Source organism: Edaphobacter aggregans DSM 19364 (assembly GCF_000745965.1).
Lineage (GTDB): Bacteria > Acidobacteriota > Terriglobia > Terriglobales > Acidobacteriaceae > Edaphobacter > Edaphobacter aggregans.
The window spans coordinates 1-43068 of sequence record NZ_JQKI01000053.1; the positions used below are offsets into that span (position 1 = coordinate 1).

The 43068-nt window shown below is 60.6% G+C and carries 40 protein-coding genes and 1 pseudogene; 28 read left to right on the forward strand and 13 right to left on the reverse strand.

All coding sequences use genetic code 11. From position 1 onward, the window contains the following. Window positions 1-24 precede the first annotated feature (24 nt). Window positions 25-1251 (reverse strand): IS110 family RNA-guided transposase, encoded by a 1227-nt coding sequence (locus Q363_RS18920; RefSeq protein ID WP_035353399.1) that lies wholly within the window; start codon window positions 1249-1251, stop codon window positions 25-27. Window positions 1252-2448: 1197 nt separating this feature from the next. Between Q363_RS18920 and Q363_RS18925 the strand changes: the two genes are divergently transcribed. From Q363_RS18925 to Q363_RS18955, 8 genes are all read left to right on the forward strand, one after another. Next, window positions 2449-4227 (forward strand): vanadium-dependent haloperoxidase, encoded by a 1779-nt coding sequence (locus Q363_RS18925; RefSeq protein WP_051978991.1) that lies wholly within the window; start codon window positions 2449-2451, stop codon window positions 4225-4227. Window positions 4228-4689: 462 nt separating this feature from the next. Then, on the forward strand, window positions 4690-4809 hold the full coding sequence (locus Q363_RS44335; RefSeq protein WP_245632324.1) for an ATP-binding protein: 120 nt from the start codon (window positions 4690-4692) through the stop codon (window positions 4807-4809). A gap of 1176 nt (window positions 4810-5985) precedes the next feature. Then, window positions 5986-7272, forward strand: a complete 1287-nt coding sequence (locus Q363_RS18930) for a radical SAM protein (RefSeq protein WP_035353401.1) — start codon at window positions 5986-5988, stop codon at window positions 7270-7272. 60 nt (window positions 7273-7332) lie between these two features. Further along, on the forward strand, window positions 7333-9123 hold the full coding sequence (locus tag Q363_RS18935; protein WP_051978992.1) for a hypothetical protein: 1791 nt from the start codon (window positions 7333-7335) through the stop codon (window positions 9121-9123). A 51-nt stretch (window positions 9124-9174) separates the two neighbouring features. Then, window positions 9175-12840: a BadF/BadG/BcrA/BcrD ATPase family protein gene (locus Q363_RS36320; protein WP_064742671.1), complete on the forward strand. Its 3666-nt coding sequence runs from the start codon at window positions 9175-9177 to the stop codon at window positions 12838-12840. 427 nt (window positions 12841-13267) lie between these two features. Next, on the forward strand, window positions 13268-13606 hold the full coding sequence (locus tag Q363_RS18945) for a hypothetical protein (RefSeq protein WP_157467146.1): 339 nt from the start codon (window positions 13268-13270) through the stop codon (window positions 13604-13606). A gap of 178 nt (window positions 13607-13784) precedes the next feature. Beyond that, window positions 13785-15023 (forward strand): carboxylate--amine ligase, encoded by a 1239-nt coding sequence (locus Q363_RS18950; protein WP_035353406.1) that lies wholly within the window; start codon window positions 13785-13787, stop codon window positions 15021-15023. A gap of 65 nt (window positions 15024-15088) precedes the next feature. Beyond that, window positions 15089-16090 (forward strand): polysaccharide deacetylase family protein, encoded by a 1002-nt coding sequence (locus Q363_RS18955; protein ID WP_084080532.1) that lies wholly within the window; start codon window positions 15089-15091, stop codon window positions 16088-16090. An 11-nt stretch (window positions 16091-16101) separates the two neighbouring features. Here the strand turns inward: Q363_RS18955 and Q363_RS36325 are convergent, their stop codons facing one another. Then, window positions 16102-17154, reverse strand: coding sequence for a glycosyltransferase family 2 protein (locus Q363_RS36325; protein WP_051978993.1), 1053 nt, complete (start codon window positions 17152-17154; stop codon window positions 16102-16104). 189 nt (window positions 17155-17343) lie between these two features. Between Q363_RS36325 and Q363_RS18965 the strand changes: the two genes are divergently transcribed. Next, window positions 17344-19002 (forward strand): L-lactate permease, encoded by a 1659-nt coding sequence (locus Q363_RS18965; protein WP_035353411.1) that lies wholly within the window; start codon window positions 17344-17346, stop codon window positions 19000-19002. Window positions 19003-19005: 3 nt separating this feature from the next. Here the strand turns inward: Q363_RS18965 and Q363_RS18970 are convergent, their stop codons facing one another. The 4 genes from Q363_RS18970 to Q363_RS18985 are packed head-to-tail and all read right to left on the reverse strand — an operon-like array spanning window position 19006 to window position 22778. Beyond that, window positions 19006-20319 (reverse strand): glycerate kinase type-2 family protein, encoded by a 1314-nt coding sequence (locus Q363_RS18970; RefSeq protein WP_035353413.1) that lies wholly within the window; start codon window positions 20317-20319, stop codon window positions 19006-19008. A gap of 2 nt (window positions 20320-20321) precedes the next feature. Next, window positions 20322-20978, reverse strand: coding sequence for a 3-oxoacid CoA-transferase subunit B (locus Q363_RS18975; RefSeq protein WP_035353415.1), 657 nt, complete (start codon window positions 20976-20978; stop codon window positions 20322-20324). Next, entirely contained in the window at window positions 20975-21688 is a 714-nt protein-coding gene (locus Q363_RS18980) for a CoA transferase subunit A (protein ID WP_035353418.1), read from the reverse strand. Before Q363_RS18980 ends, Q363_RS18975 begins: the two co-directional genes overlap by 4 nt. Window positions 21689-21707: 19 nt before the next feature. Beyond that, window positions 21708-22778: an aldose epimerase family protein gene (locus tag Q363_RS18985; protein ID WP_245632319.1), complete on the reverse strand. Its 1071-nt coding sequence runs from the start codon at window positions 22776-22778 to the stop codon at window positions 21708-21710. Window positions 22779-22961: 183 nt separating this feature from the next. Between Q363_RS18985 and Q363_RS44340 the strand changes: the two genes are divergently transcribed. Genes Q363_RS44340 through Q363_RS19000 form a run of 4 tightly spaced genes read left to right on the forward strand, consistent with a single transcriptional unit; the run spans window position 22962 to window position 24719 of the window. Then, window positions 22962-23591, forward strand: coding sequence for a hypothetical protein (locus Q363_RS44340; protein ID WP_245632320.1), 630 nt, complete (start codon window positions 22962-22964; stop codon window positions 23589-23591). Between the two features lie 31 nt (window positions 23592-23622). Continuing rightward, window positions 23623-23913 carry an SGNH/GDSL hydrolase family protein gene (locus Q363_RS44345; protein WP_245632325.1) on the forward strand — a complete coding sequence of 97 codons (291 nt, stop codon included), beginning with the start codon at window positions 23623-23625 and terminating at the stop codon, window positions 23911-23913. Window positions 23914-23967: 54 nt separating this feature from the next. Further along, window positions 23968-24297 (forward strand): SGNH/GDSL hydrolase family protein, encoded by a 330-nt coding sequence (locus Q363_RS44350; RefSeq protein WP_245632321.1) that lies wholly within the window; start codon window positions 23968-23970, stop codon window positions 24295-24297. Then, window positions 24255-24719, forward strand: a complete 465-nt coding sequence (locus tag Q363_RS19000; RefSeq protein ID WP_035353429.1) for a GNAT family N-acetyltransferase — start codon at window positions 24255-24257, stop codon at window positions 24717-24719. Before Q363_RS44350 ends, Q363_RS19000 begins: the two co-directional genes overlap by 43 nt. Window positions 24720-24780: 61 nt before the next feature. On the opposite strand, the gene ndk is transcribed toward Q363_RS19000, so the two are convergent. After that, on the reverse strand, window positions 24781-25197 hold the full coding sequence (ndk, locus tag Q363_RS19005; protein ID WP_035353431.1) for a nucleoside-diphosphate kinase: 417 nt from the start codon (window positions 25195-25197) through the stop codon (window positions 24781-24783). Between the two features lie 59 nt (window positions 25198-25256). Here ndk and Q363_RS19010 point away from each other — a divergent pair, with 59 nt between their 5' ends. Next, window positions 25257-25454: a hypothetical protein gene (locus tag Q363_RS19010; protein WP_035353433.1), complete on the forward strand. Its 198-nt coding sequence runs from the start codon at window positions 25257-25259 to the stop codon at window positions 25452-25454. A 2-nt stretch (window positions 25455-25456) separates the two neighbouring features. Here the strand turns inward: Q363_RS19010 and sucD are convergent, their stop codons facing one another. Further along, the gene (sucD, locus tag Q363_RS19015; protein ID WP_035353434.1) at window positions 25457-26332 is read right to left on the reverse strand and encodes a succinate--CoA ligase subunit alpha; all 876 of its coding nucleotides are present in this window, start codon (window positions 26330-26332) and stop codon (window positions 25457-25459) included. Beyond that, complete coding sequence (sucC, locus tag Q363_RS19020; RefSeq protein ID WP_035353436.1) at window positions 26332-27510, reverse strand: ADP-forming succinate--CoA ligase subunit beta; 1179 nt, start codon at window positions 27508-27510, stop codon at window positions 26332-26334. The genes sucD and sucC overlap by 1 nt, the downstream gene beginning before the upstream one ends. A gap of 180 nt (window positions 27511-27690) precedes the next feature. Between sucC and trpD the strand changes: the two genes are divergently transcribed. From trpD to Q363_RS36335, 8 genes are all read left to right on the forward strand, one after another. Beyond that, entirely contained in the window at window positions 27691-28728 is a 1038-nt protein-coding gene (gene trpD / locus Q363_RS19025) for an anthranilate phosphoribosyltransferase (RefSeq protein WP_035353439.1), read from the forward strand. 65 nt (window positions 28729-28793) lie between these two features. Next, window positions 28794-29153, forward strand: a complete 360-nt coding sequence (locus tag Q363_RS19030; protein ID WP_051978994.1) for a YbjQ family protein — start codon at window positions 28794-28796, stop codon at window positions 29151-29153. A 152-nt stretch (window positions 29154-29305) separates the two neighbouring features. Beyond that, window positions 29306-29935, forward strand: a complete 630-nt coding sequence (locus Q363_RS19035) for a thymidine kinase (RefSeq protein ID WP_035353441.1) — start codon at window positions 29306-29308, stop codon at window positions 29933-29935. A gap of 81 nt (window positions 29936-30016) precedes the next feature. After that, window positions 30017-30547: a superoxide dismutase family protein gene (locus Q363_RS19040; RefSeq protein WP_035353444.1), complete on the forward strand. Its 531-nt coding sequence runs from the start codon at window positions 30017-30019 to the stop codon at window positions 30545-30547. 76 nt (window positions 30548-30623) lie between these two features. After that, window positions 30624-31421, forward strand: a complete 798-nt coding sequence (locus tag Q363_RS19045; RefSeq protein WP_035353447.1) for an RNA polymerase sigma factor — start codon at window positions 30624-30626, stop codon at window positions 31419-31421. 51 nt (window positions 31422-31472) lie between these two features. Then, the gene (locus Q363_RS19050) at window positions 31473-32459 is read left to right on the forward strand and encodes an anti-sigma factor family protein (RefSeq protein ID WP_035353450.1); all 987 of its coding nucleotides are present in this window, start codon (window positions 31473-31475) and stop codon (window positions 32457-32459) included. Next, window positions 32456-33694 (forward strand): B-box zinc finger protein, encoded by a 1239-nt coding sequence (locus tag Q363_RS36330; protein WP_051978995.1) that lies wholly within the window; start codon window positions 32456-32458, stop codon window positions 33692-33694. The genes Q363_RS19050 and Q363_RS36330 overlap by 4 nt, the downstream gene beginning before the upstream one ends. An 8-nt stretch (window positions 33695-33702) precedes the next feature. Further along, window positions 33703-35679: a DUF4097 family beta strand repeat-containing protein gene (locus Q363_RS36335; protein WP_051978996.1), complete on the forward strand. Its 1977-nt coding sequence runs from the start codon at window positions 33703-33705 to the stop codon at window positions 35677-35679. A gap of 432 nt (window positions 35680-36111) precedes the next feature. Here the strand turns inward: Q363_RS36335 and Q363_RS40765 are convergent, their stop codons facing one another. Both Q363_RS40765 and Q363_RS19070 read right to left on the reverse strand, forming a co-directional pair. Further along, a complete protein-coding gene (locus Q363_RS40765; protein WP_157467149.1) occupies window positions 36112-36270 on the reverse strand; it encodes a hypothetical protein in 159 nt (52 codons plus the stop codon). An 88-nt stretch (window positions 36271-36358) separates the two neighbouring features. Beyond that, a complete protein-coding gene (locus tag Q363_RS19070) occupies window positions 36359-37468 on the reverse strand; it encodes a right-handed parallel beta-helix repeat-containing protein (RefSeq protein ID WP_084080534.1) in 1110 nt (369 codons plus the stop codon). Between the two features lie 157 nt (window positions 37469-37625). Between Q363_RS19070 and Q363_RS19075 the strand changes: the two genes are divergently transcribed. The 6 genes and pseudogenes from Q363_RS19075 (at window position 37626) to Q363_RS19100 (ending at window position 41860) form a co-directional block, all read left to right on the forward strand. After that, the gene (locus tag Q363_RS19075; protein ID WP_245632322.1) at window positions 37626-37979 is read left to right on the forward strand and encodes an ArsR/SmtB family transcription factor; all 354 of its coding nucleotides are present in this window, start codon (window positions 37626-37628) and stop codon (window positions 37977-37979) included. Continuing rightward, on the forward strand, window positions 37976-38500 hold the full coding sequence (locus Q363_RS19080; protein WP_211256247.1) for an SRPBCC family protein: 525 nt from the start codon (window positions 37976-37978) through the stop codon (window positions 38498-38500). The genes Q363_RS19075 and Q363_RS19080 overlap by 4 nt, the downstream gene beginning before the upstream one ends. Window positions 38501-38801: 301 nt before the next feature. Then, window positions 38802-39107, forward strand: a pseudogene (locus Q363_RS46470) (SRPBCC domain-containing protein); the annotation flags it as partial. 156 nt (window positions 39108-39263) lie between these two features. Continuing rightward, window positions 39264-40277, forward strand: coding sequence for a class I SAM-dependent methyltransferase (locus Q363_RS19090; protein ID WP_035353458.1), 1014 nt, complete (start codon window positions 39264-39266; stop codon window positions 40275-40277). A 529-nt stretch (window positions 40278-40806) separates the two neighbouring features. Continuing rightward, the gene (locus Q363_RS19095; protein ID WP_035353461.1) at window positions 40807-41379 is read left to right on the forward strand and encodes a hypothetical protein; all 573 of its coding nucleotides are present in this window, start codon (window positions 40807-40809) and stop codon (window positions 41377-41379) included. Between the two features lie 169 nt (window positions 41380-41548). Next, complete coding sequence (locus tag Q363_RS19100; RefSeq protein ID WP_035353464.1) at window positions 41549-41860, forward strand: hypothetical protein; 312 nt, start codon at window positions 41549-41551, stop codon at window positions 41858-41860. Between the two features lie 463 nt (window positions 41861-42323). Here the strand turns inward: Q363_RS19100 and Q363_RS19105 are convergent, their stop codons facing one another. After that, entirely contained in the window at window positions 42324-42665 is a 342-nt protein-coding gene (locus Q363_RS19105; protein ID WP_051978998.1) for an IS3 family transposase, read from the reverse strand. A gap of 68 nt (window positions 42666-42733) precedes the next feature. Beyond that, window positions 42734-43068: transposase (locus tag Q363_RS19110; protein WP_211256248.1), on the reverse strand; the 335-nt coding region annotated here is incomplete at its 5' end.

Sequence of the window (43068 nt, forward strand, 5' to 3'; positions counted from 1 at the left end):
CCTCCAGGGTTGCGCTCGCGAGTCTTATGCTGGCGCCCTGTTGGCGGGAGTGATCTGAACGTTGTAGCCGAATTTGCGAAGCTGTTTGGCTAGAGATTGGGCACGATAGATGAGGAGCTTCGGCTCGACTCCGGTGCCTTGCTCGACGTAGCGGATTCCCCCATGAAGAATCTTCCAGACCAAGCGGCATAGGCGATGTGCGATGGCCCAGACGGCGGATTTATAACCCAGGCGCGGCAGTAGACGCCGGAACACTGCCTGAAAGTGTGTGCCTTTGCTCCGGGCGACAGCATGAGCGGCCTGGTTGAGCACCCGGCGCATGTACTTGTTGCCTTTCGCCGAACGACTGCTGGAGTTCTCTTCGGCGCTTTCCTGGTTTCCGGGGCAGGTTCCCACCCAGGAAGTGAACTCGGCCGCAGAGGGAAACGTGCTGGCCGTCACCCCTACTTCGGCGATGATCTGCTGAGCCGAATCGATGCCCAGACCGGGTACTTCCGCCAGTCGTATCACGGTGTCCTGATGCGGCTTCATGGCCTGCGCGATCAGATTGTTCAGCTTTGCAATTTGCTCATCAAGCAACCGCAGTCGCTCCAGCTCGAGCGCGAGCATTTGCCGGTGCATTGGGTGCGATTCTCCTGTTAACGCTTCGATCAGTTGTTCTTCGGTGCACTTCAACCGATCGTCTCCCAACAACGCCAGGCTCTTTGCGTCAGTCTCGCCATTGACCAGGGCATGCAAGATGCGAAGACCGCTCGATCCCAGCAAATCGGCGACAACTACCGACAGCTTGATACGCATCTCTTCCAGCAGACACTCGATCTGACTCTGGAGCCGTACCCGGTCGCGTACCAGTTGCAGCTTCATCCGGGTCAGGTTGCGCCAGATGCGCTGCTCCCCGTTTGGTACAAAACTCAGAATCAGTTCCTTGGCAATCAGCCGTCGCACCAGTCTCTCCGCGTCCTTGAAGTCATGCTTGCGCCCGCGCGGAGCACGATTGGAAAATGCTTGTGCCAGATGCAAGCACATATGCGGCTCCAACTCCAGCCATACCGATCTCCAGTACTGCGCCGTGGATTCCATCACTGCTTCTTCGACGCCCAGCTGCTTGAGCCACGTCGATAAGCGGCGCAACTCAGCTGGCATGGTGGCGAACCGCCGGCGCTCCGGCTTCGACTCCGGCATGCGTGCATCCATCACCACCACCATCAGGACCTTCTTATGTACGTCTATTCCTGCAATCTTATCGGCCATCGCAACCTCCCGGCGTGAAAGCGGCAGGAAGCGTGCGCAAAGACATCAGACACCGTCACGTGCTACCAAACCTCCCGACAGGATGGATGGCGCGACACAGATTGGTTCAAACACGCATCCCGGGCCAAACTCTATCACGGCCTCAGCCGCTCCAGAGTCCTAACGGCCTTTGCCGTTCCACGCCAATACGATCGTAAACGCTTCTACTCGAAACGATTTTCATCTCTATGGGTGGGCCGAAGGCCCATGTCTAACTCCGTCGGATTAGGGAAGGATTGCCGACGATGCTGACGCAATTCGCCAAGCGCGCCATCTCTGCTTAGTCAGCAAACTCCCCCGCGTGATCGCTGGCCCACTCGCGGAACGTTCGTGCCGGAACTCCCGTGATTTCTGCGACCGTAGACGTAACATGTGCGGAATGGCCGATTGCAGCAGCCCACGCGTCGAGCAGCAGGCATGAGAGTGGCCAAATCGCGCCGCGCCTCATCCGGCGACATCTCTTCAATGCACAACGAGCGGCCAATCTCACGACCTATTGTGGAGATTTGCTCCAATTGGCTCAGGGATTGCGGTCCTGTTAGAACATACTCCGCTCCCGCGCGGAACTCATCACAGCACGCGAACTGCAACTGCGGCGATGTCGCACTCAATCCAGACGCGCTCGTTTGCCGCCACAGGTTGAGTTGATGCAGGGAGACCTCACTATTCCCGAGACTCTTGATAAATGCTTGATTGGGTGTCGACACGATCGTCCTCGTGTGGACGGCGCCGCCATCCGCTGTTACTCCCGCTTTGGAGCGGACCGCGAAGCACGCACAGCGCATCGTATATCTCTCAGTTGATACGCGTGCGTAAGTCCATACCTCATTCCCCGTTGGAATTTTTTCAACAAGGTAAGACCTGAATTGTGCAGGACCATGGGTCGCTCCCGGGGATGCCATGTCATTGCTTCTGATCGAAGTTTCCCAAAAACCATTTCTACGCCTATAGGTCGGTCTTCGTTTACTCACCCTTTCCTCGTGCCCAGCCTTCGAGCACGGCGGTACAATCCCGTGCATGCGCGTATTGGGCGGTCAGTTGCCCATGTTTTCGTTGTCAATGGACGGCTGATGTGGAGGCACATGCCATCTACGCTTGCATCTTTGTTCATGATCTTGACCTTGGGCTCAGGCAAAAACTTGATCGGAGCAAAGTCATATGAAGAATGAGAGCAATACCGCCCCTGGTGCCGCCAAAGCAGGAAGTCCATCCCCAAAAGGGCCCAAAGATTCGACCCGGCGCAAGCTTCTAAGCCAGATTGGCGCCACCTTCGCCGCAGGCATGCTCGCCCGCGACGCTTCAGCCTCTGGGCAGTCCAGGAGCAGTGCCGGCGACGGCGCTGCTACAAGCGATGTTGACGCGCCTGAGGGAATTAGCAATTCGCGTGTGCATAAGTCGTTCGCGCTACGTGTTAGCGCCACGACGAACGAGGCACGAATTCCCACCCCGCCTCACAGTACCAACGGCGACGAGACGCGCTACTCCGACAAGTCCGCCACCTACACCAAAGGACTGCTGCAAGACGGTCCTTGCAAGGTCAACTTGTTTGCTTATGAGACCTTCAAGACCGCGTTGAATAGCGGCGAACCCGACGACTTCGAAAAGATCACACTCGGAGGCACGCGCAAGCTGAACTGTCCGCAAGGCGGCTTAACCTTCGACTTGGAAGGGAGCGATTCGGTTCAGTTCGGTAACGCGCCCTCGCACCACAATCAGGAAGACGGCGTTGTCGTTCCACCTCCGCCGGCACTTGCCTCTGCGGCATACGGCACTGAACTGGTTGAGCTTTACTGGGCTTCGCTGCTGCGCGACGTGGCATTCACGGATTATGCGACCAGTTCAGTCGCGAATGCCGCCGCGCAGGAGCTTTCGACGATGCCGGCCTACGCCGGCCCAAGAAAAGGCAGTGGCCAGGTTACGCCCGACCTGCTGTTCCGCGGGGCCTTCCCCGGTGAAACCGTTGGCCCATACATCTCGCAGTTCTTCATAACGCCCACTGCCTGTGGCGCGCAGGCGATGAGCCAGCAGATGACGAGCTATCTCCCGAATCTCGATTACATGACCGACGCTTCAACATTTCAGCAAGTGCAGAACGGAATCTCGACTGGCCTGGTCAACCAGTCCGATGCGCAACCACGATACATGCACGACGGCCGCGGCTTGGGCGCTTACACGCATGTCGACGTGCTCTATCAGGCCTACTTCACTGCGTATCTCGTGCTCAACACGCTCGGCGTGCCGCTCAATCCCGGCAACCCGTACGCCGAATCAAAAACACAGATTGGATTCGGCAGTTTTGGCCAACCACACTTCGCGACGCTCGTGGCAGAAGTGGCCACTCGAGCGCTCAACGCTGTGTGGTACCAGAAGTGGTTCGTGCATCTGCGCCACAGGCCCGAATCCGGCGGCGGCATTGCGCACTTGATTGCGACCGGTCAGGGCGGCACCATTCAGGGCAAGCTGAGCAGCAACGTGATGGACTCGAACGCGCTGCAGGCAAGCTTCAACAAATACGGCAGCTACTTCCTCTCCCAGGCCTTTCCTGAAGGTTCCCCCACGCACCCCGCCTATCCGACAGGTCACGGAACGGTTGGTGGCGCATGCATCACCATCCTGAAATTCTTTTTCGACGGGAACTTCGTTCTCCCGAATCCTCTAGTTCCCACCAGCGATGGCCTTGCGCTGGGATCCTATAGCGGCGCAGATGCGGGCCAACTCACTGTAAACGGTGAACTGAACAAACTCGCACACAATGTATCCTTCGGCCATGGCATTCTGTCTGGCATCCACTGGCGAAGCGACAGCGATTCGTCGATGTTGCTGGGCGAGGCGGTGGCGATCAGCATTCTTCAGGACAAGGCGCAGACGTTCAACGAGAAGTTCACCGTAAACTTCACGAAGCTGGATGGCACGACAGCGACGATTTCGAACCAGTAGCGGCGCCCTTGATCGAAGCGGGTGGCCATCAACCAACCACAAAAGCACGGGTGCCCCATCTTTCGTGTGCTTTGCGAACGGCGGGCCAAAGCCTCACCTCGACATCGCCGTTGAGCCGCTCTTCGATTAGTTCGCGCGTGGGTATTTGGGTATCCACATTTCGTGAGTTAGGTTACCTGGAAGATGGCCAGTTTATTCCAATCAAGGGCGTTCCTGGCGGAAATATGCTCTCAATCGTCCACGACACGGCCAGCATCTGTGGGTGATCAACGAGCCTGCCGGTCTCTTTCGCATCTCACCGCAGAATGAGGTCCAACAGATTTCCTGGTCGGGCCTCGGGCATAAGGACCATGCCAGCGTTCCGGCTGCTGATAGCAGGCAGGGCGGGTTGTGGATTGGATTCTTTCTGGGCGGTATCAGATCTTCAATGCCTTCTTTACCACCAAACCGCAAGGCTCCGGCATGGGCCTGGCGATCAGTCGCTCCATCGTCGAGTCGCATGGCGGCCGTGTGTGGCCACGGCGAACGACGGACGGGGCGCAACGTTTCATTTCACTTTACCCACCGCGGCCGAGGAAGTGAAAGTGCCCGCTACCGAACCTGATTCGGTGTCCACCGGGCCGTCTCACGGTGATACAGAGGAGGCTTTGGCCCGCAAGCCGATCGCAAAAGGTAGTTGGCTCCAGTCACGGGCCATCAGATAATCCTAACCGGATTTAGTTCTGTCATAAGCCTGTTCACCTGGCGGAACATAACCTCCCTAGCTAGAGGACGAGAAGAGAACTAATAAACCAGCTTATTTGCCGAACCGACCACAACTCTGGCATTGCGCCATGCTCTTGAATCACACCTTTGTCGTGATCGAAAAATGAACATCATTTTCACGCCATCGAGAAAATCCTCATGCTTTCTTTTCAGTACCTTAGAGTACTGGGTGCCCCAATAAATACTTGATAATAAAAGAAATATACGGTCTGGCAAATCCAGCATTCGTGGGTTCAATTCCCACTCGGTGCTCCAATCTCCTTTCATTTCCTTCTTAGATCAATCCTTAGGTCCGACCGTCTGCAGCTCCGTGATGCATTGAGCTAACGGGATAAGAACCTGCCCTGCGAGAACCAGCACGGCGAAGCGCCGTGGGACCAGGGTTGGTTCAGGCACGGTTCCTCCGTTAAGCCAGCCGCATCTGCAGGTGGGGAGGACAGAGATTTCGAGCTTTTTTTTCCGGGCTCTATGTCTTTAGAACGAACCGGTTTTCTCTTGCTTTGTTCTGCGGAGCTAGCAATCGCGTTGTGGCGAGGATCAGAAGTCGTTGTACAATATTGAACAATTTCGCAGATGCATTCTCGAAGCGATCGCTTTCGTACTTAGTAAGAGGTAATCATCGATTCCCCTCACGGGGCTGTACACAGCGAAGGATAATCTTTTATTTTTTGCTGGAGTCGTGAGAGACGTTTTCCCGACAATGTCCTCACCCGTATCAGAGATGCAGTGCTGTTCGGCTTTCCTTGAGGTTTCTTGGGCCGCTGTTATTGCCTGCCGTTGGTCGGCATCGTAAGCGTCCGCCAAGGCGCAAAGCACCGCGTTATGCGGCGAGTGCCATACCAACTTTATGTAATTGGCGCAGTTGCGCGCCGTGTCTATTATCACGACAAGCTAGACCGATGACCAAGGTTCATCAAGTCGCGATCGTCACTGTTTTGACCGTGGGTGCTGGCGCGGTTCTATGTACAACCTTAGGTCAAGTAGGAGGCACGGATGGCTTCTGAACAGGAGTTTGAGTCGACGCAGACGTTCCGACTCGATGTCCCCCTGCATAACTTACTGACACAACCTTCCCCTCCGCCGCCAGGTCTGCGAGCGATCGGTGAGCCGCAGACCTTTCCGAATCCGGTCTTTCCGCAACACCCTGAGTTGATGGGAGAGATTGATCCTTCGGACGGCTGGGTTCCGCCTGAAAAACGCCAATGGACTCCCGGGCAGATCTACCACGCGATGCAGGGATGGCTGTTCCCGTACATTCGTTCGCGTGTTACCGCGGGAGACTTTCATCCGCTCATTGCTTACCTCTTCACTGAGTTCAAATGCAATCTCGACTGCCACTACTGCTGGGCCTTCGACAACAAGGTGAAGGGGATGACGGAGGATAAGGCCAAGCGCTCGGTCGACTGGCTGCATGGCACGGGGTGTCGCGTGCTCGCCTACATGGGCGGCGAGCCGCTGCTGCGACCTGACCTTATTCATCGCATAACTTACTACGCGGCGAAGAAGAACTTCTGGATCTATCTGCCGACCAACGCCCGGCTGCTGCGCACTGATGTGATCGATAAGCTTGCGGATGCGGGTATCTCCACATTCAACATTGCAGTCGATGCGGTGGACATCAAGCCTGGACTGCCGAAGGCGCTGGCACCGATTCGCAAGCAGTTCGACTACCTGATCTGGAAGCAGTATGGGTATGGCTACTCTGTGTTTCTCAACATCAACATCTGCCGCAACAATCTGGATGACGTGCGGGAACTGACGGAGATTGCGCACGACTGCGGCATCGCGACGGACTACCACATCAACGAATCGCCGCTGCTGGAGCAGGACGAACACTTCAAGCACTCTGCCAATAATGTCACCTACATCACGAAGGAAGACTGGCCCGCGGTCGAAGAGACCATTCAGTGGCTAACGGAGAAGCAGGACTCCGGCTACAAGATGGTGAACTCAAACACGCGCCTGTGGCAGATGGTTGGCTTCATGAAGGGCAATCATTTTCCGTGGAACTGCCGGGCCGGACAGAACTCCATGATCATTCGAGTGGATGGAACGCTGGCGCCGTGCTTCCCAATGTATACAGCCTCGTATGACTGGGGGACGGTGGGCGATCACAAGTTCGATACCAAACAGCTCGATCATCAGAAGGAGAGCTGCCAGACGCATTGCTTTTCCACGCTAAACCACATCCTTGGCTGGTGCTACAACGACCAGCGCGTCATCAAGTACTTTTTCAAACAACTTGCGCACGGATTCCAGGGGATGAAGGGACAGATGTAAGGAACCCACTTTCATTCCGCGACAACTTGCAGCCAATCACCTAGCTAAGGGGAGACGCATATGCCGGCAGTCGTCAATGAGATCGTTCAGACTGATTTTGAGATGGAAGTTCAGGCCCGTATCGAAGCCGAGCGGGCACGTCTTCGCGCAGAGGCCGGGCTGGCACGGATGCGCGAGTTCAAGAAACCGGTAGAGCGCACCTTCACAGCGGCAGAGCGGGACTACGTCACGATTCTCTTTGGCGGGCTTACGTGGAAGCACGAGGAGATGATCAAGGCGGTCTTCCATGGCAGCGGCTACAAGTGCGAGAACATTCCGACTCCGGTCGTCGCCGACTTTCAGGCTGGCAAGGAGTACGGCAACAACGGTCAGTGCAATCCTACTTATTTCACGGTTGGCAACCTGGTGCGTTATCTGCAGGGGCTGGAACAGCAGGGCCTGACTCGCCAGCAGATCATCGACAACTACGTCTTCTTCACCGCGGGCTCCTGTGGGCCGTGCCGCTTCGGCATGTATGAGGCGGAGTACCGCTTTGCGCTGCAGAACGCGGGCTTCGACGGGTTCCGCGTGCTGCTGTTCCAGCAGACCGACGGCATCAAGGCAGCCAGCGGAGAGCCGGGTCTGAAGTTCTCCGTGGACTTTGGCATGGGAATGCTCAACGCGCTGAACCTGGGCGATGTGTTGAATGAGCTGGTGTATCAGATTCGTCCGTTCGAAGTGAACAAGGGCGAGACGGACAAGGTGATTCAGCAGGCAGCAAAGACGCTGACGGACACGCTGCGCGACCGAAAGCGTTGGCATGTGATGGATGCTGTACCTTCGTGGGCTAAACCCTATCTGGAAAAACACAAGAAGGTAGAAGGGATTACATGCACGCTGGGCAAGATCGCCGACAACCTCTACGGCAAGGAGTATGTCGATGCGCTGCATGCTTGCCGCGACAGCATCAACGCAATTCAAGTGGACCGTCTGCGCGTGAAGCCCGTGATCAAGATCACAGGCGAGTTCTGGGCGCAGACAACAGAGGGCGACGGCAACTTCAACATGTTCGCGTTCCTCGAGAAGGAAGGCGCGCAGGTGCTTGTGGAGCCGATCGCGACGTGGATTTCTTACATGATGTACGTGGCGAAGGAGGGCGCCAAGGCTCGCGCTGAGGTCGATGCTCCGTATCGCGATCCGAAGTGGTACGAGCTGAAGAAGCGCGCCGTCAACGAGCTGCTGCTCTTCAAGAAGACCGGAGGCCTGACGGTTGGCAGCGGGATGTGGACGTACTTCTATCACCGCACCATCAAGCATATGGGTGACACGGCGCATCATATTGTTCCGCAGAAGGAGCTGTCGCGTCTGGCGCATCCGTTCTACCACCAGCTTGCGCGCGGCGGTGAAGGCTTCATGGAGGTGGGCAAGAACGTCTACTACACCGTGAACCATCTGTGCCACATGGTACTGGCGCTGAAGCCCTTCGGCTGCATGCCCTCCACACAGTCCGACGGAGTGCAGTCGCGCGTGGTCAACAAGTACAAGGACATGATCTTCCTGCCGATCGAGACCTCTGGCGAAGGCGAAGTGAATGCCCACAGCCGCGTGCAGATGGCGCTGGCTGAGGCAAAGGCCAAGGCTCGCGCGGAGTTTCAAGGAGTGCTTGATAAGACCGGCAAATCACTCGACGAACTGCGCGAGTATGTTGCCGACCATCCACACCTCTCACATGCGTTGTACAAGGTTCCGCATCAGGAGGGCCTTGCCGGAACCGCCGCGCAGTTTGCCGTGCATGTAAGCGACCTGATGGACAAAGACAGAGCGTATCGCCGCCGGGCCCGCGTCTCGGTTCCAGAACAGCGAGTTGCCTGACGTTTCACTCGTTGGACGCAGTCTGATTTCTATCCCCTGAGGTGACGAGTGATGGAACAGCTTCTGGTTGGTCTGGATGTGGGTTCGACGACGGTGAAGGCGATCGTCGTCGATGCGGCGACGGATGCGATGCTGTGGCAGGACTACCACCGGCATGAGACGCGGCAGCCGGAGAAGGTGCTGGAGTTTCTGCGGCGCATGGAGTCAGAGGCCAGAATCTCTGCGGCTAACACGCGGATCTTCGTCACAGGATCGGGCGGCGGCACGATTGCGGAGATGATCGGGGCGAAGTTCGTGCAGGAGGTTCACGCCGTCTCGCTTGCGGTCGAAAAACTTCACCCCGAGGTCTACTCTGTCATCGAACTTGGCGGGCAGGACGCGAAGATCATCGTCTTCAAAGATGATGAGGAGACAGGGCGCAAGAAGAAGATTCCGTCGATGAACGATAAGTGCGCCGGCGGAACGGGCGCGGTGATCGACAAGATCAATGCGAAGCTGAAAATTCCTGCCAGCGAGCTTTCCAACCAGGGATATCACGGAGTGAAGCTGCACAAGGTAGCGGGGAAGTGCGGCGTCTTTGCGGAGACGGACATCAATGGCCTCCAGAAGACCGGGACGCCTTCGCATGAGCTGATGGCCTCGCTCTTTGAGGCGATCGTGCTGCAGAACCTCAGTGTGCTCACGCGAGGCAATACGCTGCGGCCGCACGTGTTGCTGCTGGGCGGCCCCAACTCATTCATCCGCGGCATGCGTGAGGCGTGGCAGGCGAACATTCCGCGCATGTGGAAGGAGCGTAAGGTCGAGATTCCGGAGGGCATGACGCCGGAAGACCTGATCAAGGTTCCTGACAACGCGCAGTACTTCGCGGCGCTTGGTTCTGTTGAGTTCGGCAAGGATGAAGAGGCCTCCATCGGACGCTATCTGGGGACGGATAAGCTCGCCTACTACATCGACTATGGACGTGCGGAGGAGAAGGCTGCGTCAGGAACGAAGGGCCTCGTTACCGATAATGCCGAGCTTGATGAGTTCAAGTCAGCTTACCGTCGCAAGAAGTTTGTTCCCGCGGAGTTCACGCAGCAACAGGTTGTCTCCGGCTTCATCGGCATTGACGGCGGATCGACGTCTACGAAGGCCGTCCTGCTGGGCACCGAAGGTGAGATTCTCTGCAAGACATACCAGCTGTCGAACGGCAATCCGATTCAGGATGGCATCGAGATGTTTGAGAAGCTGCGCGCGCAGATTGAGAGCAAGGGCGCAACGATGGAGGTACTCGGAGTCGGAACGACGGGATACGCCAAGGACATCCTCAAAGATGTGCTGCATGCCGATGTCGCGCTGGTGGAGACGGTGGCTCACACGGAGTCGGCGCTGAAGTTTTACGACGACCCGCACGTCATCATCGACGTCGGGGGTCAGGACATCAAGCTGATCGTGCTGAAAGACGGCCGTGTGAAGGACTTCAAGCTCAACACGCAATGCTCGGCCGGCAACGGATACTTCCTGCAATCAACCGCGGAAGGCTTTGGCATGAAAGTGGAGGAGTTTGCCGATATCGCCTTCGCGGCGAAATCGATGCCTTCGTTCGGCTATGGCTGCGCTGTCTTTATGCAATCGGACATTGTGAACTTCCAGCGTCAGGGCTGGCGCTCGGAAGAGATTCTTGCCGGACTGGCGGATGTACTTCCCAAGAACGTCTTCCTCTACGTGGCCAGCATCCCGAATCTCGCCTCGCTTGGATCACGCTTCGTGCTGCAGGGTGGAACGCAGAACAACATGGCGGTGGTAAAGGCGGAGGTGGATTTCATCAAGTCGAGCTTCCGCGCCAACGGCAAGGAACCGGAGATCATCGTGCACGAGCACTGCGGCGAATCTGGAGCGATCGGCGCAGCGCAGGAGGCTCTGCGGTTATGGAAGAACGGCAAGCAGACGACCTTCATCGGCCTTGAGGCGGTGCGGAACATTCGCTATCGCACCACCCGTAACGAAGACACGCGCTGCTACTTTTGCAAGAACAACTGCCTGCGCACGTTCATCGATGTCGATGTCAACTCAGCAGCAGCGGAGACCGACCGCCTGGCAACACCGGAGGAGGCTGCGCGCGCCGAGAGCCTTCCCAGTCTGGAGCATATTCAGGCCAATCTTCCTGCAGCCGAGGCGCATGGTTCCTCGTGCAGTACTGGCGGCAGCTGTGGCACATCGTCTCCCTTCAAGGCTAAAGTGGAGCCGCTGGTGCAGATCCAGATTGCTCCTGGTTCCAGCAAGGTGATCGAGTTGCCGAAGCCGGTTGACTTCCAACCGCGCAAGACGAAGGTTCCACTTCGAGTTGGTGAGCAACGGCTGATTATTGCGACCTGCGAAAAGGGAGCTGTTGAGGACCTGGACGACATGAAGGACATCAAGGCCGATATTGACAAGATCAAGGAAGCAAATCCGAACTTCGTCGATATTGCAGCGCGCGATGTCTTCCGCCACCGCGAGGTGGCAGCCGTTGCCGATGCGGTTCCGAGTACGAAGGGCCTCTTCGTCTCAAAGAACGTGAAGGAGCGGGCGGCATTGATGGAACGGCGCAAGGACTTCCGCATCGGCATTCCGCGTCTGCTCAATACCTATACGTACGCTCCGCTGTTCAATGCGTACTTTGCAAGCCTGGGGATCAAGGCCGAGAACATCCTCTACTCCGACTACACGACGCCGGAGCTTTACCGCGCCGGAGCGAGCCGCGGCGCCATCGATCCGTGCTATCCGTCGAAGATCGGCATTGCGCACGTCTACAACCTGCTCGCCACGAAGCACAGCAAGAAGCCGCTGAACGCCGTGTGGTTCCCGATGTACGACGTGCTGCATACGCCGCTGGTGAACCTGACGGGATCGAACGCCTGTCCAACGGTGACCGCCACTCCTGAGGTTGTAAAGGCCGCGTTCACCAAGGAGAGCGACATCTTCACCGAAAACAACATCACCTACCTCGATCCGATCCTGAACCTGCAGGACCAGAAGATCTGCGCGGAGCAGATGTACAAGGCATGGTCGCCGCTGCTGGGCCTCTCGCGCGAGGAGAACGATCGCGCTATCGCTGCCGGGTTCAAAGCGCTCTCGGACTGCGAGGGCGAGATTCGCCGTCAGGCGCGCGAGACGCTCGATCAGCTCGAGCGTGAGGACCGCATCGGCATCGTGATGCTTGGCCGCGTCTATCACCACGATCCCGGCCTGAATCACGAGATCATGGAGGAGTTCCAGAAGCTTGGCTATCCGGTGTTCTCGCAGAGCACGCTGCCGCTGGATGAAGACCTGCTCGACCGACTCTTTGGCGACGAGGTGAAGGCCGGGATGATCACGCACCCTCTGGATATCAGCGACGTGTGGAAGAATCGCTACTCGACCAGCACGAACCACAAGGTGTGGGCGGCGAAGTTTACCGCGCGTCATCCCAATCTGGTTGCGCTTGAGGTCTCAAGCTTCAAGTGCGGTCATGACGCTCCTATCTATGGTGTGATCGAGGGAATCATTGAAGAATCCGGAACGCCGTACTTCTCGTTCAAGGACCTCGACGAGAACAAGCCTTCCGGCTCAATTCGCATTCGCGTGGAGACGATCGATTACTTCCTGCGGCGCTACCGCGAGGACATCATCAAACGGCGCAAGATCGAGGCCGACATCGAAGCGAAGCTTGCAGAGTATGCGCTGCAACTCGAGTCGGAGCGCCTTGTCTCAGCCTAGTCTCAAGGCGCGATCGGCTTCATGAGAAGCTCGAAGAAGTGAACGTTGGCAGTTGTGCCTTGAAGGCTCAGCTCGAGCCTATGGAGTGCGCGCCTGGAGCGATCGCCAACTCACCGAAATGGAGCGTTCCGAGCTCTCCGTTGGTTGCTGTGACAGGCTTCACGAGTTGAGTTGCCGGCCCTTCGAATCCGTCCACGAAGTAGCGCGCCGTCTTCCCATCTCCCTAACGGAAGCCCTTTGCCTGCTGTCGCATCGAAGCAAAACGGCAGCCGCCCCGCGTACCCCTGCGCCATCTCGTCCGGCTCCGTAACACTCTGAATCTGATCACCTCTCTGTCGGCAAACGATTTTCGGCGGAGATAGAATTGTAGGAGCCGGACAGGTTGAGGATAATCTGTTGAAGCGACAGAGGAAGGTGGGGAGTGGAGATGATGGTGTTGGGCCGATTCCAAAGTAACCGCAACTTACTGGTTCTATGGCTGACGCTGGGGCTCGCTGCCTTCGTCTGGGCTCAGAAAAACGGAGGCACGAATCCGAAGGACACAACCCCTCAGCAGGCACAGCAGAAGAGCGCTCCCTTGACCCCTGCTGAGCAGAGGCGGGCGGACCTACTGGCCGATACTGAAAAGCTTTACCAGCTGACCCAGGAGCTGAAGGCGGAGGTGGCCAAGAGCAACAAGGACACACTCTCCGTATCCGTGGTCAAAAAGGCGCAAGAGGTGGAGCGCCTGGCCAAGAGCATCAAAGAGCGGTCAAAGGCCCAATAGCTGTCCGGCCCAGCTGAGGCAGAGCCTGGACATCTGATAACAAATTCATAGATGTCATCCGCCATCCCATTTTTCCTTGGAAGGCTCGCTGGTATTCTGTTGGTAGCAAAGCCAATAAGGCCAGCACGATCGACCGGCAACACGTATTGCGACGTTGTTCCCAGGGAGACATCATCACGTGACACCCCTCCGCGCCGAAGGCGCCTGGCCGCCTGTAGTTGTCGCCAGCGTATTCCAGACGGGCCTGAATCTGATGCGCGACCTTCTGCGCCGTGGCGTGCGTACGGTCGGAGTAGACTGCGACGGCACTCATGAAGGGTTCCGCTCCTCCTACGGCAAGTCGTACCTGTGTCCGAATCCCGATACGCATCCGGAGGAGTGGATTGCGTTCATGATCGACCTTGCCGGCAAGCTGGGCGGGAGGCCTGTCATCATTCCCGCGGCCGATATCTTCGTCTCCGCGCTGGGCACGCATGTGGAGGCCCTGAAGTCGCATTACCTCTTCTCGCTGGACTCGATTGCCGTGCAGGCTGCGCTGGCAACGAAAGAGCAGCAATATGCGCTCGCAGCACAGCACGGTCTGCCGATTCCGCGTACCGCTTACATCCAGTCTCGTGCCGACCTGGAGCGCTTCGCCAGCGATGCTCGGTTTCCCTGCCTCATCAAGCCGCGCCACCAGAGGGAGTGGGACGCACTACCGGAGGGAAACCGGCTGCGCGGTCTGAAGCTGACGACCGCAGACACCGCCGAGCAGATGCTGGCCGATTACGCTCTTACCGAGCCGTACCGTCCCGAGGTCGTGGCGCAGGAGATCATCGCAGGGGGCGACGACGACAAATATTGCTACCTCTCGGTCTATGGCGCAGGCGGCCGCAGGCTGGGTCACACAGTCGTCCACGAGCTGCGCGCTCATCCGGTTCTCTTCGGAAGCGGATCGATCGTGGAACCTGTCATCGACCAGGAGATAGCTACGCTGTGCGACAACTTTCTCCGAGGAATCGGGTATGTCGGCATCTGCGAGATCGAGGTGAAGCGCGACACGCGCGACGGAATCGTGCGGCTCATCGAGGCGAATCCTCGCTACAGTGTGACCGCCGACGCCGCTGTCCACGCCGGTGTGGACATCGGTTGGCTGCACTATCTCGACCTCATTGGACAGTCCGTGGAACCGGTTGAACCGACGCGCCTTGGCTTCCGCCACATCGTCCTGCGACGCGACATCCCTGCCCTTCCCCGTTATGTCGAGCGCGGCATCCTGACGTGGAAGCAGATCCGCGAAACCTACCGTGGGCCACTCGCCTTCTTTGATTTTGACCTGCATGACTGGCGCCCTACCGCAACCACTCTTAAGGGTTGTGCTCGCGTCGCGGGCGGAACGGTCCTTCGCTCAATCGGTCTGCGAAAGCAGCTTGAATAAGCTCCTTCGCGCATGCCGTTTGTGACATCTAAACCTGCAAGCGCAACTGGGAGAAATGTCGATCAATGTCGAAGAGAAGACTAGCTGCAACGACGATGCGGAGCCTGGGGGTCCTGCGCGCCCTGGAGATGTTCCACTCCAAGCCTGGAATCCTCGTCGTGAATCATCATCGCGTTGGAGATCCGGTCTCCACGCGCTTCGACCGTGATGTCTTCAGTGCGACGGCCGATGCATTCGATCGGCAGTTGAAGTATTTCAAGCGGTACTTCCCTGTCGTCTCGGGCGAAGAGCTGGAGGATCTCGTCTCAGGCAGGACTCCGTTGAGGCGGATGCATGTCGCGATTACCTTCGATGACGGCTATCGCAACGACTACGTGACGTCCTTCCAGGTGTTGAAGGCGAATGACTGCACTGCCGCTTTCTTCCTGGTTCCGGAGTACGTCGGTACCCGTACGATTCCCTGGTGGGATGAGATCGCTTATCTTGTTCGCAACAGCCCGCATCCGCACATTACGCTTACAATTCCTGCGCCGCTGACCGTAACGCTGGATCGGGATCGCGAACCTGCGATACGCGCCGTGCTTCGCCACTATAAGCGCGCTGACAACACCCGCGGCGACAGGCTCCTGGCTGAGCTGCGCGAGCAGGCCCGCTGCGAGCTCCCTCCGGTAGGGCGGCGCTTCATCACCTGGGAGGAGGCTCGCGAGATGCGAGATGCCGGCATGACCATCGGGTCGCACACGCAGACGCACGGCATCCTGGGCCAGATGCCGCCACAAACGCAGAAATGGGAGCTCGCAGAGTCCAGGAAGAATATCGAAGCAAACATCGGCGGAGAGGTTCGCAGTCTTGCGTATCCGGTGGGGATCCGCGGAGCCTTCGACGAGACCACCGAGCAGATCGCGCGCTCGCTCGGGTACAAGATGTGTTTCTCGTTCTATGGCGGCGTCAATACCCCTTCCCACATGCAGCCGACCAATCTGCTGCGAATGGCAACGAGCCGTGACGACCTGCTGTTTCGGGCCGAGACCGTGTTCCTGTCGAGGTTCGGAAGGCTTCCGTACTAGGTACGGCTTCGCTATGCCTTCGAGAGAGCCTCGCCGCTCTCCGTGTAGCCGCTGGGCGGTTGCAAGGCTCGCCGCCTGCTGTAGAGCTTGACCATCGCCGCGGGCAGCATCGGCATACGGGCGCCGGGATGGTACGGGCCGCCGCGGCCTCTCCACCCATCCCATAGGCCGGCAAGGATCGCTTCCCTGCTCTCCTGCCGGCTCGACAGGCGATTCCAGTGGCGCAGAAATCCATTGAAGCTGTGCCATGCGAGCTTGAGGCTTCCGGCCAATCCGAGATGCTTTCTCCAGAAACGGCTCTCGTTCCGCGCCATGTAATACCAGTAGTGCGGGCGAATCTCAAGCGGCCTGGTGTTGCGGTTCTTCTCCAGGTGCCGCACGACCGTGTTGGGATCGACGACGTTGCGGAAGCCAGCGGCGGCACTCCGCGCCGAGTAGTCGATGTCCTCAAAGTATGCGAAGAACGCCGTGTCCAGCAGGCCGATCGTTCGCACCAGCTCTGCACGTACCAGCATGGCAGTGCCGATGACGAGGCCGGCGTCGGGATAACGCTCTGCCCACTCCGCGGCGACTGCAGGATCATGGGTCTCGTTGTAGAGCGCATCCTTCATCGAGATGATGCCCCCGGCGAAGGTGATCCTGTCTTCATCCAGTGCGCCGATCCTCGGCGTCACCAGCCCGATGCGCTCGTCAGCCTGCGCCATTGCGACGAGAGAGGAGAGCGTCTCCGGCGTCACCACCGCATCGTTGTTTAGCAGCCACACATAGTCGGCACGGATGGCGAGCGCCCGCTCCAACCCCAGGTTGCAGCCTCCCGTATAGCCCGTGTTGACCGGCGATTCCAGCAGCTCCACTCGCTCGCTGGCTAGCTTTCTCAACTCGCCCGGCGAGCCGTCCTGCGATCCGTTATCGACGATCAGGACACGGAAGTTCGGATAGTCCATGCGGAGAACGGATGCGACCGCCGTCCGCGTCTCCTCCAGGCTGTTCCAGTTCAGCAGGACGACGAGGACGAGAGGAGCCGTGCCTCCATCACCGGGCCGCCATGCGTGTGAATTACTCATTCGTCTCCTCAGATGCTCTCATTGCCCCTCCGGCTGTCTCGTTAAAAGCAGCGCTACTTCTCATTCCAGGTATTTACAGACGCTCGAGCCATCACCCATACTGGGCATCACTCTCTTGATGCGAGGATACAGATCGTAGCCGCATTTTTCAGCCTGGGAGCGGGTTCCCGTAGTCTCGCCGCAACTGCCATGCTTCTGCGATCGCAGAGGGAGACATGGCCGCAGAGCTACGACCCCGCGCATCATTGGCTGATCTCCGCGGCTTGGGCGGCGCTGCCGCTGGCCGTTCTGTTGGTCTCCATGGCAGGCCTCCGCATCAAGGGACACCTTGCTGCGCTCGCCGGACTCGGCACGGCGCTGCTGGTTGCATTCGCTGTCTTTCACATGCCCCTCCGGCTTGAGCTTCTCGCCGCAGGTTACGGCGCAGCCTACGGCCTCTTTCCCATATCCTGGATCGTCTTCCCCGTACTGTTTCTCTACCAGCTCACACACCGCTCAGGCCGATTCGCGCTGCTGCAGGAGAGCATCATCGGCATCACCAAGGACAGCCGGCTGCAGCTGCTGCTGATCGCGTTTGCCTTCGGAGCGTTCTTTGAGGGCTCGGCCGGCTTCGGAACGCCGGTCGCCGTCTGCGGAACCATCCTCATCGGCCTCGGATTCCGGCCGTTGCAGGCGGCGGCGCTTTCCCTGCTCGCCAACACGGCACCTGTGGCCTTCGGAGGACTCGGCATCCCCATTGTTGCGCTGCACGGCATTACCGGACTTGATACGCTGCTGCTCTCGCGCGTCATCGCCCGCATGATCGCCCCATTCTGCCTGCTGATTCCTTTCTGGCTGGTGTGGGCCTATGCGGGCTTCGCCGCGATGCTCGAGGTCTGGCCAGCCATTCTGGTTGCTGGTGCGACATACGGCCTGACTCTGCTGGCAGTTGCCACACTTCACGGCCCCTGGCTGGTCGACATCCTCTCCTCGGGCCTCACCATCGTGGTTCTGCTCGCGTTCTTTCGCGTCTGGAAGCCGAAGCGCATCCTCAATGCGGCGCTCGAAGATGTCCCGCGGCGTGCCGATTCCGTCACGAGGAACAGAGGTGTCTTTATTCGCGTGGCACTGCCGTGGATGATCCTTACAGGCTGCATCATTCTCTGGGGCATCCCACCATTCTCGCGAGCCCTCGATTCCATTCATGTCCTGCGAATCCCCGTCCCCGGCCTCCATCAGACGGTGCTGCGCATGCCGCCTGCCGTTCCCGCTCCTGTCTCCGAGCCCGCTCTCTTCAACTTCAACTGGCTATCGGCTACGGGAACAGGGATCTTCGTTGCCGCGCTGATCGCCGGGTTCGCCATGGGTCTTCGGCCGGGAGTCATCCTGAAGGTCTTAGGCGAAACCTTCGTCAGCATGCGCTTCACCTTTGTCACCATCGCAGCCTTGATGGCCATTGGCTTCGTCACTCGCTACTCCGGCATGGACGCGACCCTCGGGCTCGCCTTCGCGCGCACCGGAGTCTTCTACCCCTTCTTCGGCACGCTGATCGGATGGCTTGGCACCGCTTCTACCGGATCCGACACCTCATCGAACGTCCTCTTCGGAAGTCTGCAGAGCTTGACGGCGCAGCAACTGGGCATCTCGCCCTACCTGATGACCTCGGCCAACTCCGCCGGCGGCGTGATGGGCAAGATGATCGCTCCGCAGAGTCTCGTCGTCGCCACGACTGCCACCAACAACTACGGCCGCGAAGGCACGCTGCTTCGTCTTGTACTGATATACAGCCTCGCGCTCGCCTGCCTGATGGGGCTGCTCGTATCTCTGCTTGCCTACGTGCCCTGGCTCACGCGGCTTGCACTTCGCTAGACGCTACGGCGCGAGCAGCATGCGGAGATCGCGAAGGTTGTTTCCCGTGCGCCCTGTTGTAATCGCATCCCCCAGCAATACGAATAGAGAATGACTGTCGAAGGCTGCCAGCGCCCTGTCGACCCTGTACCCCTCGCGCGCCGCCCGAGCCAGTGTCTCGCCATCGACTATTCCGCCTGCGGCAGGACTGTTCCCGTCGACGCCATCGCTGCCCGCGCTCAGAACCGTGATGGGATGTCCCGCAATCAATTCACACGCCAAGAGCGCGAACTGTTGATTGCGTCCGCCTTTGCCTGTCGCGGAACTCGGCACAGCAACCGTCACTTCACCCGCCGAGAGCAGGCACACCTTCGAATGCACTCGCCGGAGCGCCTGTACGCGATCAACCAGGTACTCCGCCGCGCGGTTCGCGCTCCAGTCATCGCACGTGTCGTCCGTCACCACATGCCAGCCCAGTTCAGCCGCTCGCCTTGCCGCCGCCGCCCCCAGCGTCGAGCTATCCAGCAGCACCGACCAGCGCGACCGCGCAAAAACCGTCTCTCCGGGCTTCGGCGTCTCTCGCAGCGAGCGCGCCTTCAGATGCGCCGCAACTGTGGCGGGTAATCGCTGCACCAACCCGTACTCCTCTGCGATGCGATAGACATCGTCCGCTGTGCTGCGATCAGGCATCGTCGGTCCGGAGGAGAGCGCGTCCAGCTCTCCCGGGGGAACATCCGAGACAAGGATCGTCAGCTGCTCCGCCGGTGCCGCTGCGGCCGCGAGTCTTCCTCCCTTCACGGCCGACAGATGCTTCCGAACGGCATTGATGGCGGCAATCGGCGCACCGCTCTCCACCAGCGCCTTGTGAGTTGCTGCAATGACCTCGAGCGGTGTGCCGATGTCGAGAAACTGCTCCACCAGCGACGATCCTCCACCGCTGATCAGGAAGACGACGAGGTCCCGCTCAGTGAGTTTTGCCAGGATTCGTAGGATCGCCTCGGCCGCCTGCACCGATCCTATGTTCGGACTGGGATGCCCTCCGTGAAAGACCTGGAGTCTCCACGATGGCGCGTCGAACGGCTCCGGCGCAACGACGACGCCCTCAAATCGCTCCGCAGCCTTTCCCGCTTGGCGCAGAAAGGCTAGAGTCATCGTCGAGGCTGCCTTGCCAAGCGCGATCAGAACACAGCGTTCGAACTGGCGAAGCGCATAGCGATGTCCGTCGACCTCCATCGACTCGCCGTCGAACCGTATGCGGCTCTCGATTGCCAACTCGACGCGCGAGGCTTTCAGGGCATAGGCGAAGATATCGATCGCGTCTTCGCGCGCGATTCCCATTACTACGTGACCGCCATCGTCTTGAGATCTGGCGAGACGGACAATCTCGCCTCGGTCCGGGCCTGCACCTCAGCCGCTCTGACCCCCTCGGCCACCTCCGTCAGGACCAGCCCCTCGCGCGTCACCTTGATCCAGCCCAGCTCCGTCACGATGTCGTGCACAACATGCGTTCCGGTCAAGGGCAGCGTGCAGCGCTTCAGAATCCGCGACTCGCCATCTTTCGTCTGGTGCTCCATTGCGACGATCACGCGTCGCGCTCCCGCCACCAGATCCATTGCGCCGCCCATGCCCTTCACCATCTTGCCAGGGATCGTCCAGTTCGCCAGGTTGCCTTCTTCATCCACCTGCATGGCGCCGAGCACACTCATATCCATGTGGCCGCCGCGAATCATCGCGAACGACTCATCGCTGGCGAAGTACGAACATCCCGGAAGCTCTGTCACCGGCTGCTTACCTGCGTTGATCAGATCAGGATCGGCCTGCTCCTCAGACGGTGGAGGACCGACGCCGAGCATCCCATTCTCCGACTGAAAGATGACATCCACTCCCGCCGGCAGATACGAGGCGATCATCGTAGGCAGACCGATTCCGAGGTTGACATAGAAGCCGTCGCTGACCTCTTTCGCGATCCTTCGCGCGATCCTCTCCTTGCCGTTCATGCCGTGCCTCCTGCCTGCTGCGCCTTGATAAATCTCGACTCGATCGGCTTCAGATAGCGCTCGCCCACAACGACACGCTTCACGTAGATCCCCGGTGTCACGATGTGGTCCGGGTCCAGCTCTCCCGGCTCAAAAAGCTCTTCCACCTCAGCGATCGTCATCGTCGCGGCCGTCGCCATCGCCGGGTTGAAGTTCCGCGCCGTCTTCCGATACACCAGATTGCCGAGCCGGTCGCCCTTCCACGCCTTCACCAGCGCAACGTCGGCACGCAGTGCTGTCTCGAGCACATAGGTCCGGTCGCCGATCTGCCGCGTCTCCTTGCCCTCAGCCACAATCGTTCCCAGCCCCGTCGGCACGTAAAACGCGGGAATCCCCGCGCCGCCGGCGCGAATCCTCTCCGCCAGCGTGCCTTGGGGGATCAGCGTCAGGTCCAGCTCGCCCTTCAGCACAAGCTGTTCGAGCCTTCGGTTCTCCCCCACGTAGCTGCCGATGTGCGAGGCGATCATGCCTGCCTCAAGCATCAGCCCCATGCCGAAGCCATCCACGCCCATGTTGTTGCTGATCGTATTCAGCCCGGTGATGCGACGCTTCACCAGCGCCGCGATCAGGTTCTCCGGGATGCCGCACAACCCGAAGCCCCCGAGCATGATCGTCGAACTGGGCGCAATGTCCGCGACCGCCGCATCTGCTGACGAGACCACCTTGTTCATGCTTCTCTATCCTTGCGACCTACTTCTGCGTCGAGAAGGTAAACGTCGTCATGCTGTGCCGCGTCTCGCCTGGCTTCAGCTCCGTGCTCGGGAACGACGGATGATTCGGGGAGTCAGGAAAGTGCTGCGTCTCCAGGCACAGGCCCGCATTCTTGACGTACGCCCATCCGCCAGGCCCTTTCGAGCTGCCGTCCAGAGAGTTGCCTGTGTAGAACTGCACTCCCGGTTCCGTCGTCGTCACCGTCAGAACGCGGCCGGTCGCCGCGTCGTAGACACGCGCCGCTGTCTTCAGCTCTCCACTGGCCCCGCGCAGCACCCAGTTGTGGTCGTAGCCGCCGGCGATCTTCAGCTGCTCGAAGTTGTCGTTGATGCGCTTGCCGATCACGGTGGACTTGCGGAAGTCCATCGGAGTTCCCTCCACCGGCGCCAGCACTCCCGTCGGAATCAACCCGGAATCCACCGGAGTGTACTTGTCCGCGGCAATCATGATCTCTTCGTTCAGAATCGGCCCCGCTCCCTCGCCCCCGAGGTTGAAGTAGGCATGGTTCGTCAGGTTGACCACCGTAGGCTTGTCAGTCGATGAGCTGTAGTCGATCCGCAGCGCATTGTGATGCAGCGTGTAACGCACGTGCACTGTAAGTGTGCCCGGATATCCCATATCGCCGTCCGGGCTGACAAGCGTGAGCTCTACACCCTCGGCCACCTCGCGGGCCTTCCATACCTTCGTGTCGAATCCTGCCGTGCCGCCGTGAAGAGAGTTCGGGCCATTGTTGACCGGCACGTGGTAGGTCTTGCCTTCAAGCGTGAACTTCCCTAGTGCAATGCGGTTGCCGTAACGCCCGACGATCGCCCCAAAGTGCGGCTTCGGATCGTCCAGGTATCCCTTCACCGAGTCATACCCCAGCACGACATTGGACATCTTTCCATTCCGGTCCGCCGTCTTCACAGAGACGAGGCGCGCTCCATAGGTTGTAATCCGCGCCGTCACTGCATCGCTCTTCAGGGTGTAGACATCCACTGACGTACCGTCCGGCATGGTGCCGAACGATGCCTTCGTTACTGAACCATGTGCAGCCATCGCGGTTGTCATGCTAAGCAGCATAATCCTTAGCCATCGCGTCGTCATGCGTCCCTCTAGCTTTCTCATATTCCAAACAGGTCCCATAGAGCCTTCCGTCAGCGACTCCATTTTTCGCGTTCCGGTGCAACTCCGTCACTATACTGCACACTCCAGTGACCGCCAAACGAACTGGTCAGTCAAACAGACGATAAGATGGATCGTCGCTTCAATCCATCCCCAAAGGAAGCTCATGATTCAGCGCAGAAGCCCGCTCTCCTCCTCGCCGTCGTGCTCCTCTGCATCACTGCCCTCGCTCCATCCGCCGCCGTTGCCGCGCCTCCCGATCACTGGGTCGGCAACTGGGCGACTTCGCCGGTGGCTTTGCCCAATCCCGAAGGGAAATACGGCGCCTCCGACACGACCTATCGCGAGATCGTCCACATCTCGCTCGGCGGCGACTCGGCCCGCGTCATCCTCACCAACGAGTTCGGCCTGGACTCCCTGACCGTCAGCTCCGCCTTCATCGCCCTGCGTACCACCGGCAGCGAGATCGACGCGACCACCGCCCGGCCCTCACCTTCGGCGGACACACCACCTCACCATCCCCCCGGGCGCGCTCATCGTCAGCGACCCGGCCGCCCTGAAGCTGCCCCCGCTGTCAGACGTTGCGGTCAGCATCTTCGTCCCCACACAGCCCCTCCAGCAGGTCACCCATCACAGCTTTGCCAACCAGACCAGCTACACCGCTCCGGGCAACGTCGCCGGAGCGAAGTCCTTCGCCTCGCCCACAGAGATCACCAACTGGCCCTTCCTCAAAGGCATCGACGTCCGCGCCGACGATAAGAGCTCGGCCATCGTCACGTTCGGCGACAGCATCACCGATGGCGCGCGCAGCACTCGCGATGCCAACCATCGCTGGCCCGACGTGCTAGCCAGCCGCCTGCAGGCGGACAAGAAGCTCCGCAACCTCGCCGTGCTCAATGAAGGCATCGGAGGAAACCGCGTCCTTCACGACGTAACAGGTCCGAGCGCCTGGCGCGGTTTGACCGCGACGTCCTCGCACAGGCAGGCGTCAAGTACCTCATCATCCTCGAGAGCATTAATGACATCGGCCACGCGCAGGACCCGGTCAAGCCTTACGACGTCGTCTCGGCGGATGACCTGATCGCCGGCCTCAGCCAACTCGCCACCCGCGCCCACACGCACGGCATCAAGGTATATGGCGACGCTGACGCCTTACGTGGGCGCCAAATACGCTTCACCCTCCGGAGAGGCGATGCGCCAGGCTGTCAACCACTGGATCCGCACCACCAACGTCCTCGACGGCTTCATCGACTTCGACAAAGCCACACAGGACCCCGCGAATCCGGCCGTCTTCTCTTCCTCGGCCGATGGCGGCGACCACCTTCAACCCCGGCGACGCCGGCTACAAGACGATGGGCGACTCCATCGATCTGAAGCTATTTACCAAATAACCCGTCGAGACCGCGGATCGTCCAAAGCTACATGGCTGATCCGTCCGTCCGGCAAGCCGATCTCAGCGACGTAGGCGGGCTTGCGCCGCTGCGCGCGCTGCTCTGGCCCGATGCTACTGTCGCCGAGCACCGCGCCGAGATCGAGCACCTGCTCAAAACGAAGATGTGCGGGACTCTCCCATCCACGATCTTTATCGCGCCCGACGACGGCGGTAGAATCACAGGCTTTCTGGAAGTGGGCCTTCGCTCTCACGCCGACGGTTGCGATCCAGCCCGGCCTGTGGGCTACGTCGAAGGCTGGTTCGTCCTCGAACAGCACCGCAGAAAAGGGATGGGAGGTGCCCTGCTGCGAGCAGCAGAGAACTGGGCCCGCAGCCTCGGATGCAAGGAGATGGCGTCCGATACCTGGAGCGACGAGCGTAACTCCCTGAAGGCGCATCAGGCCCAAGGCTTCGAGATCGTCGACCGCTGTATTCACTTCCGGAAATTGCTCTAACGCCAAAAACAAAAAGGCAGCTGCCCGGACCCGCCTGGCAGCTGCCCTCGTATTCAGATATCTACTTCAGTTCAAATTCTGCGAAAAAGTAACCGATCTCGAACGCCGCCGTATCCTCAGCGTCCGAGCCGTGGATGGCGTTCTCGCCGATCGAAGCCGCGAACTTCTTGCGGATCGTTCCCTCCTCCGCCTGGGCCGGGTTGGTCGCGCCCATCAGCTTGCGCAGCTCGGCGATCGCGTTCTGCTTCTCGAGAACCATCGGGAAGATCGGCCCGCTCGACATGAACTCCGTCAGTTCGCCGAAGAACGGACGCTCCTTGTGGACGTAGTAGAAGCCCTCAGCCTGCGCCTTCGAGATGGAAACCTTCTTGATCGAAACGATCTTGAATCCGGCCTTCTCAATCTCGGCCAGGATGGCGCCGGAGTGTCCCTTTTTGACTGCGTCCGGCTTGATGATGCTGAATGTGCGCTGTGACAACGTAGCTCTCCTTGCTGTTTTCTGATGATTTCAGTGTAAAGCAAGCACCCGAATGGGTCATGGCGCACTCACGCGGGCAGACGCATCCTACCTCCATGCGGAACTTCGCATGGATATGGTTCGCCGGTTTTGCAGCGTGGGTCGTAGATGGCCTCATCAGCCTCCGGCTCCACTCCATGCAGCACGCCCAGCTCGCCTTCCTGGTGGCGATGGTCTTCCTCGCCGCCGGCTTCTTCTACCGGCGGCAGCAACGATAGCCTTACGCCTTTCCCAGCACCCGAGCCATGGCCTCGCCGATCTCAGCCGGCGACTTCACCACCGTGATGCCCGCCGCCTCCATCGCCTTCATCTTCTCCGCGGCCGTTCCTTCGCCGCCCGAGATGATCGCGCCCGCGTGGCCCATGCGCCGTCCCGGAGGAGCCGTCTGACCGGCGATAAACCCGACCACAGGCTTCTTTACGTTCTCCTTGATGTACTTCGCCGCCGCCTCTTCCGCCGTGCCGCCGATCTCCCCGATCATGATGATCGCCTCGGTCTCCGGATCCTCATTCAGCAGCTTCAGCGCATCGATGTGCGTGGTCCCGATGATCGGGTCGCCGCCGATGCCGATCGCCGTCGACTGTCCGATCCCGCGCGTCGTCAGCTGGTACACCGCCTCGTAGGTCAGCGTGCCCGACTTCGACACGATGCCGACCGAGCCTTCCTTGTGAATTCGGCCCGGCATAATGCCGATCTTCGCCTTGCCCGGCGAGATCACGCCCGGGCAGTTCGGCCCGATCAGCCGCGACTTCGACCCCTTCACAACCTCCCAAGCCTTGACCATGTCCAGCACCGGAATGCCCTCGGTGATGCAGATCACCAGCGGCAACTCGGCCGAGACCGCCTCAAGAATTCCATCCGCAGCGAACGGCGGTGGCACAAAGATCACCGTCGCATTCGCGCCCGTCTCCTTCACTGCCTCCTCGACGGTGTTGAAGACCGGCCAGCCCTCATGCGTCGTCCCGCCCTTGCCCGGCGTCACGCCGCCCACAACCTTCGTGCCGTACTCGGCGCACGCCTTCGCGTGGAAGGTACCCTCACGCCCGGTGATTCCCTGCACGATCAGCCGCGTATTCTTATCAACCAGAACTGCCATTACTTACCACCTTTCGCCGCGGCTACCGCCAAATCAGCAGCTTCCTTCATCGTTGCACCGACACTGAACTTCAGCCCCGACTCCTGCAGAATCTTCCTGCCCTCTTCGACGTTCGTGCCCTCAAGCCGCAGCACGATCGGAAGCTGCACATTCAGCTTCTTCGCCGCCGCGACCACCGCCGTCGCCAGCACATCCACGCGCAGAATGCCGCCGAAGATGTTGATGAAGATCGCCTTCACATTCTTGTCGCTCAGCAGAATCCCAAACGCGTTCTCGATCTGCTCTTGGTTGGCGCCGCCGCCTACGTCGAGAAAGTTCGCCGCCTTGCCGCCGGCGTACTCGATGATGTCCATCGTGGCCATCGCCAGGCCGGCGCCGTTCACCATGCAGGCGATGTTGCCGTCGAGCTTGATGTAGTTCAGCGCAAACTTGCTCGCCTCGACCTCCAGCGGATCTTCCTCGCTCAGGTCGCGCAGTTCCTTCAGATCCTTGTGCCGGAACATCGCGTTGTCGTCGAAGTTGATCTTGCAGTCCAGCGCCAGCAGCTTGTCGTCCTTCGTCGTGATGAAGGGGTTGATCTCCATCAGCGTCGAGTCCGTCTCGACAAACGCCTTGTACAGCCCGAGCATGAACTTCACAGCGTCGTTAGTCTGCGTGGGCTTCAGCCCCAGCTTGAACGCCAGCTTCCTCGCCTGGTACGGCTGCAGCCCAACCGCCGGGTCGATGTACTCCTTGTAGATCTTCTCCGGAGTCGCGTGCGCGACCTCCTCGATCTCCATGCCGCCCGCCTGCGACGCCATGAACACCAGCCGTGCAGCCGCGCGATCGAGCACGATGCCGAGATAGAGCTCGCGGTCGATCGCCGAGCCTTCTTCGATCAGCAGGCGCTGAACCTTCTGCCCCTGTGGCCCCGTCTGGTGCGTCACCAACTGCATCCCGAGGATCGTCTTCGCCGCCTTCGATGCGTCCTCCAGCGTCTTCACCACCTTGACGCCGCCACCCTTGCCACGGCCACCGGCATGAATCTGCGCCTTGACCACCACCACCGCGTTGCCCTTATCGAAATGGTCCTTGGCGGCCCTGTCTGCCTCTTCCAGCGTCTGAACCATCTCGCCGCCTGGAACCGGCACACCATACTTGCGCAGAATCTCTTTTGCCTGATACTCGTGAATTTTCATTAGTTACCTTTGAAATACCACCGCGAAAGAAGTGTAGCGGACGCTCGTAACCGCCCGCAATGCAAACTCGAACAACAGTGCGGTTATCGTCACTTCCTATTAAAATCAGATAAGAGCGCGCAATACCGTTGTGGCCGCGGCGGCCCATCCGCCGGTCGGGTCCTGCTACCCTTAACGTTGATGTCTCTCCATCTCAGACACCTCATCGAAGGCCGTGCCACGCTGACCCGCGAACAGGCTCACGAGCTGATGCAGCGGATCCTCGCCGGCGCGCTGAGCGATGTTGAGATCGCCGCCCTGCTCGGCGCGCTTGCCGCCCGCGGCGAGACCCCCGCCGAGGTTGCTGGCTTCGTCGACGCCATGCGCTCCGCCGTCACCTCCATCCCGCTCTCCGCCAACGAGCGCGAGACCCTCGTCGACACCTGCGGCACCGGAGGCGACGAAAGTCGCACCTTCAACATCTCCACCGCTTCAGCCCTCATCGCCGCGGCCGCTGGAGCCTCCGTCGCCAAGCACGGCAACCGCGCCATCACCTCGCAGTGCGGCTCAGCCGACGTGCTCGAGGCCCTCGGCATCCCCGTCGATCTCTCACCCGAGCAGGCTTCCGATGCGCTCCGCCGCCACCGCTTCGCCTTCCTTCACGCGCCGTCGCTCCATCCCGCCATGAAGGCCGTCATGCCCGTCCGCAAGGCGCTCGGCGTGCGCACCGTCTTCAACCTTCTCGGCCCGCTCACGAATCCCGCCGGAGCCTCAGCACAGGTGATGGGCGTCTACGCGCCGAACGCCGTCCCTCTCGTCGCCGAGACGATGGCTCTGCTGGGCACGCGTCACGCCTTCGTCGTCCACGGGACAACAGATCCCGGTGCGGACGGCACCACCCGCGGCCTCGACGAGATCTCCATCTCCGGGCCCACACAGCTCGCCGAGGTCCACAACGGCGTCGTCACGCTTTCAACCATCACCCCCGAAGACGCCGGCCTGACGCGTGCCCCCATGGAGTCGCTACTCGGCGGCGACGCCCAGGCCAACGCCGCCATCCTCACCGAGATCTTCTCCGGCGAACCCGGCCCCCGGCGCGACGTCGTCCTGCTCAACGCCGCGGCCGTCCTCGTCGCCGCCGACCTTGCCCCCACCATCCCTGTAGGCGTCGGCCTGGCGGCCCGCACCATCGATACCGGAGCGGTTACAAACCTTCTCGATCGCCTGCGTAGGCGGTGATCGCTTTCGCGCAAATCGCACACCGGCGAGTACAATTTCACCTACGCAAGACAGGGAGCCTCCCTATGTCCTCATACCCGCCTGCGCCGGCCGTCTTTGACGCCACCATGGTCACCACGGCCCTTGAGCTGCCCGGTTACCGCATCGTTCGCAATCTCGGCGTCGTTCGTGGAATCATCGTCCGCTCGCGCTCCATCTTCGGAACCATCGGAGCCGGCCTGCAGACCATCGTCGGAGGCAACATCACCATCTACTCGCAGCTCTGCGAAAAGACCCGTCAGGACGCCTTCGCCATGATGATGCAGCACGCCGCCGAGCACGGCGCAAACGCCATCATCGCCGCCCGCTACGACGCCAACGAGCTCATGCAGGGCGTCACTGAGGTCCTCGCTTACGGAACCGCCGTCGTCGTCGAACGCATCTAATGCCGTCGAGCGGCCTGTAATACGTAACCAATACAGGTCCCTAACGATCACAGCCCGGTCGGGATTGGGACCCTCGATATCCACCGCTCCCCCCTCTCTCGCGCCATGTACGATAGCCAATAACCACAAGCGCAGCGAGGCTTCACCGCACCATGACCAACCCCGCCCCAGGCCGCATTGAGATCGGCCGTCTCGAAGTCATTACCGGCCCCATGTTCTCCGGCAAATCCGAGGAGCTCATCCGCCGCCTCAAGCGAGCCCGAATCGCGCGCCAGCGAGTCGCCTGCTTCAAGCCCGACATCGACCTCCGCTACCACCGCACCTCCATCGCCAGCCACTCCTCGCAGACGCACGACGCCTCCACCATCGCCCCCACCAGCGATCGCCTCCGCGACGAGCTCTTCGCCACCGGCAAAATCCACGAGTCCGACGTCATCGGCATCGACGAGGTCCAGTTCTTCGACGCCGACATCATCCCCCTCGCCCTCGAGCTCGTCCACCTCGGCAAGCGCGTCGTCCTCGCCGGCCTCGACACCACCTTCGCCAACGAGCCCTTCGGCCCCGTCCCCAACCTCATGGCCCTCGCCGACGAGGTCACCAAGCTCTCCGCCGTCTGCATGACCTGCGGCGCCCCCGCCATCCACACCCAGCGCCTCGGCCAGAGCCAGGAGCTCGTCGTCGTAGGAGCCGCCGGCCTCTACGAAGCCCGCTGCCGCGCCCACTTCCAGCCCTACGTCGACGAACACCACTCCGAACAACTCGAACTGCCCGCCGTCGGCTGATCGCTCCCCTCCTGCGCTATCCTTTTCTCTGCACTTCTGTTCCGGCACTAAAAATCAGTGAGTCTTCAGGAGAAGTCCCCGATGCGCCTTACCGCCGCTACCCTCGCCGTCACCCTCCTAGCCATCCCAGCTCTCGCCAAAGCCCCCAAGAACACCCTCACCGTTCCCCTCAAGACCTCCGACGGCAAGGACGCCGGAACCGCCACCTTCACCCCCGGCAAGAACAACCAGCTCACCATCAAGGTCGACCTCAAGAACCTCCCCATGGGCGAGCACGCCGTCCACATCCACGAGAAGCCTCTCTGCGAAGCCCCTGACTTCAAGTCCGCCGGCGGCCACTTCAATCCCACCACCAAGCAACACGGCATCCAGAACCCCATGGGCCACCATGCCGGCGACCTGCCCAAGAACGTCACCATCAGCGGCGGCGGAACCGGCTCGGCCACCTTCAAGGTCGACTACCTCTCGCTCGACCCCGCGGCCTCCGACTCCCTGTTTGCCAACGGTGGAACCTCCATCATGGTCCACGAGAAGGCCGACGACATGAAGACCGACCCCACCGGCAACGCCGGCAACCGCATCGCCTGCGGCGTAATCACGGCTCCCAAATAGCCGAGTCTCAACCTCTTGTCCCGATTCCGTTACGGCTCCGTGAACAACTCCTGCCGCCCATGCGTATAGCAAACGCATGGGCGTTCTTCACATGGCGATACCGCTACCGGCCAAATCACTCACCGGCCGAACCACCCGCAGGCCATCCGTTCGCTCGCAAGCCGCTCGTTCCACTCCGGATAACCCCCTTGGCCACACCCCTGTCACAATCGCCCCGCGCGGTACACTCGTACCATCTAAAACATTTGAGGCCATGTTGGAGCGAACGCCGGAACAGGAAGCCGCGCAGGAAGCTTTAGCCAGGCTGGTCCGCCAGTGCCTCGCCGGCGACGCCCACGCCTGGCAGCAGCTCGTCGTCTCCCAGCACCGGCGCATCTACGCCATCTGCTACCGCTTCACCGGCTCCGCCACTGACGCCGAGGACCTCACCCAGGACGTCTTCCTCAAGCTCTACAAGAATCTCTCCAGCTTCGATCTCAAGAAGGGAAGCTTCCAGACCTGGATCACCACGCTGGCCCGCAATCTCCTCGTCGACCACTTCCGCCGCACCCGGCTCGACCGCGCCTCCGACTCCCTCGACGCCACCTTCGACGGCGAAGAAGACGGCCCCACCATGGCCGACCGCCTCGCTGACCCGCGTCCCTCGCAGGAGCACCACGTCTCCTCCCTCGAGCAGAAGACCCGCATCCAGGCCGCCCTCAAGCAGCTCTCCCCCGAGCTTCGCGAGGCTGTTATCCTTCGCGACCTCGAGGACATGGACTACAAAGAAATTGCACAGGTTTTACGCATCCCCGAAGGAACCGTGAAGAGCCGCATCAGCCGCGGTCGCGGGGAACTCGCAAGACTGTTACAACGTATAGAAAAGCAGGCCTAGATTAGCGGTAACGAGGTCTGAGCAGAACGATAGAAAGAGAGGTGGTTTCAGGTGGCAGACATCAATCAATTCGGTACCGCGCAGCCCTCCCGGTCTCCTGACCCGGCACACTGCGCCCAGTGCGAGGCCATGCTGGCCGACATCTTCGACAAGACCCTCTCGCCCGAGCAGCAGGCCGTCTTCGACCGTCACCTGGCCACCTGCCCCGACTGCTCCCGCATGTTCATCGACGCCCAGCGCGGCGCCGCCTGGCTCGAGATGCTGCACGACTCCCGGCCCGAGCCCTCGGGCGATCTGCTGGCGCGTATCCTCTCCACCACCGGCCCAGTCGCCGATCTGCCCACCGTCTCCGCGACCCAGGCCAATACGCTCCTCGGACGCCCGATGCTCGTCGGCGCTCCCGTCCCCATCGCAGCCTACACCGCCAAGGTCCTCCCCTTCCGCCAACGCATCGCCTCCGCCTTCCGGCTCGAGGGCCTGCGCCACACCTTCATGCAGCCGCGTCTCGCCATGACCGCCGCCATGGCCTTCTTCTCCATCGCGCTCACCCTCAATCTCACCGGCATCCGCATCACCCAGCTCAAGCCGAGCGACTTCTCGCCCTCCAGCCTCAAACGAACCTTCTACGACACCAACGCCCGCGTCGTCCGCTCCATCGACAACCTGCGCGTCGTCTACGAACTCGAGTCGCGCGTTCGTGATCTGCAGCGCGACTCTGACTCCAGCAACACCCCGGCCCCTGAAAGCGCTCCCGCTCCCCAGAATCCCACTCCCCAGACTCCCGCTCCCCAGAACAGTCCCTCTGGCGATCAGCAGCCAAACGACCAGAAGACCCCCGAGCAGCAGAAGCAGAAGCAGTCCAGCCCGCGTCCTCGCTCCGGTTCCAGCCACCGTGACGACCCGCGGCATTCGCTTCTCTACACTGCCTCGCTTACCCAGCCCGGCTCTTCCCCCGAGACCGGCCTTGAGCCACGGAAACCCTTTGCGATCTTTACTCCCAACACCTTCAACCACGTACGTCAAGGGGGACAGGCATGAACTGCGCCAACCATCCAGAGCGAGAACGCGTCGCCTTCTGCCAGAACTGCGGCAAGGCGCTCTGCCAGGAGTGCGCCCGCACCGTCGGAACCGCTGTCTTCTGCGAGCCCTGCCTCGCAGCCCGCATCGCCGGCTCCCCCGGCACCGGCCCCGCCGCCGGAGGACCCTACGCCCCTCCGCCGCCTCCCGGCATCCCCATTCCTCCGGTCCCGTCCGGCGAGCCCAACCCCGGCCTCGCCTTCCTGCTCGGCTTCATTCCCGGCGTCGGTGCCATGTACAACGGCCAGTTCGCCAAGGGAATCGTTCACCTCATCGTCTTCGCCATCCTCGTCAGCCTCGCTCACGACAACGGGATCTTTGGCCTATTCGTCTTCGGCTGGATCTGCTATCAGGTCTTTGAGGCCTACCAGACCGCCCGCGCCCGCCGCGACGGAACCCCGCTCCCCAATCCCTTCGGCCTCAACGATCTCGGCGAGCGTCTCGGCTTCGGCAAGTCCTGGCCGGCAGCCACTACCCCCACTACAGCAGCCCCTCCCGCCCCGGAGACCGTTCCTCCAGCCGCCCCCTACACCTCGGCAGCGCCCTTCACTCCGCCGACCGCAGCCTATCAGCCGCCTCCCGCAAGCACGACCTGGGAGAGCTACGCTCCTCCAACCGCCTCCCGCGCCGCCTGGGATTACCAGACCGCCACAAACCCATACCTCAACACCCCTCCGGCGTTCGACCCCAACCTTCCCGAGCCGCGCAACCGCTTTCCAGCAGGAGCCATCTGGCTCATCGCCCTCGGCGCCATCTTCCTGATCGGGAACACAGGTCTCTTTCACCTCTTCCCCATGCGCCAGATCATTCCCATCTTCCTGATCGGGCTCGGCCTCTGGCTCTTCTACTACAAGATGACCGCCACCGGAGCCACGCTCGCCGACGACGGAACCCCGCTCTACCGCATGCGTCTCTTCAGCGCCCTGCGCGGCTCCATCTGGGTCATCCTCGTCGGAGTCCTGTTCCTGCTCTCGAACTTCAACATCCTCGGCTGGGGAAAGAGCTGGCCCCTGTTCATCATCGTCGCCGGTCTCATGACCTTCTTTGAGCGCACCGCCTACCAGTCGGTGGCCGTGCCTCCCGCCTATCCGGTTCCGCCCGTCGCGCCGGTCACTCCTCCAGCCTCAGCAACCACCATCATCCCCCCGGCCCCGCACGACGACTCGTCCACCCAGAGCAATCAGGAAGGGCGCTAAGAACGACCATGGCAAACCAGACACCGCCCTACCCACCACCTCCCGGCCCTCAGTACCCTCCTCCCCCGCAGGGCGACTGGCGCTACCAGCGCCGCGTCCTCCGCGAGCAGGCACGCCTCCAGCGCGATTACCTCCGCTATCAGCAGCAGGCTTATCGCGCCCAGCTCCGCAGAACCCGCCGTCCGTCGATCGTCGGCCCTCTTCTGCTGGTCTCCATCGGCGTCATCTTCCTGCTCATCCAGACCGGCCAGATCTCCGTGAGCTTCTTCTGGGCCTGGTACGGCCGCTGGTGGCCCGTTCTGCTCATCGGCGTCGGAGTCATCATGCTCCTCGAGTGGGCCTGGGACCAGTACTTCCACGCGGGCGAGCCTATCCGCCGACGCTCCCTCGGCGGCGGAGTCTTCACCCTCCTGCTCCTCTTCGGACTCCTCGGAATCTTCTTCAGCGGCATGCACAGCGGCACCTTCAGCCACACCTTCAACATCAACCCCGACAACATGGACGAGTTCCTCGGCGACAAGCACGAGAGCGATCAGACCCTCACCCAGCCCTTCACCGCAAGCGCGCTCACCATCGACAATCCCCGCGGCGACATCAGCGTCTCCGGAACCAGTGACGACAACCAGGTCCACGTCCAGGTACACAAGCAGGTCTACACCCGCTCCGACTCCGAGGCCGACTCCCGCGCCCAGCAGCTCTCTCCCAAGCTCGATACCGAGGGCGCTAATCTCAAGCTCTCCATACCCTCCGTCGAAGGCAGCCGCGCCGACCTCACCGTCACCGTCCCCCCCGCCGCATCCATCACCGTCTTCTCCAACCGCGGCGACGTCCGCGTCGCCTCCGTCAAAGCTCCCGTCGCGGTCACCGCCAACCACGGCGACGTCACCTTCACCGCAATCACTGGCCCGGCCAACGCCCGCATCAACAACGGCGACTCCTCCTTCTCCGCCCACTCCGTCACCGGCCCAGTCTCTGTCGAGGGCCGCGCCCGCGACCTCTCCTTCTCCGAGATCACCGGTACCGCCTCCATGGACGGCGAGTTCTTCGGCTCCACCCACCTCCAGCACATCACCAGCGACATCCGCTTCCACACCAGCCGCACCGACCTCCGCCTCGCACGCCTCGACGGCGAGATCGAGATCAGCCCCAGCGCCGACCTCAGCGCCGACCAGGCCCTCGGCCCCCTCACCCTCGCCACACGCAACCGCAACATCACCCTCGACCGCGTCGCCGGCAACGTCTCCGTCACCAACCGCAACGGCTCCGTCGAGCTCACCGCCGCTCCCCCGCTCGGCAACATCACCGTCGAGAACCGCAACGGCTCCGTCAACCTCACCCTACCCGAGCAGGCCGGCTTCACCGTCCAGGCCGAGACTACCAACGGCGACCTCGAAAACGACTTCTCCCTCTCCGAACATGGCAGCGACGACTCCAACCGCAAGTCCTTCAACGGCGTCGTCGGCAAAGGCGGCCCGCTCGTTCGCGTCACCACCAGCCAGGGAGACATCGCCCTCAAGAAGGCCTCTGTCGCCCCGCTCCCGCCCGCGCCTCCCCCGCCGCCCAAGATCTCCATCCGCACCGACGACGGCTCCGTCATCATCGGCAAAGAGGGCGTCAACATCTCGAGCGGCGACGGCTCCTCTGTCATCGTCGACAAGAACGGTGTCCGCATCAACACCAACCCCGACGGCTCCAGCGTCTACATCAACAAGGGCACCAAACTCACCACCAACGTCGACGGCTCCCGCGTCTACGTAGGCGCCGACGGGACCCGCTACACACGCAACGCCGACGGCTCCAAGACCTACAAGGGCAAAGACGGCACCAGCATCGTCATCAACGCCGACGGCTCCCGCATCTCCAAATCCCCCAGCGGCAAGGCCCTCTCCGACTCCGAGATCGACGCCCGCATCGCCCAGGCCGAGCGCGACGCCGACAAAGCCGCCGCCGACCGCGACGCCCAACGCTCCGCTCGCAACAAGTAATCCCTGAAAATATCCCGGCTGTGATTTTCAGGGACATCTGATAAGCTCTCGCCCATGAATCTCTGGGAAAAAGGACTCACTGTCGCTGTCGGTGGTGTGCTTCTGTTCTTCCTGAGCTTCGCGCCCGGCGCTGGCCCCTGCGGTCCGAGCACGCCAATAGGAATGTGCATGATGCTCGCCGGAATGTGCGCGGTTCCGGTGGGTGTACTTATCCTTCTGGTAGCGATCATAAAGAACTTTGTCGCATGGCCGTTCGCTGGCGCCATGGCCCCGTCCACGTTCCAAGCAAACACTGACTCTATTTCGGGGTCACACTGAGATTCACATCGATGGAATGGCTCAGCGCCGTTCCGGGATCGGTGTCACTGGCGACGATCTTTAAGGAATACTTGCCTGGCGCGACAGATCCCGGCAACTTCCCGCTGCATGCCGTCAGGCCGATCCCAACCCGGCCATCGCCACCATGAGCAGAAAGCGCAGCAGCGGGTAACGCGTGCGCCTGCCGGCTAACCCGAAGAGCGCGGCGAAGGGAATAATCCAACCTGCCTCTGCTATTCCGCCCACGGCGCCGTAGCCCGTCGATCGTCCCACCTGGTCTCCGTACCCGGGAACGTCACTAGTCTCAATATCCAGCTTGATGGTCTGGATACCGCCGGACAGTGGCTTCGAGGGCGTTCGTTCAAATAAGCACTGCGCGTGTTCCGGAAGCGGAGAGCAGGAGAGTGCCACAGAACGAGGGAAGCCTCGCGGGATTTGCAAAGATGTTGTTTTCGATGATCGAATGCCCATAATGCCAGACCAGCGATTGTCCGCCATAGATCGTGTTGTTGGTCTCGATGAGTGTCGGCCTTGGCGTAATCCCACCTGCAATCTGGAGCTGATCGCCCATATATTCTGTCTGAGCATAATCGGGGGGTCTATTCCCGTAGATCAGGTTCTGCACTATAACCAGCTTCTGTGCCACCTCGTACTGGAAAGGAACATAGATGCCGGGCTCACCCTGGGCAATGTTATTGCGAATGATATTGTTCTTCAGCACTACATTGTGAGTTCTGTTGATGTAGATTCCCGCACCAATAGCCGAGGCTTGACCTGATATCAGGCCCCGAGTGACGTCATTGTTCTCGATAGTATTTCCAACGATCTGCGGACTATCGGCGTCCACAACGCTGACACCTCTCCCCACCCCAGAAACGCCTGTAAAGCGAGCTCCACAGGTCGTCGCTCCAATGCCACTGTAGAAATTGCCTCTGATGTTATTGCTATCAATGGTCGGGCTTGAGTGGCCTTCAACATAGATGCCGTAGTTCGCGTTGTTGATGACCGCATTATTCGAGAGGGTCGGGGAAGCAGCGTTTACATAGACACCTCCACCTCGGGAACAATCGTCGGCATTGATGTGCCCACCCTGAATCGTGAACCCATTCAATACCGCGCTTGACACCTCGCCGGTCTGGAAGGCCACAACAGGCCCATCGCCTGATCCGTTGATAATGATTGCCGACGCGCCTGAAAAGGACGTGGCTCCGCTGGTAACGGTGATGGCCTTGCCTTTGAAGTCAATGTTCTCGTTATACGTTCCCGGGGAGACTAGAACGGTGTCTCCGTTCGCGGCGCGTTCAATCCCAGCCTGAATCGTCGGCACATCGGCTGGTACATGGATCGTGCTCTGCGCCAGGGCGCCAGCGGATAGCAATGCAAGCCACAGCCCAAAGAAAGGCTTGCCTCTATGCCATGACCGGTTGATTCGTAACCCTGACAACTCTACGAAGGCGTTAGAACCCAACATCTGTCTTTCCAAGCGATGCTCCGTTCAAATACGAAGATCGCGTCTGCTGAGCCTCAAAAATGCTACCCATGCATCTGTTTCTAAAAGCTTTTTGGTCGCCCAAGTATAACGGGTAGTCGCCTAAGACCTGGAAACCTTTCTCTTGACATGCAACTAAATGGTTGCCTATTATTCCCCCATGGACGACGCTGACCTCGTCTTTCGGGCCCTCGCAGATCCCAGCCGCCGCCTGCTCCTCGACCGGCTCTTCGCCCGCAACGGTCAGACCCTCGGCGAGCTCTGCAACGGCATCGACATGACCCGTCAGGCTGTCACCAAGCATCTCCGCATCCTCGAGGAGGCCAACCTCATCGCCACCCGCCGCCGCGGACGCGACAAGCTCCACTTCCTCAATCCCGTCCCCATCCACCAGATCGCCGACCGCTGGATCAACAAGTATGAGCGCATCCCCCTCCGCGCCCTCGCCGATCTCAAACGTTCCCTCGAAACCCCAACAGGAGAAGACCAATGAACACCGAAGCAGCCGCAGCCACCATGGCCCCCGTCACCAAACCCGCCCCACCGGAGTTCGTCTACGTCACCTACATCCGCTCCACCATGGACAAGGTCTTCGCCGCCCTCACCCAACCCGAGTTCACCCGCGCCTACTGGTGCCAGATCACCCAGGAGTCCACTTGGCAGCCCGGCTCCCCCTGGATCGTCAAGGCCCCCGACGGCCGAATCGCCGACACCGGCGAGGTCCTCGAGTACGACCCTCCCCGCCGCTTCGCCGTCTCCTGGCGCCACGAGATCAAGCCCGAGATGAAGACCTCCGGATTCTCCCGCTGCGTCTTCGAACTCGAGCAAGCCAGCGACGCAATCAAGCTCACCATCACCCACTCCATCGGAACCATGGACCCCGCCGACCCCAACACCGCGAAGTTCTTCCAGTCCATCGGCGGTGGCTGGCCCGCCGTCCTCGCCTCCCTCAAGAGCTACCTCGAGACCGGCGAACCCCTCGAAGCCACGAAATACTGGCCGAAAGTAATGTAACCACGACAGGCACAGATAGCTCGCACGCAGCTATCTGTGCCGCTCTCGCCGATCGCTGGATCAACAAGTACGAGCGCATTCCGCTCCGCGCCCTCGCCGATCTCAAACGCTCCCTCGAATCAGGACCCAAATCAGGACCCCAAACAGGAGAAGACCAATGACCACTGAAGCCAAACCCGCTTCCGCCCCTGCCCCCATCGCCACCACCCCCAACGGCGACCAGTTCACCGCCGCCTAGTGGGGAGGCGTCACTCACGACACCACCTGGAAGCCCGGCTCCGCCTGGTCCCTCAAGCTCCCCGACGGCCGCGTCGCCGACTCCGGCGAGATCGTCGAGTACGACCCGCCCCGCCGCCTCGTCCTCGCCTGGCGCCACCAGCTCTCCCCCGAGCTCAACGCCGAGGGCATCTCTCGCTGCGCCATCGATCTCGAACCCTTCGGCGACTCCGTCAAACTCACCGTCGTCCATTCCATCGGCAAGCGCGAATCCAGGTTCCTCCAGGCCGTCTCCACCGGCTGGCCCGCCATCCTCTCCGGCCTCAAGAGCCTCCTCGAGACCGGCGAGCCCATCGCATTCCCGAAGACCCAGCCACAAAAAGCGGAGTAGCCGAAGCAATGTAACCGGAAAACGTGACAGGCTGCCCGATCCATCCTCGGGGAGCCTGTTCCTTCAAGCCCCACCGCTTGAAGCCTGAAGTTTATTAACTACTTCGAATCACAAAATCTCATTTAGACTTCCCCTGCTTCCAACGAGGGAAATTTCATGGCCGCAGCATCGCCCGCTCAACCCACTCCGGAGCGCTTCTTCAACTTCGTTAACGCCCACCAGCAGACCGAGGCCATGAAGGCCGCCCTCGAGCTCGAACTCTTCACCGCCATCGCCGAAGGCAACACCACCGCCCAGGCAATCGCCCAACGTTGCAACGCCTCCGAGCGCGGAATCCGCATCCTCTGCGACTTCCTCACCATTCACGGCTTCCTCACCAAGCAGGATACGAACTACGCTCTCGCTCCCGACTCCGCCCTCTTCCTCAACCGAAACTCCCCCGCCTACGTCGGATCGGCCGCCGACTTTATGCTCACCCCCCGCATCCGCGAGGCTCACAGCCGCCTCACCGACGCCGTACGCCAGGGAGGAACCGCACTCGGCCAGGGAAACATGGATCCCGAAAACCCCGACTGGGTCAAGTTCGCCAAGGCCATGATGCCCCTCAGCAGTATTCCCGCGCAGATGGCAGCGGCTGAACTGCGCAAAGGCGGCGAATCGCACAAGGTCCTCGATATCGCCGCCGGCCACGGCATCTATGGAATCTCAGTGGCGAAGCAAAACCCCGACGCACACATCTACGCCGCCGACTGGAAGAACGTCCTCGAGGTCGCCGCGAAGAACGCCGAGCAGATGGGAGTCGCCGATCGCTACCACCTCATCCCCGGCAGCGCCTTCGAGACCAGCTTCGGAGAAGGCTACGACCTCATCCTGCTCCCCAACTTCCTCCATCACTTCGACCCACCCACCTGCACCACGCTCATGCGCAAGGTCAGAGCCGCACTCCAGCCCGGTGGCCGCGCCGCAATCGTCGAGTTCGTCCCGAACCCCGACCGCATCTCGCCTCCCACCGCCGCCGCCTTCAGCCTGGTCATGCTCGCCACCACTCCCGCCGGCGACGCCTACACCTACGCCGAACTCGACCAGATCGCAAAGGATGCCGGCTTCACCCGCACCGAACTCCTCCCGACGCAGGTAGGCATCAGCAGAATCGTCATCGCCTACACGTGACGGTCGCACGTTTCGGCCTCCTGTACCTGAATCATGGTCGTTGGAAAAGGCCAGCAGATCATTCCGGAGGCATGGGTCGAAAGGAGCACACACGCAACAGAAATGGTCCATCTCGGACATATGAATCTCGCAGGGCACGAGATCTGTGGTGGGTTGAATATGGAGGAGTGCGTCTCGCCGAAGCAACCTCTGCCTGGTATGTACTCTGCTTAACTCTGCTTGATTGATTGCGGTGGGCCCACATCTCAATTATCCTCTTCGCAAGCAAGACCAGAGGCAACCGGAAAGTGGCGTCGTTCACCTTCCAGTACATTCGGGCTTAGCGTTGGCACAGGTGGGCGGTGCGCCCTGGACTGTGGGTTCGAGGTCAGGCCAATAGGGGCTAGTCTTGAGTTGTGAACAGAAGTCCGCAAGGAACTTGTCCTTGTCCGGCCTTTCGGGAGGCCAGGTTTTGTCGAATAGCTTCCATGCCAGATCGGAGTGCCCTGTGTAAATAAGACTGAGCATATTTCCCCAGAACCATGAGCCAATGCCGCCTGGAAACGGATGGTCCGCGGCGAAAGCCTCACGGGCTACCTTGGTCGTCTCTTTCCACTCCTCCGGCGTCGGTGCCGGATACACCGTGACGGTCAACGGAACTGATACTCCGACGCTCGTCGACACTGCGAAGAACGGCGCGGCCAACACCTACATCTACCCCAACATCCCTGTCGGCAATCAGCCCGTCATGGTCACGGCGGCCTCCACCGGTGTTATCACGTTGCTGGTCGTGGAATTCACGAATGTGGGTCCGTCGCCGATGGATGGCCACGCATTCGGCCAGTGCACCGACGGTGACGGTTGTCAGTTCCAGGTGCCAATCAATACAGCCTCGTTCTCCGTGTCCGGCAACGACATCGTCTGGACGTGGTGCGGAAGCGATCACGGTGGAGCCTTCCCGCAGCTGGGGACGCAGCCAGCTAACGACTACACGCTCATCAGTTCAGGACTACCAGGAGAATCTATGGGTGAGTACCGGGTGCAGACGACGGCGGGGAGCACATACTCGCAGTGGGGGATCGACGTGGGCTTTGCGATGGCGATTGCCATCAAGGGTAAGTAGGCAAGCGGGAAGGTCTTCGGATCCGGAGCGCATGCTCGGCGTCAATCAGGTGGCAAATGTTGCAGGATATTCATTTGCAGACTATGCAAACGTATGCATATGGAGTAGACTTCGTCGGTTGGCGAAAGGAGCCAACGTACGCACTCCCGCTTCACACGAGGTGTGCAGCATGCCGAGCAGTATCAACTACCTCCCCACACTAACCCCTGCCGATGTCTTGATAGGGACAGCCTTTCTAAGGCGCGGCGAACCCAAAACCATCGACTTCCCCAGGATCGGTGCGACCGATCCCACTAAGGAGATCGCTTCTCATTGGAAGAAGCAGTGGCCGGGCGGAGACGACATGGCCGTCCGAGACTTCCAACTGACCATGGTCTTCCTCTACGACGACGGAGAGACCGTGGACTCACGAATAATCACTTTGGGGGAATGTAGCCCGAGCATGCTGCCGCCGATAGATGGCCCGCCAAACATCTTCTAGCAACGTTAAAAAGGGCTCCCAGGAATGGGAGCCCTTTCACTGTACATAAGGCACATTGCATGTGGGGTGGCCATTCACTGCCTGATTTTGAGGGTGCGGCCCAGCTTGCCATCCTTCTCTTCGAGGAAGCCTTTTCCCAGGTGGAAGTCTAGGCAGTCATCGATCAGGGCGCGAGCTGCCTTCGGTTTATGAGCGAGAAACCCTCCACCCGCTATCTCGGCGACAATCTCGTTCTTTTGTCAGCTTCAAATTGCCATGGACAGAAGGCATTGAAGAATAGCCTCCCAGGGAGAGAAAATACCGGCGTAATCTGGCATCGCGGAAGCGTACCACAACGCCGGGTTTTCATTGGACACCGGGCAGTAGTGTGGGATACTCGCTGGCACTTCCCCTCGGCCATATATTCAATTTATCTGACGGAGCTTCATATATGAGGCGATTCACGCGTTTCACAGCAATGCTGTCATGCAGGCGCTTGCATCAAGCGTTTTGTTAACTCAACAGGGACCGCCGAAAAGAACAGTGATAGATGCTTTTGTGGACGTGGCCGTGCCCTCGTCAGCCGCGACTCCGCCGCTCGCTCGCGCACCAACCGCTTGCGCCTCTTGCGCCGGACCATCATCCGCTCTTCCACGTACAGACGATAGATCCGCTTCACGTTCACCTCGTGACCTCTGCGGCTCAGCAGCGCGTGCAGCCGCCGATAACCGTAGCGCGGCTTCTGCCGAGCCAGTTTCACCAACTCGTCGCGTAACTCCGCGTTGCGGTCCGGCTTCGGCTCATACCGGTAACTCGACCGCTCCACGCCCAGCAGCTTGCAGGCCGTGCGTTCGCTCAGATGGAACTCGCTGGAGACGAACGCAACGTCGCCTCTTAGACCGGCAAGCTCCAGCCGTTTTTTCGTATGACTGCCTTCAGCGCCTCGCCGTGCAGGCTCAACTCCGCCACCAGCAGCTTCAGACGACGGTTCTCATCCTCCATCGCCTTCAGCCGCTGCGCCTCGCTCACCTCCATGCCCCCGAACTTCTGCTTCCAGCCGTAGAACGTCGCCCCGCTGATCCCGTGCTCACGGCACAGATCCGCCGTCTTCACTCCAGCCTCATGCTGCTTCAATATCCCAATGATCTGCTCTTCCGTATACCGGCTCTTCTTCATCTCAGCTCCCTCGTTCAATTTAGGAGAGAACTCCAGTTCAAACTGGTAGAGAT

Coding starts and splice junctions, on each gene's coding strand:
- Q363_RS18920 (WP_035353399.1), bottom strand. CDS start 1,251: ATGGCCGATAAGATTGCAGGAATAGACGTACATAAGAAGGTCCTGATG.
- Q363_RS18925 (WP_051978991.1), top strand. CDS start 2,449: ATGAAGAATGAGAGCAATACCGCCCCTGGTGCCGCCAAAGCAGGAAGT.
- Q363_RS44335 (WP_245632324.1), top strand. CDS start 4,690: ATGGGCCTGGCGATCAGTCGCTCCATCGTCGAGTCGCATGGCGGCCGT.
- Q363_RS18930 (WP_035353401.1), top strand. CDS start 5,986: ATGGCTTCTGAACAGGAGTTTGAGTCGACGCAGACGTTCCGACTCGAT.
- Q363_RS18935 (WP_051978992.1), top strand. CDS start 7,333: ATGCCGGCAGTCGTCAATGAGATCGTTCAGACTGATTTTGAGATGGAA.
- Q363_RS36320 (WP_064742671.1), top strand. CDS start 9,175: ATGGAACAGCTTCTGGTTGGTCTGGATGTGGGTTCGACGACGGTGAAG.
- Q363_RS18945 (WP_157467146.1), top strand. CDS start 13,268: ATGATGGTGTTGGGCCGATTCCAAAGTAACCGCAACTTACTGGTTCTA.
- Q363_RS18955 (WP_084080532.1), top strand. CDS start 15,089: ATGTCGAAGAGAAGACTAGCTGCAACGACGATGCGGAGCCTGGGGGTC.
- Q363_RS36325 (WP_051978993.1), bottom strand. CDS start 17,154: ATGAGTAATTCACACGCATGGCGGCCCGGTGATGGAGGCACGGCTCCT.
- Q363_RS18965 (WP_035353411.1), top strand. CDS start 17,344: ATGCTTCTGCGATCGCAGAGGGAGACATGGCCGCAGAGCTACGACCCC.
- Q363_RS18970 (WP_035353413.1), bottom strand. CDS start 20,319: ATGGGAATCGCGCGCGAAGACGCGATCGATATCTTCGCCTATGCCCTG.
- Q363_RS18975 (WP_035353415.1), bottom strand. CDS start 20,978: ATGAACGGCAAGGAGAGGATCGCGCGAAGGATCGCGAAAGAGGTCAGC.
- Q363_RS18980 (WP_035353418.1), bottom strand. CDS start 21,688: ATGAACAAGGTGGTCTCGTCAGCAGATGCGGCGGTCGCGGACATTGCG.
- Q363_RS18985 (WP_245632319.1), bottom strand. CDS start 22,778: ATGACAACCGCGATGGCTGCACATGGTTCAGTAACGAAGGCATCGTTC.
- Q363_RS44340 (WP_245632320.1), top strand. CDS start 22,962: ATGGATCGTCGCTTCAATCCATCCCCAAAGGAAGCTCATGATTCAGCG.
- Q363_RS44350 (WP_245632321.1), top strand. CDS start 23,968: ATGGCGACGCTGACGCCTTACGTGGGCGCCAAATACGCTTCACCCTCC.
- Q363_RS19000 (WP_035353429.1), top strand. CDS start 24,255: ATGGCTGATCCGTCCGTCCGGCAAGCCGATCTCAGCGACGTAGGCGGG.
- Q363_RS19010 (WP_035353433.1), top strand. CDS start 25,257: ATGGCGCACTCACGCGGGCAGACGCATCCTACCTCCATGCGGAACTTC.
- sucD (WP_035353434.1), bottom strand. CDS start 26,332: ATGGCAGTTCTGGTTGATAAGAATACGCGGCTGATCGTGCAGGGAATC.
- sucC (WP_035353436.1), bottom strand. CDS start 27,510: ATGAAAATTCACGAGTATCAGGCAAAAGAGATTCTGCGCAAGTATGGT.
- trpD (WP_035353439.1), top strand. CDS start 27,691: ATGTCTCTCCATCTCAGACACCTCATCGAAGGCCGTGCCACGCTGACC.
- Q363_RS19030 (WP_051978994.1), top strand. CDS start 28,794: ATGTCCTCATACCCGCCTGCGCCGGCCGTCTTTGACGCCACCATGGTC.
- Q363_RS19035 (WP_035353441.1), top strand. CDS start 29,306: ATGACCAACCCCGCCCCAGGCCGCATTGAGATCGGCCGTCTCGAAGTC.
- Q363_RS19040 (WP_035353444.1), top strand. CDS start 30,017: ATGCGCCTTACCGCCGCTACCCTCGCCGTCACCCTCCTAGCCATCCCA.
- Q363_RS19045 (WP_035353447.1), top strand. CDS start 30,624: ATGGGCGTTCTTCACATGGCGATACCGCTACCGGCCAAATCACTCACC.
- Q363_RS36330 (WP_051978995.1), top strand. CDS start 32,456: ATGAACTGCGCCAACCATCCAGAGCGAGAACGCGTCGCCTTCTGCCAG.
- Q363_RS36335 (WP_051978996.1), top strand. CDS start 33,703: ATGGCAAACCAGACACCGCCCTACCCACCACCTCCCGGCCCTCAGTAC.
- Q363_RS19070 (WP_084080534.1), bottom strand. CDS start 37,468: ATGTTGGGTTCTAACGCCTTCGTAGAGTTGTCAGGGTTACGAATCAAC.
- Q363_RS19075 (WP_245632322.1), top strand. CDS start 37,626: ATGGTTGCCTATTATTCCCCCATGGACGACGCTGACCTCGTCTTTCGG.
- Q363_RS19080 (WP_211256247.1), top strand. CDS start 37,976: ATGAACACCGAAGCAGCCGCAGCCACCATGGCCCCCGTCACCAAACCC.
- Q363_RS19090 (WP_035353458.1), top strand. CDS start 39,264: ATGGCCGCAGCATCGCCCGCTCAACCCACTCCGGAGCGCTTCTTCAAC.
- Q363_RS19095 (WP_035353461.1), top strand. CDS start 40,807: ATGCCGCCTGGAAACGGATGGTCCGCGGCGAAAGCCTCACGGGCTACC.
- Q363_RS19100 (WP_035353464.1), top strand. CDS start 41,549: ATGCCGAGCAGTATCAACTACCTCCCCACACTAACCCCTGCCGATGTC.